The sequence below is a fragment of the Escherichia sp. E4385 genome (assembly GCF_963883145.1).
GTDB lineage: Bacteria > Pseudomonadota > Gammaproteobacteria > Enterobacterales > Enterobacteriaceae > Escherichia.
Genome location: NZ_CAWOOJ010000016.1, coordinates 1 through 57,671 on the forward strand (window position 1 = coordinate 1; position 57,671 = coordinate 57,671).

Sequence of the window (57,671 nt, forward strand, 5' to 3'; positions counted from 1 at the left end):
AAATAATTTTCCGAATGCGCAACATTCAACCAAATCAGCCTGAAACTGCCAGTTTTTCGAGCGTTTCGAAGCCGTAACGCTGTAAAACGGGCAATAATTGTTCAGCTTCTGGCGTCATTGCCATACAAAAGGCAATATTCGCATCGGCAGATTTCGCATCCGGAGCTTCATGTTCCAGCAGCCAGGCCGTTCGGCGGGCAATCGCTGCGCCAGAATCCACCAGCCGGGTTCCCTCTGGCAGCACCTTTAACAGTTCTTCTTGTAGTAGAGGAAAATGGGTGCAACCTAGAACAACGGTATCTGGCGGCTCTTTCATTCTTAACCACGGGCGCAGGATACGTTTTAGCGCATCCAGAGAGATTTCTTCGCCATGCAACTTCGCTTCAGCCAGCTCAACCATTTCTGCCGAGCCCAGCATCTCTATCTGACATTCATTAGCGAAACGCGCGATTAGCTCGTGGGTATAAGAACGTTTTACCGTACCACGAGTTGCCAGCAATCCGACAATGCCATTAGCTGTCAGCCGTGCCGCTGGCTTAATTGCCGGAACGACACCGACAACCGGGAACGCAAACTTCTCGCGTAATGCAGGAAGTGAGACGGTACTGGCGGTGTTGCAAGCGACCACAGCCAGCGCAAGGGGATAACGCTCTTGCACCGCGGTGACAATTTCCACCACACGCTCAACAATAAACTCTTCGCTTTTTTCGCCATACGGGAAAGCGACGTTATCGAAAGCATAAATGTAATGGAGATCCGGTAAGAGATGCCGGATCTCGTCATAGACCGACAACCCACCGACGCCGGAGTCAAACACCAGCACGGTGGGACGTGGTTCAGAAGGTGTAGCTGCCAGACAAGGTGTATTCCCGTCCTGCAGTTTGGTAGCCATAGACTGTCTCGTAATCTTTGTCGAACAGGTTGGCTATTTTACCACGAACTGTCAGGTGAGAGGTGACCGGATATGCAACCGCAAGATCCCACAAGCTCACACCGCCCATTTTCACAGTTTGATACGGCCAGGAGGAGTAATCCTTATCATAGCGAGAGCCTAAATACTGATAAGTAATCCCCCAGTCGAAGTCATACAACTGCCAGTCGAGCTGGTATTTCACCTGCTGTTTAGCACGGCGTAACAACGGCGTGTCGGTAATTGCGTTACGGGCATCAACATAATCGTAACTCACAGTATGCGTCAGTGGTCCGGTATCAACATTGGCGGTCGCCTCGACACCTTTAATCCGCGCTTTCCCTTCGTTGTAATATTTCAGGATATGGTCGTCATAATCGATTAAGTCACTAACATCGTTACGATATCCGGAAATACGCCAGTTCACTCCTGCTGTTAAGCCTTCAAACGCGCCTTCCCACTGTTTGCTTTTCTCAGGGTCCAGATCCGGATTACCGTAGAAGCCGTACAGTTGTCCAAGATTTGGTGCCTTATAAGATGTCCCGTAGGAAGCAATGAAGCGATAACCTTCGATGAACTCCCATCCGACGCTGGTTTGCCAGGTTCCATGACGACCAAACTGTGAGTTATCGTCGCTGCGTGCTGCGCCTTCAAAGGTAAAATCGCCAACTTGTTGCAGCCCGGTCAGATAGATACCGGTGTTACGTTGATCATATCCATCCTCAACGTAACCTGTACCCGGCGTCGTAGTCTGTTTCTGCCAGTCGACACCCGCACCAACACTACCGTGACCAACGATGACATTGTTTGCCCACTGGACGGTGTATTGCTTCATCTCATCGAGCGTCGCCGACGAATCATAACGACCATAATGCGGATCGTAGTTGTAATCTTTGCTATGGCTATAGCTGGAAATGAGTTGTGATTTAATCAGTTCGCCGTTATAGCGCAGCCCGGCGTCCCAACTTTGACTATAGAGTTTACGGGTATCGACCAATGGTGAACCCGGAGAATAATACGCGTCATAATTGGTCCGATTATCATAGCCATAGCCACGTACAAAGCCGCTCCAGGCATCGGTAAAATTATGTTCCAGCGCACCATAAAGCGTTTTACTTAAGAAACCATCGTTATCAGGCTGCGCTTGCATTCCTGTATTGCCGTAAGCGACAACATCATAACCATGGGTATAAGCGTAATCGCCCAACAGAGTTACCCGTGTCTTATCCCCCAGTTGTTGCTGCGTCGAGACATCGTAGTTCTGATAACTATGGCTTCCCCACCCCGCTGAAATTTCCGTTCCAGGTTCATCGCGCGTCGTGATGATATTCACCACCCCGCCTATTGCATCAGAACCATAAACGGCGGAACGCGGCCCACGGATATATTCAACACGCTGGACAAGCGCAATAGGGAACTGACTAAGGTCAGCAGAACCACTCACCCCCGCCAAATTCAGGCGGACGCCATCAATTAACACCAACACATGACTGGCATTTGTACCGCGAATAAAAATAGATGAGAGCTGACCTGAACCGCCGTTTTGGGTGATATCCACGCCAGGGAGACGGCGCAGCACATCATTGACCGAGGTTGACTGCCAGCGGTCGATATCCTGACGCGTCACAACAGTAGTTGGCGCAAGCACAGTGCTGCGCGGTTGTTCAAAACGGTTAGCAGTAACGACGAGAGTATCCGGGCTGGTATCCTGTGCCCAAGCGGAAAATGCCGTGACGGAACACGCCGTCAGCAGCGAAGCTTTTTTAATCATTGTAAAGCATCCACAATAGAAGAAGGATGCCGCAGGTTTCATCAATATTACGCGATGATGAGAACCAGATGCGACGTTGGCCGGCAGGTCTTCGGGCTTGGAGGGGTATCTGAAGATACAAAGAGATGATGACTTCCCACCGGATGGCAGTGTCCGCATAACGCAATCATCGCACCTTTCCTTACCGCTGCGCGTCAGCTCCAGATTCGCACTGGATTCCCTATTAACTCACAGGACCGGCAAGTGGATGCTACAGGTTGTAACAAGTTACTGTCCAGACGTAGCTCACAAATAGGAATTCATCAAGATCTGGACATCTGATGAGCAATCCCTACAATCGCCGCGTACTTTAATTTTTCAGGATACATCATGACCCCCGAACACCTTCCAACAGAACAGTATGAAGCGCAGTTAGCCGAAAAAGTGGTACGTTTGCAAAGTATGATGGCACCGTTTTCTGACCTGGTTCCGGAAGTGTTTCGCTCGCCGGTCAGCCATTACCGGATGCGTGCAGAGTTCCGCATCTGGCACGATGGCGATGACCTGTACCACATCATTTTCGATCAACAAACCAAAAGCCGTATCCGCGTGGATAGCTTCCCTGCCGCCAGTGAACTCATCAACCAGTTGATGACGGCGATGATTGCGGGTGTGCGTAATAATCCCGTTCTGCGCCACAAGTTGTTCCAGATTGATTACCTCACCACGCTGAGTAATCAGGCGGTGGTTTCTCTGCTGTACCATAAAAAGCTGGATGACGAATGGCGTCAGCAGGCGGAAGCCCTGCGCGATGCGTTGCGCGCGCAGAATCTGAATGTGCATCTGATTGGTCGGGCAACGAAAACCAAAATCGCGCTGGATCAAGATTACATCGACGAGCGTCTGCCGGTCGCCGGAAAAGAGATGATCTACCGTCAGGTGGAGAACAGTTTCACCCAGCCAAACGCGGCGATGAATATTCAGATGCTGGAATGGGCGCTGGACGTAACCAAAGGCTCAAAAGGCGATTTGCTGGAGCTGTACTGCGGCAACGGTAACTTCTCATTAGCCCTGGCGCGTAATTTTGATCGGGTATTAGCTACCGAAATCGCCAAGCCGTCGGTCGCTGCCGCGCAACACAACATTGCCGCTAACCATATTGATAACGTACAAATTATCCGTATGGCGGCAGAAGAATTTACTCAGGCGATGAATGGTGTGCGCGAGTTTAACCGCCTGCAAGGGATCGACTTAAAGAGTTATCAGTGCGAAACCATTTTTGTCGACCCACCGCGCAGCGGTCTGGACAGTGAAACCGAGAAAATGGTGCAGGCGTATCCGCGTATTCTGTATATCTCCTGCAACCCGGAAACGCTGTGTCAGAATCTGGAAACATTAAGCCAGACGCACAAGGTTGAACGTCTGGCTCTGTTTGATCAGTTCCCCTACACGCACCATATGGAGTGCGGCGTATTACTGACGGCGAAGTAAACCCCATGCCGGATGCGCCAGCATCCGGCATGATACCGATTACTCAGCAACTTCCTGCTTACGGTTACGCATCTTCGCGCCAATCCAGAACACCATAATAACGGACAGCACAGCCGGGAAGAAGTTAGAGCCGATATCCGGATATTCCGCACGGACCACAGTGCTATAAAGCAGAACACCGAGAATAAAACAGGCAGCTGCCAGACCCGGCAAGCCGACCGGCATAGTGCGATTAAGATAACGTTGATGCAGGCAGTAAACCGTCAGCACCAGGGAAATAATCGGGAATACAGAAAATGGCACAATGGAGCTAAACAGCGCTGCGAAAGTACCATTAATCGATAAGCCAGCAACTAACGCCAGCAGCAGCGTACCTCTATCTTGATTTGCTTGTTTCATTACTCGTCCTTCACATTTCCCGGAATAATTGCGGTTTTCTCTTGTTCACGGCGATACCAGTAATAAGCCCCTTTCGAAATCATTCGCAGTTGCAGTACCAGTCGCTCTTCTAATTGCCGACGTTGTTCGACGCCGACATCCAACGCCTCGGCACCCGCACTGAAGACAATCGTCACCATTGCTTCGGCTTGCGCTTCAGTAAACGCGCGCGGCATATGGTTTTCGAGTTCAAGATAGTCCGCAAGTTCCGCAATGAAGTGCTGAATTTCACGCGCAACGGCGGCACGAAACGCGGCGGAGGTGCCGGAGCGTTCCCGCAATAATAACCGGAAGGCGTTAGGATTATTACCGATGAACTCCATAAATGTGGATACCGAGGTACGGATCACACTCCCGCCTTTAGCGATACGCTGACGCGCCTGGCGCATAAGCTGACGCAGCATCAAACCACTCTCGTCAACCATGGTCAGGCCAAGTTCGTCTACGTCGCGGAAATGCCGATAAAAAGAGGTGGGAGCAATGCCCGCTTCACGCGCCACTTCACGTAAACTCAGGCTGGCGAAGCTGCGTTCAGCACTTAATTGGCTAAATGCGGCTTCTACCAGCGAACGTCGGGTTTTTTCTTTTTGCTGCGCTCTTACGCCCATCACGATGTCTGAATCCTTGCCAAAAGTACTGCTGGCACTATACCAGAGAATGAACATACTGGATTGCTCCAGTGTTGTGAATGAACGGTAGCGCAATAAAACACATTTACTGCAACTCTTTGGCCGGTTCTTTTACAAACAATAACGCCAGCATCGACAGCAACGTGCCTCCACCCAGATACCACGCCGGAGCCGTCAGACTATCCAGTAACACGATGGATTGCGTGGCGAAATATTGCGCAAAACCGCCGAAGATTGCTACACCAATGCTATAAACCAGCGCGAAGCCTAATGCCCGAATCCGTTTCGGCAATAGTTCGGAAATCAGCAACATTACCGGTACCCCACCAAGCGTGGTAAAGCTGACCATCACGAAAACCACCGTCAGCAACATGCCGGGGCTTGGGTAATTCACCAACAACCAGAATGATGGCCAGCTACAGATCAGCACCATCACACGGGAGATTAAAATCAGCTTTTTACGCCCGACCGAATCACATAGCATCCCCACCAACAGCGCGCCCACAAACGTAATTACCCCCGCCAGTAACATCGCTGCATGAGAATAGTGTTGAGGCATTGCCAGATACTTCGCCGCCCAGGTGCCATAGTAAAAGAGGGAAATATAGGTTGCTACCGTGCTACCGATAGCGAGTAAAACGCCGTTAATGATAGTCGCTTTATGTTGCAGGAGCAGAGAGAACGCGCTTTCGCTGGCAGCAGCTTTTTTATTGTGTACAGGTTCAGGTACGTCATTTTCCAGGCTCAGACGCAACCAGCAACCGATCGGTGCTAATAACACGCCAATAAAAAATGGCACACGCCAGCCCCATTCTGCCATTACGGTTTCTGAACCTGTGGCAAACGGTAGCCAAGTGCTCAGACCTAAAGCGACAACACCACCAAGGTCGTTGCCAGCCCCTGGGTCGCCAGCGACCAACTGCTGTAAAAACCGCGACGATTTGCCGGAGCTGATTCAACCAGTAAAGACATTGAGGCGCCGACTTCACCACCTGCCGCAACACCCTGAATCAGACGCGCCAGTACCAGCGTCGCCGTTCCCCAATAGCCCGCCGTCGCATAGGTCGGCGCGATGCCGATCATCAGCGTACCGAGGCTCATCAGGGCAATGGTGAACACCATCGCGGGTTTACGTCCGAAACGATCGGCCCAGGCCCCGACGATAATTCCACCAAGCGGGCGCATAAAAAAACTCACGCCAAACGTTGCAAATGCCAGTAACAGCGCGACATTATGATCAGCGCTGGGCGGGAAGAAAAGCGTACTGATATAGACCACAAAAAAGTTGTAAACGCCAAAATCAAAAAATTCGAGCGCATTGCCAAACGCCGACGCAAAAATCACCCGCTTACCGCTGGGCTTTTTCTTCACAATCACGCTTCCATTTACGATCGCCGTCATTCCATGTTCCTTGCCAGAAAGTGTTGTTGTGTGTTGTTTTATTTATTGCAGCCAGGCTTCTACCAGTGCGCCCCAGTAGCTGCACGCCGGGACCAGACTTGCATCGTTGAAGTCGTAGCCCGGGTTATGCACCATGCAGGAACCTTCCCCAACATCGCCATTACCGAACAGCAAAAAAGCGCCTTTCGGCTGGGCTTCCAGCATGAAAGAGAAATCCTCACTGCCCATCAGGGGCTTGATGCCAAACTCGGCCCGATCTTCACCAAACGTTTTACACGCCACCTGCCAGGCGAAGCGCGCCATCTCCTCGTCATTTACTAATACCGGTGTACCGTTAACATGCGTAACCTCAGCCGTAGCGCCAAAGCTGACAGCCTGGGCTTGCGCCAGAGCCGGAATACGGGTCAGAAGAAGTTGTCGGGTATCGCGGCTAAGAGAGCGGACGCTGATTTTCATCTCAGCACTGTCAGGAATGACGTTAGCCGCCTCTCCAGCAACAATGCTGCCAACGGTAATTACCGCCGCTTCCAGCGGATCGACATTGCGCGACACAATGCTTTGTAATGCGGTGGTGATATGTGCCGCGACCAGCACCGGATCGATGGCTTTGTGCGGGATCGCACCGTGTCCGCCATAACCACGAACCGTAATATGGAACTGATCCATTGACGCCATTAGCGCCCCGGGCTGGAAGAAAAACTTGCCAACCGGCAAGCCCGGCATGTTGTGCATCCCGAAAATGACATCGCAGGGGAAGTGGTCAAAAAGACCTTCTTTGACCATAATCTCGCCGCCGTTAATCATCTCTTCTGCGGGCTGGAAGATAAGACGTAACGTGCCGTTAAAACGACGAGTTTCGGCAAGATAACGCGCAGCACCTAGTAATATCGTGGTATGGCCGTCATGCCCGCATGCGTGCATTAAACCGGGATGTTTACTGGCCCAGGGCTTGCCGCTATTTTCATAAATCGGCAACGCATCCATATCCGCCCGCAGGCCAATACTTTTCTCTCCCTCGCCCACTTTTAACGTGGCCACTATCCCCGTCGTCGCCAGTCCTTGCTCTACCTCATAACCCCACTGGCGCAGCTTTTCCGCAACCAGAGCACTGGTTTTAAATTCTTGTAGCCCCAACTCCGGATTTTCGTGGATTTGGTGGCGGATCTCGCGCAACTCTTCCTCAAACCCACGAATGTAGTGTTCGATCATCGACTATTCCTTTATTCACTTATAAACAGGTTAATTAACGGATTTTATTGATGGTATAAATATAAAAAAGGCATCAATATAAAATATTTATATATTTGTTTTATAAGAATATTTAACATAGACAATAACAAAAAAGCACACTTCGGCAAGATAAAACTATCAGCCATAAGAAAAAGCGATTAATAGTGAATTAATAAAATAAGAAGGGGGAAGACAAAGCAAAGGCCGGTCACGATATAGCCAGATAAATGACGGGGATCAATTGGCTTACCCGCGATAAAATGTTACCATTCTGTTGCTTTTATGTATAAGAACAGGTAAGCCCTACCATGCCACATTCCTACGATTACGATGCCATAGTAATAGGTTCCGGCCCCGGCGGCGAAGGCGCTGCAATGGGTCTTGTTAAGCAAGGTGCGCGCGTCGCAGTTATCGAGCGTTATCAAAATGTTGGCGGCGGTTGCACCCACTGGGGAACCATCCCGTCGAAAGCCCTCCGTCACGCCGTCAGCCGCATTATAGAATTCAATCAAAACCCACTTTACAGCGACCATTCCCGACTGCTCCGCTCTTCTTTTGCCGATATCCTTAACCATGCCGATAACGTGATTAATCAACAAACGCGCATGCGTCAGGGATTTTACGAACGTAATCACTGTGAAATATTGCAGGGGAACGCTCGCTTTGTTGACGAGCATACGTTGGCGCTGGACTGCCCGGACGGCACGGTCGAAACGTTAACCGCAGAAAAATTTGTCATAGCCTGCGGCTCACGCCCTTATCATCCAGCAGACGTCGATTTCACCCATCCACGCATTTACGACAGCGACTCAATTCTTAGCATGCACCACGAACCGCGCCATGTACTTATTTACGGTGCTGGAGTGATCGGCTGTGAATATGCGTCGATCTTCCGCGGTATGGATGTAAAAGTAGATCTGATCAATACCCGCGATCGCCTGTTGGCGTTTCTCGATCAAGAGATGTCAGATTCGCTCTCCTATCACTTCTGGAACAGTGGCGTAGTGATTCGTCACAACGAAGAGTACGAGAAGATCGAAGGCTGTGACGACGGTGTGATCATGCATCTGAAGTCGGGCAAAAAACTGAAAGCCGACTGTCTGCTCTATGCCAACGGTCGCACGGGTAATACCGATTCGCTGGCGTTACAGAACATTGGGCTGGAAACTGACAGTCGCGGACAGCTGAAGGTCAACAGCATGTATCAGACCGCGCAGCCGCACGTTTACGCGGTGGGCGACGTGATTGGTTATCCAAGCCTGGCTTCAGCGGCCTATGACCAGGGGCGCATTGCCGCGCAGGCGCTGGTAAAAGGTGAAGCCACCGCGCACTTGATTGAAGATATCCCTACCGGTATTTACACCATCCCAGAAATCAGCTCTGTGGGCAAAACCGAACAGCAGCTGACCGCGATGAAAGTACCGTATGAAGTAGGCCGCGCCCAGTTTAAACATCTGGCACGTGCACAAATCGTTGGCATGAACGTGGGTACGCTGAAAATTTTGTTCCATCGGGAAACGAAAGAGATTCTGGGGATCCATTGCTTTGGTGAGCGCGCTGCCGAAATTATTCATATCGGTCAGGCGATTATGGAACAGAAAGGTGGCGGCAACACTATTGAGTACTTCGTCAACACCACCTTTAACTACCCGACCATGGCGGAAGCCTATCGGGTAGCGGCATTAAACGGCTTAAACCGCCTGTTTTAACGCTTTATCGAAATGGCCATCCATTTTTGCGCGGATGGCCTCTGCCAGCTGCTCATAGCGGCTACGCAGCGGTGAGCCTGGACGATAAACCAGACCAATGGTACGGCGTGGTTCCGGCTTAATGCACGGCAGATAAACGACGCCATCGCGTTTGCGTTCTGGCGGTACAGCCAGCGCAGGCAATAAAGTGATCCCGCTACCTGCGGCCACCATGTTGCGCAGCGTCTCCAGACTGGTCGCGCGGAAGTGTGTATCTTCATCCGCTCCAGCTTCAAAGCAGAAGCCCATTGCCTGATCGCGCAGACAGTGACCATCTTCCAGCATCAGCAGTTTTTCCCCTGCCAGATCGGCCATCGGCACGCATTCGCGATTAGACCACGGGTGATCTTCATAGACTGCCAACAACATGGGTTCATCAAACAACGGTACTTCAATGAATGCTTCGCTCTCTTTCACCAGCGCGAGGATCACGCAGTCGAGTTTGCCACTGTCCAGTTGCGCCAGTAACTGATGGGTCTGCGCTTCATGCAGATACATTTCCAGCTTCGGAAAGGTCTGGTGCAGCATCGGGATAATATGCGGCAACAGGTAAGGCCCAACCGTGGGAATCAAACCAATATGCAGCGGCCCGGACATCGTCTCCCCCTGCTGGCTTGCCATCTCTTTAAGGACTTTCACCTCGCGCAGCACGGTACGCGCCTGCTCCACCAGTAGCATTCCCGCCTGGGTGAATAACACTTTACGGCTGGTCCGCTCCAGCAACATCACGCCCAGCTCATCTTCCAGCTTACGAATTTGCCCGCTAAGCGTCGGCTGGCTAACGTGGCAGGAATCTGCCGCACGCCGAAAATGGCGGTGCTCGGCCAGGGCCACCAGGTACTCAAGATCACGAATATTCATTATCCATCCTCCATTGCCACGATAGTTCATGGCGATAGGTAGCATAGCAACGAACGATTATCCCTATCAAGCATTCTGACTGATAATTGCTCACAGAAACGGAGCGGCACCTCTTTTAACCCTTGAAGTCACTGCCCGTTTCGAGAGTTTCTCAACTCGAATAACTAAAGCCAACGTGAACTTTTGCGGATCTCCAGGATCCGCTTTTTTTTGCCATAAAAAAGCCCGGCGATAAGCCAGGCTCAAATTTGTACATATAAATGTTCTTACCCCAACCGCGCTCTTGCAAAAGCAATCGCCTGCGCCACCTGCTGTGGTGAGACGCCGCCTTTTGCCGCACGCTTGTCGAGACACGATTGCAGCGACAGAATCGGATAGACATCTTCGCCAATCACCTGGCTGAATTTCTGCAACTCACTGAGCGGCAGCTCTTCCAGCGGTTTGCCCTGACGAATGGCTTCCACCACTGCTTCACCCACGATATGGTGCGCCTCGCGGAACGGTACGCCTTTCGCCACCAGGTAATCCGCCAGTTCAGTGGCGTTCGCGTAACCTTGCTGCGCCGCTTCCTGGCAACGCGGACGTTTCACCTGAATGCCGTCCAGCACCAGCGCCGCCATATGCAGGCAGTCCAGCCAGGTATCGAGCGCGTCGAACAGACCTTCTTTGTCTTCCTGCATATCTTTGTTGTAAGCCAGCGGCAGACCTTTCAGCGTCATCATCATGCCAGTTAACGCGCCCTGCACCCGCCCACATTTACCGCGAATCAGCTCCAGCGCATCCGGATTTTTCTTCTGCGGCATTAATGATGAACCAGAAGTCACGCGGTCAGAAAGCTCGACAAACCCCGCTTCGCCGGTGTTAAAGAAAATCAGATCTTCAGCAAAACGCGACAGATGCACCATGCCGATAGCGGCAGCAGAAAGCAGTTCCAGCACATGATCACGGTCAGAAACGCTGTCGAGACTGTTAAGTGTCGCCGAAGCAAAACCCAGCCAGCCGGCTAACTGTTCACGGTCGATTTCATAGGCCGTTCCCGCCAGTGCGCCACAGCCTAACGGGCTGACATCCAGACGCTTAAGCGCGTCCTGCAAACGGCTTTCATCACGCGCCAGCATCTCAACATACGCCAGGCACCAGTGAGCGAACGTCACCGGCTGGGCGCGTTGCAGGTGAGTGTAACCTGGCATCACCGCGTCCTGATTGTTTTGTGCGGTTTCCACCAGCGCCGATTGCAGCTGACGGTTAGCCGTCAGCAACTCGCTAACGGTATCTTTGCACCACAGTTTCAGGTCAGTCGCTACCTGATCATTACGGCTACGCCCGGTATGCAGTTTTTTGCCTAACTGACCCACTTTGTCGATCAGTTTGCCTTCCACCCAGCTATGGATATCTTCGGCGTCGCTTTCGAGGATTTGTTGTGGCCTGGCGCGAACATCTTCCAGCAGCTCGTTCAGCGCCTCTTCCAGTTGCGCCTGTTCTTCTGCGGTTAACACGCCTACCGTTACCAGGGCTTTGGACCAGGCCACAGAGCCAACAATATCCTGCTCCGCCAGACGGTAATCAAAGCGCAGTGAGTCGTTGAATTGTTTGAACCGTTGATCTGCTGCCTGGGTAAAACGCCCGCCCCAAAGTGCCATAACTCTGTTTCCTTATGTTGAAATTCAATGCCGGAAAGCGACGTCTCCGGCCAACAAAACTTAAGCTAAAATCCGCGTACCCATCGGCATACCGTTAAACAGTGCCGGAAGCTGTTCCGCATGACGCCAGGAGGCGATATCTACCGGACGGCCCAGCGTGCGCGCAGCATCCAGCGCCGCGTTCACTTTTACAATCATGCCGTCGGTAATAATGCCCTGCTCAATCAGTTGTTCCGCTTTCGCGGCGGTCATTTCGGCAATACGTTGCCCTTTACCATCGAGAATGCCGCTGACGTCGGAGAGCAAAATCAGATCTGCGCCCAGCGTTGCCGCCAGCGCCGTCGCCGCCTGGTCGGCATTGACGTTCATCAGTTGTCCTTCGTCCGTTACGCCAATGGAGCTGACCACCGGCAGATAACCGTTTTCCAGCAACGTATTGATAAGCTTAGGCGAACCTGGCTGCGCCAGTCCAACATGGCCTAACTCTTCATCAAGCTGGGTCACTTTTACGCTGTCGCCATCACCAAGAAACAAACCTACGGCCGCAATCTGATGTTTCTTCGCCCATGCCAGCAGGGTTTTATTTGCCGTTCCCGCCAGCGCTCCGGTGATAATGTCTATCTGATCCGCAGGCGTCACCCGCAGGCCGTTTTTCTTTTTCACCGGCAGATTCAGCCCTTTCATCAGCTCATCCACCACGCAGCCGCCGCCGTGGACAATCACCAGCGGACGCTGATGTGACTCACGATATTTCACCAGTGCGCTGAACAGCCGTTCCAGCGCCTCTTCGCTATCCAGCAGTACGCCGCCCAGCTTGATAATTAATGGATTCATCATTGCACCCTTAAATAAGAGACTGCGTTTGGGCATAGCCGAAACGAATATTGGCACACTGGATTGCCTGTGCCGCCGCGCCTTTCAGTAAGTTATCTTCGGTCGCCACAATAATCAGATGCTCGCCCTGAACGGCAAATCCGATATCGCAAAACGGCAGCCCGACGACATTTTTTAGTGCCGGAACGCCTTTGTCATACAGACGCACCAACGGTTTATGCGCATACGCCTGCTGTAATGTCTGCGCCACTTGCGCCTGACTCACGCCCGGTTTCAGGCGGCAGGTAATGGTTTCGAGAATACCGCGCGGGAAATTGCCCAGATGCGGGGTGAAGATGACGTCAGCACCGAGATGCGTAGCGATCTCCGGCTGGTGGCGATGGGTAAAGATGCCATACGGTTGCAGACTCACTTCACAAAAGCTATTTGAAATCGCTGCCTTACGCCCTGCTCCGCTCACGCCGCTGGTGGCGTTAATCACCGGCCACTGACTGAGGTCGAGAAGATCGGCATCAATCAACGGTTTCAGCGCCAGCTGTGCCGCCGTCGGATAACAGCCCGGCACCGCAATCAAGTTCGCTTCTTTTAATTTATTGCCACACCACTCCGCCAGGCCATAGACCGCCTGCTCAAGCAATGCCGGGTATTGATGGGTAAAGCCGTAATATTTTTCATAGAAGGCGGCGTCGTTAACGCGAAATGCGCCGGAAAGGTCAAACACCACACAGCCCGCTTCAAGAAATTGCGGCGCTAAATCGTGGCTAACTTCATGGGCGGTGGCGAGAAACACCACATCCACCCCTGGGCTAAACTCGCTGATATCCGACATCGGCTGCAACGGCAGATCAACGATGCCTTTGAGCTGCGGATGCAAATCGGAGATTAACTTTCCCGCATCATTGCTTTGCGCTGAGACAGTCAAAGCGGTTATGTTCATATGCGGATGGCGATTTACATAGGTCACTAGCTCTGCGCCAGCGTAACCACTGGCACCCACAATCAGCGTATTCAACATCGGGGCTATTCACCTTCTTATGTCTGTTTGCCTGGCTAAACGTAAAACATTCACCTTACGGCTGGTGGGTTTTATTACGCTCAACGTTAGTGTATTTTTATTCATAAATACTGCATGAATATTGATACTATCATGACCGGAGGTGTGTCAACAATGAAAAACAAATTACCGCCATTTATCGAGATTTACCGCGCTCTGATTGCCACACCTTCAATAAGCGCCACGGAAGAGGCACTCGATCAAAGTAATGCAGATTTAATCACTCTGCTGGCGGACTGGTTTAAAGATTTAGGCTTCAATGTGGAAGTGCAGCCTGTGCCAGGAACTCGCAACAAATTTAATATGCTGGCAAGTACCGGACAGGGGGCTGGCGGCTTGTTGCTGGCGGGGCATACCGATACGGTGCCATTTGATGACGGTCGCTGGACGCGCGATCCGTTTACACTGACGGAGCATGACGGCAAGCTTTACGGCTTAGGCACCGCCGACATGAAAGGCTTTTTTGCGTTTATCCTCGATGCGCTACGCGATGTCGACGTCACTAAACTGAAAAAACCGCTCTACATTCTGGCGACTGCCGATGAAGAAACCAGTATGGCAGGAGCGCGTTATTTTGCCGAAACCACCTCCCTGCGACCGGATTGCGCCATCATTGGCGAACCAACGTCGCTGCAACCGGTACGCGCGCATAAAGGCCACATCTCAAATGCCATTCGAATTATGGGTCAGTCGGGCCACTCCAGCGATCCGTCGCGCGGGGTTAACGCTATTGAACTGATGCACGACGCCATCGGCCATATTTTGCAATTGCGCGATAATCTTAAAGAACGTTATCACTATGAAGCGTTTACCGTGCCGTATCCCACGCTCAACCTCGGGCATATTCACGGCGGCGACGCCTCTAACCGAATTTGCGCCTGCTGTGAGTTGCATATGGATATTCGCCCGCTGCCGGGCATGACGCTCAACGAACTTAATGGTTTGCTCAACGACGCGCTGGCTCCGGTGAGCGAACGCTGGCCGGGCCGTCTAACGGTCGAAGAGTTGCACCCACCGATCCCAGGCTATGAATGCCCGCCAAATCATCAACTGGTTGAAGTGGTTGAGAAATTGCTTGGCGAAAAGACCGAAGTGGTGAACTACTGTACTGAAGCACCGTTTATTCAGACGCTATGCCCGACGCTGGTGCTAGGCCCGGGCTCAATCAATCAAGCCCATCAGCCTGATGAATATCTGGAGACGCGTTTTATCAAGCCCACCCGTGAATTGATTACCCAGGTGATTCACCATTTTTGCTGGCATTAAAACGTAGACCGGATAAGGCGCTCGCGCCGCATCCGGCACCGTTGCCACACTCCGGTGCCACAATAATGTCGGATGCGATGCTTGCGCATCTTATCCGACCTACACCTTTGGTGTTATGTATGGCGATTTTTTAACATTCCCATAAGTTACGCTTATTTAAAACGTCATGAATTTAATGGCGTAAATTCCTGCTATTTATTCGTTTGCTGAAGCGATTTCGCAGCATTTGACGTCACCGCTTTTACGTGGCTTTATAAAAGACGACGAAAAGCAAAGCCCGAGCATATTCGCGCCAATGCGACGTGAAGGATACAGGGCTATCAAACGATAAGATGGGTGTCTGGGGTCATATGAACGAACAATATTCCGCATTGCGTAGTAATGTCAGTATGCTCGGCAAAGTGCTGGGAGAAACCATCAAGGATGCGTTGGGAGAACACATTCTTGAACGCGTAGAAACTATCCGTAAGTTGTCCAAATCTTCACGCGCTGGCAATGATGCTAACCGCCAGGAGTTACTCACCACTTTACAAAATTTGTCGAACGACGAGCTGCTGCCCGTTGCGCGTGCGTTTAGTCAGTTCCTGAATCTGGCCAACACTGCCGAGCAATACCACAGCATTTCGCCGAAAGGCGAGGCTGCCAGCAATCCGGAGGTGATCGCCCGCACCCTGCGTAAACTGAAAAACCAGCCGGAACTGAGCGAAGACACCATCAAAAAAGCAGTGGAATCGCTGTCGCTGGAACTGGTCCTCACGGCTCATCCAACCGAAATTACCCGTCGTACACTGATCCACAAAATGGTGGAAGTGAACGCCTGCTTAAAACAGCTCGATAACAAAGATATCGCCGACTACGAACACCACCAGCTGATGCGCCGCCTGCGCCAGCTGATCGCCCAATCATGGCATACCGATGAAATCCGTAAGCTGCGCCCAACTCCGGTTGATGAAGCGAAATGGGGCTTTGCCGTGGTGGAAAACAGCCTGTGGCAAGGCGTACCAAATTACCTGCGCGAACTGAACGAACAACTGGAAGAGAACCTCGGCTATAAGCTGCCGGTCGAATTTGTTCCGGTACGCTTTACCTCGTGGATGGGCGGCGACCGCGACGGCAACCCTAATGTAACCGCCGATATCACCCGCCGTGTCCTGCTGCTCAGTCGCTGGAAAGCCACCGACCTGTTCCTGAAAGATATTCAGGTTCTGGTTTCTGAACTGTCGATGGTTGAGGCTACCCCAGAACTGCTGGCGCTGGTTGGCGAAGAAGGTGCCGCAGAACCGTATCGCTATCTGATGAAAAACCTGCGTTCTCGCCTGATGGCGACACAGGCCTGGCTGGAGGCGCGTCTGAAAGGCGAAGAGCTGCCGAAGCCGGAAGGTCTGCTGACGCAGAATGAAGAACTGTGGGAACCGCTCTACGCTTGCTACCAGTCACTTCAAGCATGTGGTATGGGCATTATTGCTAACGGCGATCTGCTCGACACCCTGCGCCGCGTGAAATGTTTCGGCGTACCGCTGGTGCGTATTGATATTCGCCAGGAGAGCACTCGTCATACCGAAGCATTGGGCGAGCTGACCCGCTATCTCGGCATTGGCGATTACGAAAGCTGGTCAGAGGCCGACAAACAGGCGTTCCTGATCCGCGAACTGAACTCCAAACGTCCGCTTCTGCCACGCAACTGGCAACCAAGCGCCGAAACGCGCGAAGTGCTTGATACCTGTCAAGTGATTGCCGAAGCGCCGCAAGGCTCTATTGCCGCCTACGTGATCTCGATGGCGAAAACGCCGTCCGACGTACTGGCCGTCCACCTGCTGCTGAAAGAAGCGGGTATTGGATTTGCGATGCCGGTCGCACCGCTGTTTGAAACTCTCGATGACCTGAACAACGCCAACGATGTCATGACCCAACTGCTGAATATCGACTGGTATCGCGGTCTGATTCAGGGCAAACAGATGGTGATGATTGGCTATTCCGACTCAGCAAAAGATGCGGGCGTGATGGCGGCCTCCTGGGCGCAATATCAGGCACAGGACGCATTAATCAAAACCTGCGAAAAAGCGGGTATTGAACTGACGCTATTCCATGGTCGCGGCGGTTCCATTGGTCGCGGCGGCGCACCAGCCCATGCGGCGCTGCTGTCGCAACCGCCGGGAAGCCTGAAAGGCGGCCTGCGTGTAACCGAGCAGGGCGAGATGATCCGCTTTAAATACGGTCTGCCAGAAATCACCGTTAGCAGCTTGTCGCTGTACACCGGGGCGATTCTGGAAGCCAACCTGCTGCCACCGCCTGAGCCGAAAGAGAGCTGGCGTCGCATTATGGATGAACTGTCAGTCATCTCCTGCGATCTCTACCGTGGCTACGTGCGTGAAAACAAAGACTTTGTCCCTTACTTCCGCTCCGCTACGCCAGAACAGGAACTGGGTAAACTGCCGTTAGGTTCACGCCCGGCGAAACGTCGTCCAACCGGCGGCGTCGAGTCTCTGCGCGCCATTCCGTGGATTTTTGCCTGGACACAAAACCGCCTGATGCTCCCCGCCTGGCTGGGTGCAGGTACGGCGCTGCAAAAAGTGGTGGAAGATGGCAAACAGAGCGAACTGGAAGCCATGTGCCGCGACTGGCCGTTCTTCTCAACGCGTCTGGGTATGCTGGAGATGGTCTTTGCCAAAGCAGACCTGTGGCTGGCGGAATACTACGACCAACGCCTGGTCGACAAAGCACTGTGGCCGTTAGGTAAAGAGTTACGCAATCTGCAAGAAGAAGACATCAAAGTGGTGCTGGCGATTGCCAACGACTCCCATCTGATGGCCGATCTACCGTGGATTGCCGAGTCTATTCAGCTACGAAATATATACACTGACCCGCTGAACGTACTGCAGGCAGAGTTGCTGCATCGTTCGCGTCTGGCAGAAAAAGAAGGACAGGAGCCGGATCCCCGCGTCGAACAAGCGTTGATGGTCACTATTGCCGGAATTGCGGCAGGTATGCGTAATACTGGCTAACACCCCTCCGCTATCAACCCTCGTGCAATAGCGCGAGGGTTTTCTGAAATACTTCTGTTCTAACACCTTCGTTTTCAATATATTTCTGTCTGCATTTCACCCAGATTCTGGATATCCCTTCAGATATCCTTAAGGTTTTGTCCTTACATTCGGCGCTATTATCCAAAACGGGTTCTTACTATGCATTCCACTGAAGTCCAGACTAAACCCATTTTTAGCTGGAAAGCCCTGGGTTGGGCACTGCTCTACTTTTGGTTTTTCTCTACCCTGTTACAGGCCATTATTTACATCAGCGGCTACAGCGGCACCAACGGCATTCGCGACTCGCTGCTGTTCAGTTCGCTGTGGTTGATCCCGGTATTCCTCTTTCCGAAGCGGATTAAGATTATCGCAGCAGTAATCGGCGTAATGCTGTGGGCGGCGTCTCTGGCAGCGTTGTGCTACTACGTCATCTACGGTCAGGAGTTCTCGCAGAGCGTTCTGTTTGTGATGTTTGAAACCAACACCAACGAAGCCAGCGAGTATTTAAGCCAGTATTTCAGTCTGAAGATTGTGCTTATCGCGCTGGCCTATACGGCGGTGGCAGTTTTGCTGTGGACGCGCCTGCGCCCGGTCTATATTCCAAAGCCGTGGCGTTATATCGTCTCTTTTGCCCTGCTTTATGGCTTGATTCTGCACCCTATCGCCATGAACACGTTTATCAAACACAAGCCGTTTGAGAAAACGTTGGATAATCTGGCATCACGCATGGAACCTGCCGCACCGTGGCAATTTCTGACCGGTTATTATCAGTATCGTCAACAACTTAACTCACTGACGAAGCTACTGAATGAAAATAACGCGTTACCGCCACTGGCTAATTTCAAAGACGAATCGGGTAACGAACCGCGCACCTTAGTGCTGGTGATTGGCGAATCGACCCAGCGTGGACGCATGAGCCTGTACGGCTATCCGCGTGAAACCACGCCGGAACTGGATGCGCTGCATAAAACCGATCCGAACCTGACCGTGTTCAATAACGTGGTTACGTCTCGTCCGTACACCATTGAAATCCTGCAACAGGCGCTGACCTTTGCCAACGAAAAGAACCCGGACCTGTATCTGACACAGCCGTCACTGATGAACATGATGAAACAGGCAGGTTATAAAACCTTCTGGATAACCAACCAGCAGACGATGACTGCCCGCAACACCATGCTGACGGTATTTTCGCGCCAGACCGACAAGCAGTACTACATGAACCAACAACGTACGCAGAGTGCGCGTGAATACGACACCAACGTGCTGAAGCCGTTCCAGGAAGTGCTGAAGGACCCTGCGCCGAAGAAACTGATCATCGTTCATCTGCTGGGTACGCATATCAAATACAAATACCGTTACCCGGAAAATCAGGGCAAGTTTGATGGTAATACCGATCATGTTCCACCGGGATTAAGCGCAGAAGAGCTGGAGTCATATAATGATTATGACAACGCTAACCTGTACAACGACCATGTGGTTGCCAGCCTGATTAAAGACTTTAAAGCAGCAGACCCGAACGGTTTCCTGGTTTACTTCTCTGACCACGGTGAAGAGGTTTACGACACGCCGCCACACAAAACTCAGGGGCGTAACGAAGATAACCCGACGCGCCATATGTACACCATTCCGTTCCTGCTGTGGACGTCGGAAAAATGGCAGGCGACTCATCCGCGTGATTTCTCGCAGGATGTTGATCGTAAATACAGCCTGGCGGAACTGATCCACACCTGGTCGGATTTGGCAGGTTTATCTTACGACGGTTACGATCCAACCCGTTCGGTGGTGAATCCGCAGTTCAAAGAAACTACCCGCTGGATTGGTAACCCGTATAAGAAAAATGCGCTGATCGATTACGACACTCTGCCGTATGGCGATCAGGTGGGTAATCAGTAATTATCAGCCAGATGCTATTTGCCGGATAAAGCGTTTACGCCGCATCCGGCAATACAAGGCGACTGAAACTGCCGCAATGTTTACATCGAACTCCCATCAGGCCACTCTTTTCAGGTGGCCTTTTTTCATAATGCCAGTTACTGTTTTCCCGTCTACATACCTAAGGGAATAACATGTATCACGACGTCAGTTATCTGCTCTCCCGCCTGATCAACGGCCCGCTGTCGCTGCGCCAGATTTACTTTGCCAGTAGCAACGGTCCGGTGCCCGATCTTGCGTATCAGGTCGATTTTCCACGGCTGGAAATAGTGCTGGAAGGTGAGTTTGTTGATACCGGCGCTGGAGCAACGTTAGTTCCCGGCGATGTGCTGTACGTTCCCGCTGGTGGCTGGAATTTCCCACAATGGAAAACACCCGCGACCACCTTTAGCGTGCTGTTTGGCAAACAGCAACTCGGCTTCAGCGTCGTGCAATGGGATGGCAAACAGTATCAAAATCTGGCGAAGCAGCACGTCGCCCGACGCGGCCCGCGCATTGGTTCTTTTCTGCTACAAACGCTCAATGAAATGCAAATGCAGCCACAGGAGCAGCAAACGGCAAGGCTTATCGTCGCCAGCCTGCTTAGCCACTGCCGCGATTTGCTTGGCAGCCAAATCCAGACCGCCTCACGCAGCCAGGCTCTATTCGAAGCTATTCGTGATTATATCGACGAACGCTATGCCTCCGCGCTTACCCGCGAATCTGTCGCACAGGCATTCTATATTTCGCCCAATTACCTCTCGCATCTGTTTCAAAAAACGGGGGCCATTGGTTTTAACGAATACCTGAATCACACGCGACTGGAGCACGCTAAAACGTTATTGAAAGGGTATGACCTGAAGGTAAAAGAAGTGGCGCACGCCTGCGGCTTTGTCGACAGCAACTACTTCTGCCGTCTGTTTCGTAAAAATACCGAACGCTCGCCGTCGGAATATCGTCGGCAGTACCACAGCCAACTGACAGAAAAACCAACTACTCCAGAATAAGATGGGTTTGCTGCGGCGCAGAAAGCACTTTGCGCACCGCGCTCATCACCCGCTGCGGCTCACGCAGGAACGCGTAGATACTGCATTGCACGTAGCGACAATGTTCAAATCGCTCGGCACCGGAAAGCTCAATATCCGTAATCAACAGCGCGACATCCGCCCGGCGGATATCCTCGTCCGCTAAACGATTCTCCGTTCCCAGCGCGCCCTGGGTTTCAATGCTGACGCCCCACTTCTCTATCTGACACAACTTTTCCAGCCGTTCCGCCGCCATATAAGTATGCGCCACGCCGCTCACGCAGGCGGTTACTGCCACCAGGTATGCCATTTTAACCTCCCACGGTAACCTGAAATCCAGCCCGTTCTGCCATTTCGCGCATTGTTGCCACATCGACTGACGACGGCGCAGAAACCTCTTTCATCGACCATGTTTTCCCCAGCAGGCGGTATTTCGGCTCGCCGTACTGATGAAACGGTAACAGATGAATTTGCCTGATATTCAGCGGGATCAGCACGTCCAGCGCCTGCTGCATATTCTCCCGGCTGAGTGTGAAACCGGGGATCAGCGGCAAACGCGGGATCACGTTGACACCCTCACTCACCAGCAAACGCAGGTTCTCCAGTACGCGTGGCAGGTTCATCTTCACCACATCCCGCGCCTGAGTCGGGTCCATAATTTTTAAATCGAACAACACTTCATCGCACAATTTCGCCAGCGGTAACAACTTGCTGGCTGGCGCGTCTCCGGCAGTTTCGATGGCGCATGACACGCCCCACAGCCGCAGTCGTTGCAAAAAACGGGTAGCAAATTCCGCCTGCATCAACACTTCGCCACCAGAAAGCGTGACGCCGCCACCGGACGTGCGAAAGAAAATGTCATCTTTCATCACTTCCCGTTCCAGAGCGTCAAGGCTGATATCGCGACCAATCCGTTCAAACGCCCCGGAGGGGCATTCATCCGCATCGCGCAAACATTTCGCGCAGTGCAGACATTTCGCCTCTCTGCGCACCGTCTGGATTTTGCCGGAGATCGACTCCGGATTAGCACACCACGGGCAAAGATGCGGACAGCCTTTAAAAAAGACCACCGTGCGAATGCCCTCGCCGTCATTCAGCGAATAACGCTGAATGTTGAAAATGCGCGCCACATCATCGAGGCGCGTTTCCACAACGTTACAGCTGATGCGCTGTCCGGCGGATGATGTCATCCTGGATCTCCTTCGACAGTTCGACAAAGAAGGCGCTGTATCCGGCAACGCGTACCACCAGCCCCGCATAGTCCTGCGGGCGTAATTGGGCTTCACGTAACGTGTCGGCGTTCACCACGTTAAACTGAACATGCTGCAACTTCAGCTGGGTAAATGCCCGTAAGAAGTCGGCCAGTTTGCGTAATCCCGCTTCACCTTCCAGGGTCGCCGGAGTGAATTTCACGTTCAGCAACGTCCCGTTAGAAAGCAGCGTGTTATCGAGCTTGCTGACGGACTTCAGTACCGCCGTTGGTCCTTGCCCATCCTGGCCCAGCATGGGTGACAAGCCGCCGTCTGCCAGTTGTTCTCCGGCAAAACGACCGTCTGGCGTCGCTCCAACCACCGATCCCAACGGGACATGAGCAGAAACGGTATACGATCCCGGCGCGAAGTAACCACCACGCGGGTTCTGGTATTTTTCCACTTCTTTGCAGTAATGGCGTAACAGTTCGGCGCTAATGTTATCCACCTCGTCGATATCGTTACCGTATTTCTCGAAGCGATTAATTAAGCGAGCGCGGACTTTTTCGCCTTCTGGCGTTGCGAAGTTCGCTTTTAATACCGACAACAATTCGTCAAAACTTAAACGCTGTTGATCAAAAACCATCCCTTTCAACGCATGGAGAGAATCACTCAGGTTGGCGATACCGATCCCCTGTACACCGGAGAAGTTATAACGCGCGCCGCCATCGGTAATATCGCGACCTTTTTCCAGACAATCGCTGATAAAAGACGAGAGCAGCGGTACAGGTGCCCAGTCGCGATGGCCGATATCACAAATATTGCTGCCTTCAACCATCAGGGTGATGTAGTGGCTGATCTTGGCGCGGATCTGTTCCAGCAAACCGTCATAGCTCAGCGCGGCATTGCCTTCATTCTCATGCAGGCAGATTTCCATCACTTTCAGCAGGTTAAACATCGCAATGTCGTGCAGACCGTAGGTTCTGCCAGGAATAGATAATTCCACGCAGCCCACCACTGAATAATCGCGCGCATCTTCCAGCGAAACGCCACGGTTGAGGAACGCAGGCACCACCACTTCATCGTTGAAGATTTGTGGAATACCCGTGCCGAGGCGAATGGTTTCTGCGGTTTTCATCAGGAACGGCGTGTCGATCAAGGCGTTAGTGCGCACGCCCAGGTTCGGTTGCGGCAACTGCACGCTCTGATAGGCATCAAGACAAAGGAACGAAAGTACGTTCACCGCACTGCGGCCATTCTCGGTTAAACCGCCGAGTAGTGCGGTATAACCTGTCGGGAAACCTGCGAAATAACGCGCGCTGCTGGTAGAACGTAACAGTACGATGTCGTTGCATTTCACCCATAAAGATTCGAGCAGTTCTTTCAGGAACGCCGGATCTTCCCCCTGAGTTAATGATGCCTGATAGAACGGCAACATATACTGGTCGAAGCGCCCCAGCGACAGCGAACTAGCGTTGGATTCGTATTGCAGGATGATGTTCATGTACCAGAACAACTGGCACGCCTGCCAGAACGTCTGCGGCTTATGTTCGGCATTATGGCGGGAGATCTCCGCAATAGTCAGCAGTTCTTCGCGACGCTGGACATCTGTGCAGTTTGCCGCCATCGTTTCCGCCAGTTCGGCGTAACGCAAAATGTGTTTCTGCGAGGCTTCCAGCAGTAACAGCGCTGCCTGATAAAAGTGATTCTCAGGCTGTTGTTGACAATGTTGCTGCATCTGCGCCACCAGCTCACCCAGCCCGTGATTCAGCAGGCGCGGGTAATCAATAATAATGTGTCCCTGGCCTTTATCCGTCTGGTTGATGCTAAAAATCTGCGTGCTGGTCGCGGCTTTTACTTCATCCGTCATCTGCCCGTTGATGAAATCTTTCATCGAACGTTTTTCCCAGTACGGGAACAACTCTTCGCGGTAGATACGTTTATCTTCTTCGCTAATGGCGAAGCGGTCTTGCGGTCGCGTCGGGAACTGATCCAGCTCTTTCAGCAGCCAGTAAGGGTCCATTTCCGGCGACATAATCCCGGCGCGCGGTTTTACGGTGCGGTTACCGGCAATCAGTTCTTCATCACGAATAGAAATGTCAACATGTTCAAGGATATACGCTGTTGCTCTCGCCCGACGCAATATCACCGGCTCGCCTTCAGTTTGCCGATGACTGGCAGTGTAAAGCAGCGCACGCTCCAGCGAGATTTCACGGGTATTGGAAAACAATGCAGTTTTAAGGCGAGAGATACGATTCGTCATGAGGAACTCCTGTAGGGAAAAACAAGCCCGCCGTTTCAGGCGGGCTAAAAACTCAAGCAGTCTGTGCCAGATGGGCTTCGATTTTGTTCATAATGGCGTCAGCACGTTTTACCGCATCGCTGATGTTGACGCGCACGATGGTCTTGCCAGCAAAACGCTCTTCAAACTTGATGCCGATATCTTTGGTCAGAATCACCATATCGGCGCTCGCTACGTCTTCCGCAGTCAGTTCGTTTTCCAGACCAATCGACCCCTGGGTTTCTACTTTTACTTCCCAGCCTTTCGCTTTCGCGGCACTTTCCAGCGCCTCTGCCGCCATATAGGTATGGGCAACACCTGAAGGACATGCGGTTACTGCAATAATTTTCGTCATGGCTCGTTCCTCAATTAATTAATTTCAAAATCCAGATCCAGGTCGTCTTCCTTCTCATCAGTCGAAGACCCATTTTTACGCGCCAGACTTTTCAGCACGTTAACGCAGATAGCCGTTGCTACAGCCCCAACAGCCACTGCCGCGATGTAACCCAACTTGCCTTCAACCACCGGCAGCACAATCAGACCACCCCAGCCTGCATAGCACTGCGCACCTACCATTGCTGCGGTCACCGTGCCACAGACAGTCCCTACCATAATGGAAGGAATGACACGCAACGGATCGGCGGCAGCGAAAGGAATCGCCCCTTCGGTGACGCCAACACAGCCCATTACCAGCGCCGCTTTACCGGTTTCGCGCTCTTCCGCGGAGAAATTTTTACGACCAATCAGCGTTGCCAGCCCCATGCCCAGCGGCGGAACACAGATCCCCACGGCAGCAATTGCCACCACGGTATAAACACCCTGAGCAACGCAAATCAGCATGAACGCATAGGCCACTTTGTTAACCGGGCCGCCCATATCGAACGCCAGCATCAGCCCCATAATCACCGCCAGCATCACCACGCTGCCTTGCTGCATACCCTGAAGCCACTGAGTCAGGCTGTTAGTCAACGCGCCTACCGGCTCGCCCAGCCCCCACATCATGACGCCAGCGGTAATTAAGGTACCGACGATCGGAATAATGAAGATAGGCATCACCGAGCGCAGAACTTTATGCACCGGGATTTTCTTCAGGTAATGCACCACAATGCCGCCGATGATCCCGGCGATCAGCGCACCAAAGAAGCCCGCACCAAAGCTGTTACCAACCCAGGCACCGATAGCACACGGGGCCAGCGCAGAACGTTCTGCAATGGAATAACCGATGTAAGCGGCGAGGAAAGGCACCATCAGCGTCAAACCTGCAACGCCGATATCAAACAGTTTTTTCAGATTCGGATCGGCTACGGCATCCGGCACTGCGCCTTTGCCATACAACATGACGGAAACCGCCAGCAAAATACCGCCCGATACCACGAAGGGAATCATGTGTGAAACGCCCGTCATTAAGTGCTGACGAGTGTTTTTCAGGATCTGTACCAACTCATTCATAAGTCGCTCCCAGGCTTACCCAAGCCTATGTCCATATTTTTTGATGGGAGAAACAATAGGCAATCGCAAGCAGGTCAAACAGTGGATAAAAAGGCCATTTACTGGACTTTTGTAATGTCAGTACAAAAATGCGATCCGCCTCATAACTTGCGTTAACTCGGAATCATGCCGGAATGGCGCGTCTTGTGAGACGCGTCGCAAATTGGCGGTTACATTACATTTGTCCAGCTTTTGGCAGATTTGTCACATGGCAGGTCGTTGCCATGCGCTCTTATCCTGTAAACAGAAAACCGTACCGGGAGAGAGGCAATGGCCCTGATTGTGGAATTTATTTGTGAGCTGCCTAACGGCGTACATGCGCGTCCGGCAAGCCACGTTGAAACGCTGTGTAATACTTTTTCATCTCAAATTGAGTGGCATAACCTGCGTACTGACCGTAAAGGCAACGCCAAAAGCGCCCTGGCGCTGATTGGCACCGATACACTGGTGGGCGATAACTGCCAGTTATTGATTTCCGGGGCTGACGAACAAGCAGCACACCAGCGCTTGAGCCAGTGGTTACGTGATGAATTCCCCCACTGCGATGCGCCGCTGGCAGAAGTTAAATCTGACGAGCTGGAGCCGCTGCCGGTTTCACTCACTAATTTGAATCCGCGCATTATTCGCGCCCGCACCGTATGTAGCGGTAGCGCAGGCGGCACGCTGACGCCAATTTCATCGTTAGATCTCAACGCACTGGGTAATCTTCCCGCCGCCAAAGGTGTGGACGCTGAGCAATCCGCGCTGGAAAACGGCCTGACGCTGGTGATGAAAAACATTGAGTTTCGTCTGCTGGATAGCGACGGTGCTACCAGCGCGATTCTGGAAGCGCACCGCTCGCTGGCTGGCGACACATCCCTGCGCGAACATTTACTGGCAGGCGTCAGCGAGGGATTAAGCTGCGCCGAAGCAATTGTCGCCAGTGCGAATCACTTTTGCGAAGAGTTCGCCCGTTCCAGCAGTAGCTACCTGCAAGAGCGTGCGCTGGATGTGCGCGACGTGTGCTTCCAGTTACTCCAGCAAATCTACGGTGAACAACGCTTTCCGGCGCCAGGTAAACTGACACATCCCGCTATTTGTATGGCGGATGAACTGACCCCCAGCCAGTTCCTCGAACTGGATAAAAATCACCTCAAAGGTTTGTTACTGAAAAGCGGCGGTACCACGTCACACACGGTGATCCTTGCTCGTTCGTTCAACATTCCGACGCTGGTTGGTGTGGATATCGATGCCCTTACCCCGTGGCAGCAACAAACGATTTATATCGACGGCAACGCCGGGGCAATTGTGGTTGAGCCAGGGGAAGCCGTAGCCCGTTATTATCAGCAAGAAGCCCGCGTACAGGACGCTCTGCGTGAGCAACAGCGTGTCTGGCTGACCCAGCAAGCGCGTACCGCTGACGGTATCCGTATCGAAGTCGCGGCGAACATCGCCCACTCCGTGGAAGCGCAGGCCGCATTTGGCAATGGCGCGGAAGGCGTTGGTTTGTTCCGCACTGAAATGCTCTATATGGATCGCACCAGTGCACCGGGCGAAAGCGAGCTGTACAACATTTTTTGTCAGGCGCTGGAGTCCGCCAACGGGCGCAGCATTATTGTGCGCACTATGGATATTGGCGGTGACAAACCCGTTGATTATCTGAACATTCCGGCAGAAGCTAACCCGTTCCTCGGTTATCGCGCGGTGCGTATTTATGAAGAATACGCCTCGCTGTTCACCACACAACTACGCTCGATCCTGCGCGCCTCTGCTCACGGCAGCCTGAAAATCATGATCCCGATGATCTCTTCAATGGAAGAGATCTTATGGGTGAAAGAAAAACTGGCAGAAGCCAAACAGCAGCTACGTAACGAACACATTCCGTTTGATGAGAAGATCCAGCTCGGCATTATGCTGGAAGTGCCATCGGTGATGTTCATCATCGATCAATGCTGCGAAGAGATTGATTTCTTTAGTATCGGCAGTAATGACCTGACGCAGTATCTGCTGGCGGTGGATCGCGATAACGCTAAGGTTACTCGTCACTACAACAGCCTGAATCCGGCATTCTTGCGGGCGCTCGATTACGCCGTGCAGGCGGTGCATCGCCAGGGGAAATGGATTGGTCTGTGCGGAGAACTGGGGGCGAAAGGTTCCGTGCTGCCGTTGCTGATTGGTTTAGGTCTGGATGAACTCAGCATGAGCGCACCGTCGATTCCGGCAGCGAAAGCGCGAATGGCACAGCTTGATAGCCGCGAATGCCGCCAGTTGCTCAACCAGGCAATGGCCTGCCGGACTTCGCTGGAAGTGGAACACCTGCTGGCGCAATTCCGTATGACGCAACAGGACGCACCGCTGGTCACCGCCGAATGCATCACGCTGGAAAGCGACTGGCGCAGCAAAGAAGAAGTGCTCAAAGGCATGACCGATAACCTGCTGCTGGCGGGCCGCTGCCGCTATCCGCGTAAACTGGAAGCCGACTTGTGGGCACGCGAGGCCGTTTTCTCTACCGGTCTGGGCTTTAGTTTCGCCATTCCACACAGCAAATCAGAGCACATTGAGCAATCCACCATCAGTGTAGCGCGTCTGCAAGCGCCGGTGCGTTGGGGCGATGATGAAGCGCAATTCATCATTATGTTAACCCTGAACAAACACGCCGCGGGCGATCAGCATATGCGCATTTTCTCGCGTCTCGCTCGTCGCATCATGCACGAAGAATTCCGTAACGCGCTGGTTAACGCCGCCTCTGCCGACGCTATCGCCAGCCTGCTGCAACATGAACTGGAACTGTAAAAGGAAACATCATGGAACTGTATCTGGACACCGCTAACGTCGCAGAAGTCGAACGTCTGGCACGCATATTCCCGATTGCCGGGGTGACAACTAACCCGAGCATTATCGCTGCCAGCAAGGAGTCCATCTGGGAAGTGCTGCCGCGTCTGCAAAAAGCGATTGGTGATGAGGGCATTCTGTTTGCTCAGACCATGAGCCGCGACGCGCAGGGGATGGTGGAGGAAGCGAAGCGCCTGCGCGACGTTACTCCGGGCATTGTGGTGAAAATTCCGGTAACCTCAGAAGGTCTGGCAGCAATTAAATTGTTGAAAAAAGAAGGTATTACTACACTTGGCACCGCAGTGTACAGCGCCGCGCAAGGATTGCTGGCCGCGCTGGCAGGGGCAAAATACGTTGCTCCCTATGTAAATCGCGTGGACGCTCAGGGCGGAGACGGCATTCGTACCGTCCAGGAGCTGCAAGCGTTACTGGAAATGCACGCGCCAGAAAGCATGGTGCTGGCTGCCAGCTTTAAAACACCACGTCAGGCGCTGGATTGTTTGTTGGCAGGATGTGAATCCATCACACTGCCCTTAGATGTAGCGCAACAAATGCTCAACACCCCTGCGGTAGAGTCGGCTATAGAGAAGTTCGAGCACGACTGGAATGCCGCATTTGGCACTACTCATCTCTAAAGGAGCAATTATGGACCGCATTATTCAATCACCGGGTAAATACATCCAGGGCGCTGATGTCATTAATCGCCTGGGCGAATACCTGAAGCCGCTGGCAGAACGTTGGTTGGTTGTTGGCGATAAATTTGTATTAGGTTTTGCTCAGGCAACCGTCGAGCAAAGCTTTAAAGATGCCGGGCTGGTTGTTGAAATCGCCCCCTTTGGCGGTGAATGTTCGCAAAATGAGATCGATCGTCTGCGCGGCATTGCGGAGACTGCGCAGTGTGGCGCGATTCTCGGTATTGGCGGCGGTAAAACCCTTGATACCGCCAAAGCACTGGCACATTTCATGGGTGTTCCGGTAGCAATCGCACCGACCATCGCTTCTACCGACGCGCCGTGCAGTGCGTTGTCTGTTATTTACACCGATGATGGTGAATTTGACCGCTATCTGCTGCTGCCAAATAACCCGAATATGGTCATTGTCGATACTAAAATCGTCGCGGGCGCACCTGCGCGTCTGTTAGCAGCGGGTATCGGTGATGCGCTGGCGACCTGGTTTGAAGCGCGTGCATGCTCTCGTAGCGGCGCGACCACCATGGCGGGCGGTAAGTGTACTCAGGCGGCGCTGGCGCTGGCTGAACTGTGCTACAACACCCTGCTGGAAGAAGGCGAAAAAGCGATGCTTGCCGCCGAACAGCATGTAGTGACTCCGGCGCTGGAGCGCGTGATTGAAGCGAACACCTATTTGAGCGGCGTTGGTTTTGAAAGCGGTGGTTTGGCGGCGGCTCACGCGGTGCATAACGGCCTGACCGCTATCCCAGATGCGCATCACTATTATCACGGTGAAAAAGTGGCATTCGGTACGCTGACGCAGCTGGTTCTGGAAAACGCGCCGGTTGAGGAAATCGAAACCGTAGCCGCACTTAGCCATGCGGTAGGTTTGCCAATAACTCTCGCTCAACTGGATATTAAAGAAGATGTCCCGGCGAAAATGCGAATTGTGGCAGAAGCAGCATGTGCAGAAGGTGAAACCATTCACAACATGCCTGGCGGCGCGACGCCAGATCAGGTTTACGCCGCACTGCTGGTAGCCGACCAGTACGGTCAGCGTTTCCTGCAAGAGTGGGAATAACCTATGTCAAACTCCCGGCTTATCCGGGAGTTTGAACACAAAATAGCCTGATGCGCTACGCTTATGTGGCCTACCTAATCTCTGCAATATATTGAATTTGCGTGTTTTTGTAGGCCAAATAAGGCGTTCACGCTGCATCCGGCACTCTGTGCCAGTAATCTGAAACTCCCACGTTGATTGGGAGTTTTTTTATCCGCTTCTGGACATTTTCTCCACAGAACAATCGTTAGCCCGGAAGGTCGAATCTGTGACTCTTATTTTCACGGATGAAACAGATGAAAGCTTCACTGGCGCTGGTCAGCCTGCTAACGGCATTTACCAGCCCCCCCTTAAAATCTCCCGCCGTTCCACCAGCCGTGGTACAAATCCAGGCCAACATCAATCTTGCCATCGCGGACGGTGCCAGACAGCAAATTGGCAGCACACTATTTTACGATCCGGCGTATGTGCAGCTTACCTATCCTGGCGGTGATGTCCCGCAAGAACGCGGCGTATGTTCCGATGTGGTGATCCGCGCCTTGCGCAGCCAGAAGGTCGATTTGCAGAAACTGGTTCACGAAGATATGGCGAAGAATTTTGCCGATTATCCGCAAAAGTGGAAGTTAAAGCGCCCGGACAGCAACATCGATCACCGTCGGGTGCCTAATCTGGAAACCTGGTTTACCCGCCACGATAAAACACGCCCCACCAGCAAAAACGCTGGTGACTATCAAGCGGGCGATATTGTCTCCTGGCGACTGGACAACGGGCTGGCACATATTGGGGTGGTTTCAGATGGCTTCGCCCGCGACGGTACGCCGCTGGTGATACATAACATTGGCGCAGGCGCGCAGGAAGAAGATGTGCTGTTTAGCTGGCGGATTGTGGGGCACTATCGCTATTTTGTTAAATAAGAGCTCGCCCCACGTGTAGAAAAATTCAGATCCTTTTTACACTGACGGCTTCTTTTTTCTTACGGCTCACCAGCGCCAATGCCAGCACAATCAGCACAATACCGCTACCTTCAACCGCACCAGGATTCTCACCGAGCAGCCACCAGGAAAAGAGTACGCCGCAAACGGGAACGGCCAGTGTGCTTAAGCTGGCAATACTGGCAGGCAAGTTTTTCAATACAAACAACCATAAGCTCCACGCCAGCGCCGTCGCCAGAATGGCACTGTAGGCCAGCGCCCAGAACACGGTGGGCTGCCAGTCAATTTCACGTTGCGGCACCAGCCAGGCGACTACGCTCATCACCAGCGCCGCATACAGCATCTGCCAGGATGTTAACGACAATAAATCCACGCGCGGATGACGGGCGTAAAGGCGTTTAGCGACAATGGCACTCGCCCCCCAACTGACGCCGGAGAGGATCGCCAGCATGGCGCTTTTCATCGAAGAGAAATCGAGTTGCCACGGCTGCAACACCAAAAATAAACCGAAAGCGGCAATCAGAATCGCGAAATATTGCCCGCGTCGCAGGCGTTCACCGAGAAACAACGCGGCGAAAATCACCACCCAGAACGGCATGGTATAGCTCAGGATCGCCACCTTCCCCGCTCCGCCGCTGACCAGCGCCCACTGCGCCAGACCAACCATCCCGCAGGTTTGTAGCAGGGCAATGGCTAAGGTGTATTTAAACGGCGTCGGGCGCATTCCGCGACCACGTAACAAAAGAACGATGAATAAAACGAGAGCGCCGAAAATGCAGCGTAAGGCGGTGAAGTCGAAGGCACCGATGTAGCTGGTGACTTGCTTCATGAAAATCCAGCTATAACTCCAGATAAGTGTGAGCGCAACCAGGCCACTGATTGCCAGTGGGTTGCTCTTTCCTGCGGCAGACATGAGAGATCCAGTGTGTAGTTTTCCTGTGGACACTATACGCCGGTAAAGAAACTTCAGCGACTGCCTGAAAGGCAGTCGCTGAAGAAGGTCAGATTACAGCAGGTCGAAACGGTCGAGGTTCATCACTTTCACCCATGCTGCCACGAAGTCTTTAACAAATTTCTCGTGGGCATCGCTGCTGGCGTAAACTTCTGCCAGTGCACGCAGAACGGAGTTAGAACCAAATACCAGGTCCGCACGGCTGGCGGTGTATTTCACTTCACCCGTTTCACGATCACGGCCTTCGAACAGCTCTTTCGATTCGTCGGTCGCTTTCCACTCGTAGCGCATATCCAGCAAGTTCACAAAGAAGTCATTGCTCAATACGCCCACACGGTCAGTGAAGACACCGTTTTTGCTGCCATCGAAGTTGGCGCCCAGCACACGCATCCCGCCCACCAGCACAGTCATTTCTGGTGCAGTCAGCGTCAGTTGCTGCGCTTTATCGATCAGCAGTGATTCAGTGGTAGCCTCGCCCGACGCAGCGCGATAGTTACGGAAACCATCAGCAACAGGTTTGAGCAGCTCGAACATCTCGATATCCGTCTGATCCTGACGAGCATCTACGCGACCTGGTGTGAACGGAACACTGATGCTGATACCCGCAGCACTCGCCGCTTTTTCGACACCAACAACACCGGCGAGAACAATAATGTCAGCGAGTGAAGCCGTGTGTGAGGATTTATAGATCCCCTCCAGCACCGGCAATGCGCGTGCTGCTGCGGCATTAACCTCCCAGTCGCGCTGCGGAGCTAATGCCAGACGCGCGCCGTTGGCACCGCCACGTTTATCCCCACCGCGGAAGGTGGAGGCAGAAGCCCAGGCAACAGAAACCAGCTCGCTCACAGAGAGACCAGACTCAGCAATCGCCGTCTTCAGGTTAAGGATATCTTCCTCGCTCGGGTTGAAGAACGCATGTGGCAGCGGATCTTGCCAGATCAGATCTTCTTTCGGCACTTCCGGTCCGATGTAACGAGATTTCGGCCCCATATCCCTGTGCGTCAGTTTGAACCACGCACGGGCAAAGGCTTCGTTGAACGCTTGCGGATCGTCAAGGAAGCGACGTGAAATCTTCTCAAACTCTGGATCAAAACGCAGCGTCAGGTCAGTGACCAGCATCGTCGGCTTACGTTTCTTCGACGGATCGAACGGATCCGGGATAATTTCCGGTGCATCTACAGCTTCAAACTGGATGGCGCCTGCCGGGCTACGAGTCTGTACCCACTCATACTTGAACAGGTTTTCGAAGAAATAGTTGCTCCACTGGGTCGGCGTCTGGGTCCAGACCACTTCCAGACCTGACGTAATGGCATCAGCACCGACACCGGAACCAAAATCACTTTTCCAGCCTAAGCCCTGGTTTTCGATCGGGGCCGCTTCTGGATCAGGACCTACGTGCGTTGCCGGGCCTGCGCCGTGAGTTTTACCTAACGTATGACCACCCGCGATCAGCGCAACGGTTTCTTCGTCGTTCATCCCCATATTGCCAAATGTCGCGCGAATAGCTGCAGCCGCAGAAAGCGGTTCGCCACTGGCATTTGGTCCTTCCGGGTTAACGTAAATCAGCCCCATTTCGGTTGCTGCTAATGGGCGTTTTGCCAGTTCTTCCGGGTTACGGTGGGCAAGCCAGGTTTTTTCATCACCCCAGTTAACATCCAGATCCGGTTCCCAGACGTCTTCACGACCGGCACCAAAACCGAAGGTACGGAAACCGGAGTTTTCCAGCGCCACGTTACCCGCGAGGATAAACAGGTCGGCCCAGGAGATTTTCTGACCATATTTTTGTTTGATTGGCCACAACAGACGACGCGCTTTATCCAGGCTGACGTTATCCGGCCAGGAGTTGAGCGGTGCAAAACGTTGCTGACCACGACCCGCGCCGCCACGGCCATCGATTGAACGGTAAGTCCCCGCGCCGTGCCAGGCCATACGAATAAACAGGCCAGCGTAGCTGCCCCAGTCTGCTGGCCACCACGGTTGAGACTCTGTCAGCAGATCTTTCAGATCTTTTTTCAGGCCGTAGTAATCTAGCTTGCTAAATTCTTTGCGGTAGTCGAAGTCCTCACCCAGTGGGTTAGAACGGTTAGAATGTTGGTTTAACAGGTCAACACGGAGTTGTTTTGGCCACCAGTCATGAGTGGTTGTTCCCGCACCGGCGCTCTGGTCATGACCGCCATGATGGAACGGGCATTTTCCGGCTGCTGTTGTGTTATGGATATCGTCTGACGTGCTCATCAATATACTCCCTCTACAGTGTTACCCTTACGATACACAGCGTTAGAGAGAAGTTATAATTGAATTAATCCACGGATGCGATAGTTGGGATCTTACATATCATTAGTTAAAGAGATGTAGATCAAATTGATCTTAAATAAGCCTTTTTGATTATGTCCGATTACGGACAAATACCTTATAAAAAAGGGTTTTATCCCTGTTTTCTCTCTGCTCTTTTAAGGAATGAAGGAGAAAAAGCGAGTCAATAGTTTTACTTGTCTGCCCCCTCGCTTCGAGGAGGCATTTTGTGCTTTGTTTTAATTTTGTGATCACCGTGTGATTTTTACAGAAACCAAAGCACTTATAAACCAGGTCGGACACCCAATGTGTGGCAAATCGCGTAACTCATTTCAGCGCGGTTAAGCGTATAGAAGTGGAAATCTTTCACTCCTTCACGGCTTAAAATCTTCACCATATCCATCGCAATATTCGCGCCCACCAGCTTGCGGGTTTCGGCGTCGTCATCCAGACCATCAAACATTTGCGCCATCCACGCCGGAATGCGTACGTTGGTCATGTCAGCAAATTTCTTCGCCTGTTTAAAGTTAGAGACGGGCAAAATGCCAGGAATAATTTCCACATCGATACCCGCCGAAACGCAGCGATCACGAAAACGCAGGTAGCTTTCGACATCAAAGAAGAATTGGGTAATCGCGCGATTGGCGCCGGCGTCCACTTTGCGTTTCAGGTTAAGCAAATCCGCCTGGGCGCTTTTCGCTTCCGGATGCACCTCCGGATACGCCGCCACGGAGATATCGAAATCCGCGACGTCTTTTAACAGCGTCACCAGGTCAGAGGCATACATTTCCGGCTTACCGCTTCCCGTCGGCAGGTCGCCACGCAGCGCCACGATATGGCGAATACCGTTATTCCAGTAATCGCGGGCGATGGTCCGCAGCTCGGCAGGCGTCGCATCAATGCAGGTAAGATGCGGCGCCGCTTCCAGACCGGTGCGATCTTTAATGCCTTTAATAATGCTGTGCGTGCGGTCGCGCTCACCGGAGTTTGCGCCATAGGTCACCGATACAAACTTCGGTTTCAGACTGCTGAGGCGATCGATGGAGTTCCACAGGGTCTGCTCCATTTCACTGGTACGCGGCGGGAAAAATTCGAACGAAACATTAATCTGCCCCTGGACTTCGGCCAGGCTCTGATTCAGGGCATCCCGCTGGCTGGCGTGAAAAAAGCTCATACCTTACCTCATCAATCGCTTGTAGTTATATGTTGTGTTGTGAACATCTATCCATTTAGACGTCCAGATGTAAAGATGAAGGAAAAGCTGAGGGGCGTCAACCGAAAAATGCCCCATGATGGTGAGGAAAAATCAGGGAAGATGAATTTTCTTCATTTGAATGTGGGAGTAAATGGGTTCTCTCACATTATCGCGCGCGAAGTAATGAATAAACGGATAAACCATCGGCTTCAAATTTATTTAAATAAGAGTTAATTAATATGCTCGTCTGTGTTAGCTGGACACTTATTTAAATAAAACAAATAGATACCATAATTTGCATTCAATACTGCATGTTTATTATTTGAACTACTTCAAACTATTAACAATTTCTCCAAAATTATGTTGCAGAGCAATTATGCATCCCCCACGATAAGTAGAACGTTCTACTAGAACGTTCTACTTATACAAAAAAAGACTAATTCGCGCAGATTTATGCGCTATTCGGGGGAAATCAGCATGAATCTGATGTCGAGTTTCGTGAAGTCACTTTCTAAATTGTCGATGATTGGTCGCGCCCTAATGCTGCCAATTTCGCTTCTGCCTGCCGCTGGGCTGTTACTGGCGTTCGGAGATAAATTCCATTTGCCGTTGATGATGAATGCAGGCGGCATTATTTTTGATAACTTGCCGATGCTTTTTGCTATCGGTTCCGCCGTAGGGCTGGCTTCTGAATCAGGAATTGCGGCGTTATCCGCAGCCGTTTCCGTTTTTGTCACCAATATCACCATCAGCACCGTACTTAGCATCACGCCAGAAATGGCCGGGCAAGGCGGCAAATACGCGATGGTGGTGGGTATCCCTACATTGCAAATGGGCGTTTTTGGCGGCCTGATATGCGGGATCCTGGCGGCGTGGTGTTACAACCGTTTTCATACCATGCAATTGCCAGAATTCCTTGGTTTTTTCTCCGGGAAACGCTTTGTCGCTATCGCGACGGCTTTTCTCTCCTTCATTCTTGGCCTGTTACTGCCCTATGTCTGGCAACACATTCAGTCAGGAATCGATGCATTATCGGTTATCGTTAATGGTAACAACCAGGCGGCATCGACCTTTATTTTTGGTGTAACTGAACGGGCGCTCATTCCGCTTGGCTTGCACCACATCTGGTATCCGTCGTTTTGGTATTCTTTTGGGGATTACACTACCCATGCCGGGCAAATGATTCACGGCGATCAGACGATTTGGTTCAAGATGTTGGAAGAAGGGGTGAAATCATTTAGCAGCGACAGTTATCATGACGCCGGTAAATTTATGCAAGGCGAATTCCCCCTGATGCTGTTTGCCCTGCCTGCGGCGTGCCTGGCGATGTACCATGAAGCGCACACAAAGAATAAGAAAATTGCCGCCGGTATTCTGTTCTCTGCCGCATTAACCTGTTTTCTGACCGGTATTACAGAACCCGTTGAATTTACATTTATCTTTGTCGCCCCTGTGCTGTATATCTTCAATGCCATCATGGCGGGCCTTTCCTATATGGCGATGTATCTGCTGCATGCACATATTGCCAAATCCTTCTCTGCGGGGCTGATTGACTATATTTCGTTTGGCATCCTGCCATCCTTTAACGGCTATAAAACCAACTTCCTGAGCGCCATTATCGTCGGCGTGCCAATGGCGGTGATCTACTACTTCACCTTCCGCTTTGTTATTCGTCGTTTTGATGTGAAAACGCCTGGTCGTACTGAAACTACGGTTAGCGCTAATGATAAAACCGATGACGAGCTGGCAACAGAAATCATCACGCTGCTTGGCGGTCAGCAAAACATTAAATCGGTAGGCTCCTGCATCACGCGTTTACGTCTGGAAGTCTCTGATAAAGAAGCGGTGGATCAGGATGGTCTGAATAATATTGGCGCCCGTGGCGTGGTTTTTGTCGGCAATAACGGCATTCAGGTCATTTTTGGCGCGCGAGCGCAATTTATCGCGCAAACCATGTCGACGATGATCGGTAAATAGCCTTAAGATTACTCGATGTCAGAGGTTCTGGTCCCTGACCAGAACCTTCTTGCTATTTAAAGAATCAACGTTGTTCAGGGAGTGAGTTTGAAGAAAGTCAGCATAATTGATGTTGCCAAAAGAGCCGGAGTTTCCGTCTCTACCGTGTCGCTAGTGCTGCGCCAGAAAGGGAAAATCTCAGAGGCGACCATCGGGAAAGTTCATGCTGCTATTGACGAACTGGGCTACGTGCATAATGTTGCCGCCGCCAATTTACGTTCCCACACGTCAAATATTATCGGACTGATTTTACGTGATTTTAGCGATAGCTTTTCCATCAAAGTGATGGCCAGTATTGTTCAGGAACTGGAAGCCAGGGGCTATATGGTATTCCTTGGGCAACCACAGAACGAACATGAACATCTTGAACGTTGTTTACTTTCCTTCAAGCAACAAGGTGTTGCCGGAGTGATTTATCTGGCTTCCGATGCGCATCGTGAAACCCTCCCCACGCTAATCCGCCAGTGTTCGCTTCCCCTTGTTGTCGCGTCACAAACGCCTATCAAAGATGAGTGCAACCTGGTGTTGCGTGACAACCAGCAGGCAGCAAGTCTTGCCACACGTTATTTAATTGAGCGCGGCCATCGTTACATTGCCTATCTCGGTGGCAGAGAAAGTGATCTTATCCGTCAGCAGCGACTGGTTGGTTTTCGCCAGACCCTGGCAAAATTTGGCATTGCTTGTCGTGACGAGTTCACGCCAGCCTGTGACGGTGACACCTGGGCTGCCAGCATGGCAACGCGCCAGTTGCTGGAAAATAACAACGCCATTACCGCCCTGCTCTGCCATTCGCCCGAGGCCATGATTGGCAGCATCAACGGCATACATCAGGTGGGGCGTACCGTCGGGAAAGACGTCTTTCTGACCCAGCAGGTAGCGCTAATTGGTTTTGAAGATATGCTGCATATCAACCTGACCTCTCCTGTTTTCACCTATGTATCTTCCGCCAGTGAAGAAACCGGACGCCAGGCAGCGACCCTGATGATTCGCAAATTAAAAGACCCGGATTTGCAAACCCAAAGAATTGCGCTTTCCGGGCAACTGGTGGTGCGGGAATCGGCGTAATACACATGCCGAATGAAATGTACGTCGATATCGTCATCCGGCAATAAGGTGTAAACCAACTCAATGCGTATGATTACTTGATATCTTTCACACGCATACCATTAAGCTGTTCATCCGTGATGGTGTTACCCGCTTTGAAGTAATCAACCACGGCGTGATAAACGTAATAACCGCCCGTTGTGTTGCGCGCTTTCCCCTCGGTAAAGGCGCTAAAACCATCTCCACCATCAGCAAGGAAACTCTGGGTGGCAATAGAATAAACCGTTGCATCTTCAATCGGTTTACCATTCAGAGTCAGTGAGATAACCCGCTGACCAACCGGCTTGCTGCTGTCGTACTTCATTTCCAGGCCTTTCGATACCTGTAAAACGCCATTACTTAAACTTGCGCCGTGTTCCATCAAACTGCGTAATTGTTTACCTGTGAGATCCATCGTCACCAGTTCGTTGGGGAACGGGAAGGTACTGATGACGCCGCCCATCGTAATCGCCCCCGAAGGGATCTCATTGCGGATACCGCCAGAGTTGGTTAAGGCTATTTGGGTGTTTTTACCTGCCGCTGCCAGTAAAGCGTCAGCCGCCAGGTTCCCGAGGGAAGCCGATTCACCATAGGCACGTTTTAATTCGACTGGCGATTGCGCCACCGTTTGTTGCACCACTTCATCCAGCTTTTTATTCCAGCCGTCGATCACCTGTTTTGTTTGTGGATCGGGCTTCCACTCGTCGGCGTAAATGGTTTTAAGCTCGAAGTTTTTCACCGTAAAATCATGCGGCTTCTCTTTGTAGTCGAGAACCAGTTTGCCCACATCAATCCCGCCGCTGTCCGTCGAGAGGATGAGCGTATTGCCGACTTTAATCGGTTCCGGCGTACCCACATGTGCATGTCCGGTGATCAAAATATCCAGTCCTTTCACCTGACTTGCCGTCTGAATATCTTTATCCAACGCGCGACGCACATCTGTGCCTCCCATACTGGACTGGCGGGCCGGAACACCTTCGTGGATCAGGGCGACGGTCAAATCAACCTTGCCTTTGAGTTCATCGATATAACGTTGTAGCCATTTAATTTCATCGCGCGCCTCAATACCCACTCGCGTGGCAGCGGATACCGTGTCATTAAAGGCAAATACTCCGTGCAAACCTATAACGCCTATTTTCACACCGTCTTTTTCGATGATGGTATAGGGCTTATCCCAGAATGATTTACTGCTGTTCTGATAAAAAACATTGCCCTGCACAATCGGGAATTTTGCCTGACTCAACTGTAATAATGTGTTGTCCCAGCCGTGGTCAAATTCATGGTTGCCTATTGTGGCGACATCAAATGGCATGGTATTCATAATATCGATAATAGCTTTGCCTTTGGTCAGGCTGCTGATATAGGGCCCGGTAAAATAGTCACCTGCATCAAAAAACCATGTCGCTTTATTTTTTGCTTTTTCTTGTTTAACCAGCGTAGTGATATTTGCCCAGCCGCCAATATCTCGTTTACCGTCAGCGATCCATGGCACTTTATAAGGCTCTACATGTGCATGGAGATCGTTGGTATAAATGATAGTGACATCTTTGGCGCAAGCCCAGAACGGCAGTGTTAATGCAATACCCGCAGCAAGCATTTTAATTTTCATAAATAGTCCCTTTCAGTGATTTAAAGGATTGCTACATTACGTTCTGAAAGAGTTATTTATGTGAGAGTAATCACATCCACAAGGGAGCGTTGCCGGACAAAATCAACGACCTTGTGAAATCGTTGGTGATATATGTCGACTCTGTTTACGATTAATGCCTGCAAGTCGTTTGGTTGCCGTAATTTAGGACGGTCAACATCGACAGATTACAGCTGGCCTGACTATCGACTGGGTTATGCAGCATTGCACTGCCGGGCATGTGGAAGCTATCCACCGTTGTTTGACGAACAACAATTTCGTGACTGGTTGACAGTTCACTTATCTACGTGGGCCTCTGAAAAGGGCCATTTCTGCCCGGTATGTTATGGCACAGAGACAATTTGTTATGGTCACAATCCACAGGGATCGCAACGCATTCAATGCCGTAACTGCAAAAAAGTCTGGACACCTAAACAATATCAGAAAGAAATAACGCCTCCCGAAATAATCGAAACGGTTGCTCTTCTGGTGCCATTTCAGGGAGCTAGCGGCGGGCAAAAATTGTATGTTTTAATGAGTTTTGATGCTCTTCGCGGTAATATTCTTCATCTTTCTACTAATTATACGCAGCATCAAGCTGGAGAAAGTCTGCATTATCGATACAGAGGAAATGCAGAACCAGAGTTACACAACAATAATATTGTACAACGCGTTGATATGCGCGAAGCACAATTTCTACGCCGCAGTCAGTTTGATGAAATTCAGTATGGCAGTGCAGCGCTCAAGCGCAATGCTAAAGGCGCTATTCTGCGTCCGGTTATCACAGCGCACGGGCATTTCAGGGTACTGAATATTCTATTCCCGACAGTTAAAACACAGGTTATTTCACACGAGTGTTTTTTAAGAGGCGCCATTATTACGGTTTGGGCTGATCTGTTTCGCCAACAGCAAGGTGAAATTTGGTTTATTGAAGAGGAAATAACTGACTGTACCGAAAATACGTCCTGGAGTTTTCAGGGAACAACTTATCACGGCTGGTGGAAAAATCAGTGGCAACTCTGGGTTCAGGGAAAAAATCGTAAAATGGTATGTGCATTAACGGGCGGAAATAACAGCAAAGCTGAAATGCTCTCATTAGCAACCAGCAGACATTTTATCCACTGGCTACATAAACAGGCAGAATTTACTCACAGCGCCCCGCTTTCCGCAGGGCGCGTAACGAAAATACTGCTTTCTCTGGCTCAGGATTACAACAACTGCGCCAGTCGGTTGATATCCGACTGAATCGCCCCGGCGGTGACGTCGCGCCCTGCGCCAGGCCCACGGATCACCAGCGGATTATCGCGATACCAGCGGCTTTCGATGGCAAAGACGTTATCGCACGGCAGCAATGATGCCAGCGGATGGTCTTCACGTACCGCTTCCACGCCTACACGCGCTTTGCCGTTGGCATCGAAACGCGCTACGTAGCGCAGCACCAGCCCCATTTCACGGGCAGCTTCCAGCCGTTGCACCATCTGCTCGTTAAGTTCATCGCCATTTTCAAAGAAGTGGTCGATGCTGCCGCCTTCGCAATGGGCAGGCACCAGCGACTCCACGCGTACCTGATCCGGTTCGATGTTGTAACCTGCTTCACGCGCCAGAATCACCAGCTTGCGCATCACGTCTTTGCCAGAGAGATCGTCACGCGGGTCAGGCTCGGTTAAGCCCTGCTGCCAGGCCTGATCCACCAGCTCGGTAAACGGCACGCTACCGTCGAATTGCAGGAACAGCCAGGAGAGCGTGCCGGAGAAGATCCCGCTGATCGACAAAATAGTATCGCCGCTGTCGATCAGATCGCGCACGGTATGGTTGATCGGCAAGCCCGCACCGACGGTGGCATTATACAGCCAGTGACGCCCGGTTTTTTCGAAGGCGTCGTGGATCTGGCGATATTTATTGCTGTCGCTGGCTCCCGCCAGTTTGTTGGCACTGATGACGTGGAAACCGTGGCTGGCGAAATCGAGATATTGATCAGCAAGCTGCTGGCTGGCAGTAACATCCAGCACCACTAAATCATCATACGGATGGGCGCGCATCCACAGGAACAACGACTCTTCATCCTGCTCGACCGCTTCATCGTTGAAGAAGGCTAACGCGCGGCTGGCGTCCAGCCCGTCGTAGCTCAACAGGCTGCGACGGCTGTCCACCACGCCTGCCAGCACAAATTCAAAGCCGGTGCGTGCCGAGAGCGTACTCTGCTCGCGGGCGAACAGTTCCAGCCAGCGGGAGCCGATATTGCCCTTGCCGAACAGCACCAGGCCGATGCGTTTTTCTGCACGGAAGACGGACTGATGCAGCCCCTGAATCAGGCTTTCGGTCGGTCCGGTGCGCAGTACTGCTACCAGGCTGATGCCGTCATCCGACTGCCAGGTAAACTCGACCGGCTGGCCTTTCAATTGCTGCCAAAAGCGGTGGCAATGCAGCGGGTTACGGGTGACGCCCGCCCCAACCATCGCCACCAGTGCCAGCCCCTGACGCAGGCGCAGTTCGCCGGGTAATCCCGCTTCGTCGAGGATTTTCAGCGCACTGTCAGCGACTTCTGCGGTGTAGCAAAATTGCAGCAACTGGCGATCGTTATGCACGCCAACTGCCAGTGGACGCACCTGAGCACGTTTCAGGATTTGGTCGATCTCTTTCTGCGCCAGTTTGAAATCCTGGCTGGTAGGCACCTGAAACTCAATCAAACAGACATCATCATGGCTGGTGACAATACGCGCACCAGTACCGGAGGCCAGCACACGTTCAATACGCGTGGAACCTTGGTCTGGCGTGTAACTACAGCGCAGCTGCAGGTCGATTTCGCTACCGGATACTGGCTGTAAAGTACGGGCGTGAAGAACGGGAGCCGCCAGACGCGCCAGTTCGCTGGCTTCATCCAGACGCAGCAACGGCAGCAGACAGGCATCTTTCACTTTACGCGGGTCGGCGCTGTATACCCCGGCGACGTCGCTCCAGATGGTTACGCGAGAAACGCCCGCCAGCGCACCGATTTGTGTCGCGGAATAGTCGGAACCGTTACGCCCCAGCAGCACCGTTTCACCAGCGTTGTTACGGCTGATAAACCCAGTCACCACCAGACGTTTGCCCGGATGTTGTACCAGTAGCTGTTGCAGCAACGGATAAGAAAGCCCTTCATCAACCTGCGGTTGTGCGGCGCGTTCGGCGCGTAAAAACTCGCGGGCATCAAGCCAGGCCGCAGGCAGCCCTTGTTGATTAAGCACCGCAGACATTAAGCGTGCCGACCACACTTCCCCGTGGCCCACCACTTCTGCATACACCGCATCGGTGATACCGCTGTCGAGCAGCGCCGCCAGCCGCTCAAGATCGCTGACAAAAGCGCTAATGAGGCTATCGGCTTGTTCGGCGGGTAACAGGCCGCTAATCAGATCGCACTGATAACGACGCAACGTTTGTTGAACCTGATGCGCAGAGAGACGATCGGTCTGGCTTAGTTTCAACCAGTTAATCAACTGGTTAGTGGTGCTACCGGCGGCGGAAACCACCATCATATCGTCGGGCTGGGAGTACTCAGCCATAATGCCCGCGACACGCAAATAACACTTCACATCAGCCAGACTACTGCCACCAAATTTATGCAGTTGACGACCTTTCGCCCCTGCCTGCGCAATCACACTCATTTTTACCCCTTGTTTGCAGCCCGGAAGCCATTTTCCAGGTCGGCAATTAAATCTTCGCCATCTTCAATACCGGTGGAGATACGCAGCAGCGTCTCGGAGATCCCGGCGGCAGCACGCGCTTCTGGCGCCATGCCTGCATGTGTCATGGTTGCGGCGTGAGAGATTAAACTTTCCACTCCCCCTAACGATTCCGCCAGCGTAAACAACGACAGCCCGCCCAGGAAACGACGCAGCGTCTGCTCATCGCCATCCAGTTCAAAACTCAACATTGCGCCAAAGCCTTTTTGCTGGCGCGCGGCAATTTCATGCCCCTGATTTTCCGGCAGCGACGGGTGATACAGTTTTTTCACCAACGGCTGGGTTTGCAGATATTTCACAATCGCCTGCGCGTTGCGCTGGGCCAGCTCCATACGCGGCACCAGAGTACGCAAACCGCGCAGCAGCAGATAGCTGTCAAATGCGCCGCCCGTCACGCCAATATTGTTTGCCCACCAGGCCAGTTCGGTGACAACGTCCGGGTCTTTAGCAATCACCACGCCGGCCACCACGTCTGAGTGACCATTCAGATATTTCGTACATGAATGCAACACCAGATCGGCACCCAATGCCAGCGGATTTTGCAATGCCGGGCTTAAGAAGGTGTTATCCACCACGCTCACCGCCCCGACTTCCCTTGCCAGATGGCAGATTTTCGCAATATCCACGACGCGTAACAATGGATTACTTGGGCTTTCTACCAGCACCAGTTTAGGTTTTTCCGCCAGTGCCGCCTGCAATGCCTGCTCATCACCTTGATCAACAAATAGCACGCGATAACAGCCGCGTTTTGCCAGGCTGTCAAACAGGCGATAGCTGCCGCCGTAGCAGTCGTGCGGTGCAACCAGCAAATCGCCAGGTTTCAAAAAGACGGTAGTGACCAGGTGGATCGCTGACATCCCGGTATTTGTAAGTACCGCGCCAGCACCGCCTTCCAGTTCCGCCAGCGCCCGCTGAACCACATCGCGCGTTGGGTTGCCGCGACGCGAGTAATCATGCGCGCGCGGCTCGTTAAATCCGGTAAAGTTATAGGTGCTGGAAAGATGGATCGGTGGGACAACGCAACCATACTGTTCGTCGTCATTTAACCCGCTACGCACTGCGATGGTGGCCTGTTTACGCGTCATGTGATGAAGTTCCCTGGGCTTTGTCGGTGAAATGTCAGGCACCAGAGTAAACATTGTGTTAATGGACGTCAATACATCTGGACATCTAAACTTCTTTGCGTATAGATTGAGCAATTCACCAATAACCGTTAAAATTACATGCATTATCACGCCGACAGGTGCATTACACGATGTCACGGTAGCGCCTGTACGGTAAACTATGCGGGTTTATGGCCATTACCCACATTAATTGTGTGGTCTGGTTTCAATTTATTGACGAAGAGGATTAAGTATCTCATGGCTGAATGGAGCGGCGAATATATCAGCCCATACGCTGAGCACGGCAAGAAGAGTGAGCAAGTCAAAAAGATTACGGTTTCCATTCCTCTTAAGGTGTTAAAAATCCTCACCGATGAACGCACGCGTCGTCAGGTGAACAACCTGCGTCACGCTACTAACAGCGAACTGCTGTGCGAAGCGTTTCTGCATGCCTTTACCGGGCAACCTCTGCCGGATGATGCCGACCTGCGTAAAGAGCGCAGCGACGAAATTCCGGAAGCGGCAAAAGAGATCATGCGTGAGATGGGGATTAACCCGGAGACGTGGGAATACTAATGCTGAAAAAAGCGGTCTGGCGTTAACCAGCCGCTTTTTTTATACATGGACGTTTAACTATGAAAAACAGGCTGCTGATCCTCAGCCTGCTGGTTTCTGTACCTGCCTTTGCCTGGCAACCACAAACCGGCGACATCATCTTTCAGATCTCTCGCTCATCGCAAAGCAAAGCGATCCAACTGGCGACCCATTCCGATTACAGCCACACCGGTATGCTGGTGATACGCAACAAGCAGCCCTACGTTTTTGAAGCGGTCGGTCCGGTGAAATACACACCGCTCAAACAGTGGATAGCCCACGGTGAAAAGGGCAAATACATTGTGCGCCGCGTTGAAGGCGGACTGAGTGTTGAACAACAGCAAAAACTGGCGCAAACCGCAAAACGCTATCTCGGCAAACCGTATGACTTCAGCTTCTCGTGGAGCGACGATCGCCAGTACTGTTCGGAAGTGGTGTGGAAGGTTTATCAGAACGCGCTGGGAATGCGCATAGGTGAACAGCAAAAGCTGAAAGAATTCGATCTTAGCAACCCGCTGGTCCAGGGAAAGCTTAAAGAACGATACGGTAAAAATATCCCGCTTGAGGAAACGGTGGTTTCGCCACAAGCCCTGTTCGATGCGCCACAACTCACTACCGTCGCCAAAGAGTGGCCGCTGTTTTCGTGGTAATGGATTACTGTGAACACGGCTGGCGTTCCCGCCGCAAACGTTAATCGCGTTTTGCCATAACTCGAAATGCGCTTTACGCAACCAAACGGGTACGAAATCGATGATGAAAGGCAATTGTGCGGAGAAGCGAGTGGGCCAATCACATCGTGACTGGCCCTAAAACTTAGCTTTTTTGGGTCTGAAGCTCTGGTTGATACGTCTCAGCATCATTATGACGTTGTTTTTCCATAGCGATCGCACCAAAGTGCGTTAACGTACAGAAAATGATGCAACAGATAACACCAGCAAGCAGAAGATAAAAACCACCATCCCAACCAACCTCATCGACCATAATACCAAACAGGCTTGTACCAAGCGTCGCGCCAAGAATATAGCTCATGAAACCACGCAAACCGACAGCGGAGCCCACGGCAAAACTGGGAACAATTTCCATTGTCTGAACAGAGGCCAGGAACTGCGGAACATAGATAAGGCAGCCCACGCAAGCAGCGAAAATAGTAATAGAGAGTAGAGAATCGCTTTTCCAGTAGCCCAACAGGCAGAAGAAAATCAATACCATACTGATAATAGCTGGCGGCATACGGCGACCATGAAATAATTTATCACTCAACCAGCCAGCAAATAATGTCGTTGGAATAGCCGCCCATTCGAAGATTAAAAATGCCGTACTCATTTCGGTCTTTGTAAAATGCTTCACGCTTAACAGATAAATAGGTAACCAGCTGATAATTCCGAAACGCACCATATAGACAAAAACATCAACGAAAGAGACAAACCAGGCATTCTTATTTTTAAGCACATAGGTACAAAAAATTTGCCAGGCCGTCATATCTTCCGGCGCACGATCATCTTTTGCTTTAATGCTGACGTCGTCCGGAACGATTTCGTTTAATGGCGGCAAACCTTCACTTACCGGTGAACCTTTACCTGACATCAGTACCACGATAGCAATGACAACAGAGACAATCGCTGGAATAACATATGTTGCTATTTTCCAGTGTTCAGTGCCCAGTACGGCAAATGCGCCGCCGACAATCGGAGCAACAATACCACCACCCACGTTGTGCGAAATATTCCAGACCGCGCCGACAATGCCCCGTTCTTTACGAGGAAACCAGTTAGCGATCGTAATAAATGACGGGCCAACACCCATTCCCTGAAAGAAACCATTCAGAATGACAAGTCCTGCAAACATCCAGAATGCGAAACTAAAACCAAGTGCCACGTTAACGAGAGCACAAAGTATTAAACCCACTGCCATATATACTTTAGGATTAGCTTTATCCGCCAGACTGCTCATTATCCCTTTACTAATACCGTAGGCTATCAGCATACAACTGCTTAACAGCCCTATTTGCGTCGCAGAAAGATTAAGCTCTTGTTTTAAATACGGTGTAGAGAGAACAAAGTTATTCCTGACAATGTAATACGAAAGATAACCGATAAATACGCTGAATAACGCCTGCATACGGTAACGATTATAGGTACTTTTCACTTCACTTTCAGGAACCTTATGTGTTGCCACTTTAGGTTTCAATAAAGAAAGCATATATCACCTTCCAGTTCATAGTGTTGTTTAATCAAATAATAATATTCATAGCAATGCTCATTACTACTCTCTGAAGAGTATTTAAAAAGCCTTTGCTTAGTGAGTTTTGAAGATAGTGAAGCAAGAGAGTTTAAGTTACAATACAGGGCAAATGAGTCAAAACTGACTCAAAAAAACAAATTCAATGTTCCATTTCTTTCCCATATTTGATTTTGGAAAATGCAACATGGTTATTATTTAAACCTTAACGTGTTACAACAGGCCCAATTTTAAAAAAAATTAGTTTTATTAAAATTTTCATTTTTTGAGTTCAATCACATATTTTGCTTCTATAATCGGGATCATTGAAGATACTTGTTCTTGTTATGCCAGAGAACCATGCTGCACAACATGAAAACCTTCATCACCGCACAACAAAAAGCAGAGTCTGAACACCTTCAGGATATCCGTCGTAACACGCTGATTTGCGCTCAAATTAAGGCCTTTTTTATGGTTTCTGAAGACTGGAACTCCGTCATGATTACTGAGACGCTAAGTCTGCATCAGGCCACCGCAGATGACCCTATTTACGATAGTGCTTGTTATTACCATCCTCAACGAGTAAAAAAATGGGATGAAGCCGCCAATAACAAATTTCATTTTTTACTGCTATACAGTCAGAACCTGAATCTGAGAGCGAAAATGTGGAAATTAATTAATGCGCATTTCCGTAACAGTCACTTGCGGATATAGTAATGCTGGTTGCTTGCCGAATTAATGATAATTTACAAATACAAAAACACATGGCTTGAAGTTCGTTGCTTATGTTAACTAATGGATAACAACATGGATTACAGCCCAGGAATTTATCTCTTATTAATGGGATTTTTGACATGATTCGCATTATACAAAGAGCACTAATCTATTGGATTTTATATATCAGCGTTGCCTCAGCGCATGAATTAGTGATTGCTACAACGCTTTCTTCGGAAGCGACAGAGCACATTATCAGTCAATGGCAAAAGCAACCACAGGCAACCAAAATCCGTACGCTCAACCGAACCAGTGCATCTATTGAGCGCCTGCTGGAAAATCCATTGGGTGAAAATATTGATCTAGTACTGAGTTCATCCCCAATGTTGCTACAGCGGTTACAAAGTAAAAATCTGCTCCAGCCATTTAATAATCAAATAGAAACAAGTAGAAAGTTAGTACCGGAATCCATTCGTTCAACCACCGTTGCTGTTGCCATATCGGGCTACGGCATTCTTATCAATGTGGCGCATCTGGAAGACAAAAAAGAGCCTGTGCCAACGTCATGGCAGGAATTAAGTAAGTCGCGTTATCAAGGAACGCTATTAATGAGCAGTCCTTCTCGTTCAGATACTACTCATCTGATGATTGAAGATCTTCTGCAGCAACAAGGATGGAGTAGCGGTTGGAGTACACTACTGAAAATAGGCGGTAATCTCGCCACCATTTCATCACGTAGCTTCGGCGTAGCAAATAAGATCAGTACAGGACTGGGGGACGCTGGTCCGGTAATCGACAATTACGCTAACGTACTGCTTAATAATTCAACTTTACGTTTCAGCTATTTCCCCAACTCGCGCGCAGCGCCTATGTTTATTGCCATTACAGAAGGCAGTAATCATCCACAAGAGGCGGGACGTTTTATTGATTTCTTGTTGAGTCCGGAAGGTCAGCAAGCACTGAGCGATTCTGATTCAGGGAAGTATCCGGTATATCCTCTGCCCTCCGGCACTCCACTCGCTGACCAACAAATGCGGTTATTTGCATCTCCTTCGCTTGATTACCCGTTGATCATGCAACGCCAAAAGCTCGTGCAATTGTTATTTGATTATGCGATTACTTTTCGCCTTACCGAGCTTCAGAAAAGTTGGAAAGCATTATATGCCGCAGAACATCGGCTTAAGCGGACATTGCCAGAGGTGCGCGCACTATTAATCGCAGTTCCCGTTACTCCACAACAGTCTGTTAATCCTACATATCTACAGCAATTCGAACTGCAATCAGGTTTTCGTGAAGCCCAGATTATGGCATGGCAGCATTTTTTCCTGCAGCAGCAGCAATTAGTGAATACGCAACTTGAGTCATTAAAGTGAAACAACTACATACTATCGGGACGAGCTTGCGGCTCGCCTTTGTTTTTAGTGCCGTTCTTACGCTATTTGTTAGTGTGGTTAGCCTTTATTCCTGGCATGAACAAAATTCTCAGGTTCGTTACGCACTTGACGATTATTTCCCACGAATTCAGGCTTCATTTCTTTTTGAAGAAAATCTCACGGCATTGGTAAATGAATTCAATGAGCTACAACAGACAACCAACACCGATAGCCGCCTTCAGGTAAGAGAGCAAATTGAACAACGGCTACAAAAAATTCAGTCAATTAATCCCCATCTTGATTCAGTACATCAAAGTGCGCTTAACCAACAGGTCGCCAGTAGTCGCAAATTGCTTGGCAATCTCGATAAGGCATTGAATGAACATAATAAGGAAAACGGAAAACTCGACGTTATCTCTTCAAGAGTTAACTGGTTGCATGACGATTTCAATAATGAACTCAACTCCCTGACTCAGGATTTAAGTTGGCAACAATCATCATTGCTCAATCAACTCAGCCAACGGAAAAATCTTCACGAAAACCAGGGGTTGCAAAATGCACTGCAATCTATTCAAAACGAGTTGCAGCTCGTTTTCGAACTCTCACATATAGAAACTGAAATCGTCAGTACCTTAAAGGAGATGCTTAACACGCATAACAATGATACCGAGTCGTTAAGACAACATATTCAATACCTGGATTTTTTGAAGCATAGCATTGACGAAAATGTGCGGTCGTTAGCGTCTTATTCCAGCACTATTACATTACACCAGACAGTTTATTCCCTGTGGGAACTGGGTACACAGCAAAATTATCTACCCGGAACTCTGGCCGCCTGGCAGCAGGCTCAACAGACCCTTATGAATACCATCAGGGATAAAGAGCGTGTATTTACGCAAATACGTGGCCAATTAGAAACGCAACTGGGTAATAGCCATCAACAGCTACAAACTTTCAATCTGCGATTAGAAAAAATAATGCAAATCAGCGGACTACTGATTTTTGCCGCTATGGTGACGGCCTTACTGTTCGTTATTCTGGTGAATTATTTCTACATTCGACCAAGGATGATCCGCCGTTTTCGCTTACTGAATGATGCCGTCGTCAAATTAAGTAACGGTGAACTCGATGCAGATATTCCAGTCTCCGGCAATGATGAGCTTGGTAGAATTGCCAACCTACTCCGCCAGACGATAGAGAAAATTAATCAACAGCAACGTCAACTGGGGCAGGAAATCTGTGATCGAATCGCGACAGAAAAAAATCTGCGAACCGCACAAAGTGAATTGATCCAAACCGCCAAACTGGCCGTAGTTGGGCAGACAATGACAACACTGGCACATGAAATCAATCAACCGCTTAATGCATTATCTATGTACCTGTTCAGCGCCAATCGCGCTATAGAGCAACAAGACACTGGTTTAGCGAAAAACTATATCGTTACGATGCGATCGCTGGTTGAGCGCATGGATAATATCGTTAAACGACTGCGAAACTTCGCCCGCCGACGCGATAGTGAACTCGTAGGCGGAGCAATTAATTTACAGCAGGTAATTTATTCATCCTGGGAGCTTCTGGCATTAAAACATCGACCACTGAAAGCATCTCTTCACTACCCGGATAATTTTCCTGCCGTTTATGGCGACGATGTTTTGATTCAACAAGTTTTAGTTAATTTATTTACGAATGCCCTGGAAGCCAGTCAGGAAAAACCGCCCACAATAACCATTAACTTTGAAGAAGAAGACACCACGTTAACGCTCTATATTGCTGATAATGGAAAAGGCTGGCCAGTGCTTCTGGCTGATCGACTATTAACACCGTTTACGACTGACAAAGCTGTAGGTTTAGGTATTGGTCTTTCGATTAGTCATTCTATTATGCGTCAGTGCCAGGGAGAGCTATATATTGCGTCTACCCTCGACCGCCATGCGTTGGTTATTCTATGTTTCAGGAAACTTTAAGCATGACAGATACAACTCCAACAATACTGCTCATTGATGACGACAATGATGTTCTGCAAGCCTACAGTTCTCTCTTACAGCAAGAGGGTTATGCAGTATGTACCTGTAGCAACCCTTCAGAAGCGCTGCAATTGCTGCAAGATACCTGGGAAGGAATCGTGGTATGCGACGTTTGCATGCCGGATATTTCAGGCATTATGCTGCTGGAAAAAATAATGCTGATTGATCCTAATCTTCCCATTCTGATGATCACCGGCCACGGCGATGTCCCAATGGCCGTTGAAGCGGTAAAAAAAGGCGCGTGGGATTTCCTGCAAAAACCGATTAATCCGGAACAATTTTTATCGCTTATCGAGAAAGCGCTGGCAGAGCGTGAAGATTATCTGGAACAAAAAAAATGGCGACGAGCGCAATTTAATCGGCACTTAATCGGCAACAGTGGCTGGGTTCGTCAGACGCGTCAGCAGCTTGAAACTCTGGCAGAAACCGATCTTCCCGTCTGTTTTTACGGCGAACCTGGAACCGGCAGAACATTAGCCGCCCATTATCTTCACCAATTTAGTTCTCGCAAGGAAAGGCCTTTAATTGAACGCACACTCAGCGCTAATAGTCAGCAACCGCTGGAAGAATGGGTGGAAGAAGCAAAAGGTGGCACGCTGTTATTAAAAGAACTTGAATATTTAACGCAAGAAAATCAGCGTCTCTTGATTCAACTCCAGGAACGCCCACAGGATCGATCGTTTCGTCTGATTGTTGTTAATCAAAGCCCTCTGGCTGCACTTGCCGCCACACAAAAAATTATTCCCGCATTGTATTTTCTTTTTTCACTTACCCACATCGAATGCCCACCGCTAAGTCAACGCCCGGGGGATATTGAGCCTATTTTTCACCATTATCTGACTCTCACCTGTAAACGATTAAATCGCCAACAACCGCTGCTGGGAAAAACGTTTTATAAACGACTGATGGCGCGAACCTGGCCCGGTAATATCATTGAATTAATAAATGCAGCAGAATTGGTGGCTGTGGGTGTTTTAATGCTGGACGATTCAGTCAGTTTGCAGATGATGGATGCTGATCCAACACCACTTGATGAACGTGTAGAAAGCTATGAAAGACAAATAATTATTGATGCACTCAACTTCTTCCAGGGACGTATCAACGACGTTGCCGATTACTTTCAGATCCCCAGAAAAAAGCTGTATTTGCGCATGAAAAAATACGGTATTGATAAAATGGATTTTCGCGATGTAAAGGAAAGATAAAGATCCAATACGTTATCCTGCTAATGAAAGTTTTCAGGCACAAAAAAAGCGCCGTTCGGCGCTTTTTTCGGAAATCCGGTCTTATTTGCTGCCCGGGATGTTGAAACGCTTGTTGAAGCGGTCAACACGGCCACCGGTAGCAACATCACGCTGTTTGCCAGTGAAGAACGGGTGGCACTTGCTGCACACGTCGAGGTTCAGGTCATGACCAACGGTGGAGCGGATTTTCATTACGTTACCGCAAGAGCAGCTAGCAGTAATTTCTTCGTATTTCGGGTGAATATCTTTTTTCATGGGAAAACCTCGGTTTAAGGCCGCGTCGCTCTTCCAGCCCTAACGCCAGACACCACGCGATGTTTAAAGTATAGTTTCAATACGATCATTTCGTATCAAAGGCGCCGAATCATACAGAAATTAACCAGCGTATGCAAACTGATCCGCACTCCTCTACCGCAATGTGTATACTGTTCCACCGAATTTCAAGTCAGGATGATGCTATGCCCGTTGCCCACGTTGCCTTGCCCGTTCCGCTTCCCCGCACCTTTGACTATCTCCTGCCAGAAGGCATGACGGTTAAAGCCGGGTGTCGCGTGCGCGTGCCGTTTGGCAAACAGCAGGAGCGCATCGGGATTGTCGTGTCAGTTAGCGACGTCAGCGAGTTGCCGCTCAACGAACTGAAAACCGTAGTAGAAGTGCTGGACAGTGAACCCGTTTTTTCCAGTTCCGTCTGGCGCTTACTGCTTTGGGCGGCGGATTACTATCATCATCCAATTGGCGATGTATTGTTTCATGCCTTGCCGATTTTATTGCGCCAGGGGCGGCCTGCGGCGAACGCGCCCATGTGGTACTGGTTTGCTACCGAACAAGGCCAGGCGGTGGATATCAACAGCCTGAAACGTTCGCCTAAGCAACAACAGGCGCTGGCGGCGTTGCGACAAGGGAAAATCTGGCGTGACCAGGTAGCGGAACTTGAATTCAACGATGCCGCACTACAGGCGCTGCGCAAAAAAGGTCTTTGCGAGCTGGCAAGCGAAACGCCGGAATTTAGCGACTGGCGAACGAACTATGCTGTTACTGGCGAACGTCTACGGCTGAATACCGAACAAGCCACCGCCGTTGGCGCAATTCATAGCGCGGCGGATACTTTTTCTGCCTGGCTGCTGGCGGGCGTTACCGGTTCCGGTAAAACAGAGGTTTATTTGAGCGTGCTGGAAAACGTGCTCGCTCAGGGCAAGCAGGCGCTGGTGATGGTGCCGGAAATCGGCCTGACACCCCAAACGATCGCCCGTTTTCGTGAACGGTTTAATGCGCCAGTGGAAGTTCTGCATTCCGGCCTGAATGACAGTGAGCGCCTTTCGGCATGGCTGAAAGCGAAAAATGGCGAGGCGGCGATTGTGATTGGCACCCGTTCCGCACTGTTTACACCGTTTAAAAATCTCGGTGTGATTGTTATCGATGAAGAGCACGACAGTTCCTACAAGCAGCAGGAAGGCTGGCGCTATCATGCCCGCGACCTGGCGGTGTATCGTGCGCACAGCGAGCAAATCCCGATAATTCTCGGCTCGGCAACACCCGCGCTGGAAACGCTATGCAACGTGCAGCAGAAAAAATACCGCCTGCTGCGCCTGACACGTCGGGCGGGTAATGCGCGTCCGGCAATTCAACATGTACTGGATTTAAAAGGTCAGAAGGTGCAGGCGGGGCTGGCTCCGGCGTTAATCACCCGTATGCGCCAGCATTTGCAGGCCGATAACCAGGTCATTCTCTTTCTTAACCGCCGTGGTTTTGCGCCTGCACTGCTGTGCCACGACTGCGGCTGGATTGCCGAATGTCCACGTTGCGATCACTACTACACGTTGCATCAGGCGCAGCAGCATTTGCGCTGCCATCATTGCGACAGTCAGCGTCCAGTACCGCGCCAGTGTCCGTCCTGCGGCTCTACCCATCTGGTGCCGGTGGGTCTGGGAACAGAACAACTTGAACAGACGTTAGCGCCGCTTTTCCCTGGTGTAGCCATTTCACGTATCGACCGCGATACCACCAGCCGTAAAGGCGCGCTGGAGCAGCAACTGGCAGAAGTGCATCGCGGCGGCGCGCGAATTTTGATTGGCACGCAAATGCTGGCGAAAGGTCACCATTTCCCGGATGTAACGCTGGTTGCATTACTGGACGTGGACGGCGCGCTGTTTTCTGCCGATTTTCGCTCGGCGGAGCGTTTTGCCCAGCTATACACCCAGGTGGCAGGCCGTGCCGGACGCGCAGGTAAACAAGGCGAAGTGGTGCTGCAAACGCACCATCCGGAACATCCTCTCTTACAAACCTTGCTGTATAAAGGTTATGACGCTTTTGCGGAACAGGCGTTGGCTGAGCGACGCATGATGCAGCTGCCGCCATGGACCAGCCATGTGATTGTGCGTGCGGAAGATCATAACAATCAGCACGCGCCGCTGTTCCTGCAACAGTTGCGTAATCTGCTTCTCTCCAGCCCACTGGCGGATGACAAATTGTGGGTTCTCGGCCCGGTTCCGGCTCTGGCGCCTAAACGCGGCGGTCGCTGGCGCTGGCAAATCTTGTTGCAGCACCCTTCCCGCGTGCGTTTACAACACATCATCAATGGCACACTGGCGCTTATCAATACCATACCGGATTCACGCAAAGTGAAATGGGTGCTGGATGTTGATCCCATTGAGGGCTAAACCACTCACGATGCGAGGCGGATCGAAAAATTAAATATTCATCACACTTTTCATGAAAATTCTGTAACCGTTTTCACGCACTATCTGCTAAAAATGTTGCCGATATGAAGTAAACATGGATGTAGTACGCCTGACGTGCCAGGCGAGGAGTGAGTGTGAAAGCGAAGAAGCAGGAAACTGCCGCAACAATGAAAGACGTTGCCCTGAAGGCAAAAGTCTCTACAGCGACCGTCTCCCGAGCATTAATGAATCCAGATAAAGTCTCCCAGGCCACCCGTAATCGGGTTGAAAAAGCGGCCCGGGAAGTGGGTTATTTTCCGCAGCCAATGGGGCGTAACGCTAAGCGTAATGAATCCCGAACGATTCTGGTGATTGTCCCGGATATCTGCGACCCCTTCTTTAGTGAAATTATTCGCGGTATCGAAGTCACGGCGGCAAGTCATGGATATCTGGTACTGATTGGCGACTGCGCACACCAAAATCAGCAGGAAAAGACCTTTATCGACTTGATCATCACCAAACAAATTGATGGCATGTTGCTGCTGGGTTCAAGGCTGCCGTTTGATGCAAGCATAGAGGAACAACGTAATCTGCCGCCGATGGTGATGGCGAACGAATTCGCACCAGAGCTGGAACTGCCTACGGTTCATATCGACAACCTGACCGCTGCCTTTGATGCCGTAAATTATCTGTATGAACAAGGGCATAAACTGATTGGCTGTATTGCCGGCCCCGAAGAGATGCCATTGTGTCACTACCGTCTACAAGGCTACGTGCAGGCACTGCGTCGCTGCGGCATTATGGTTGATCCGCAATATATCGCCCGGGGCGACTTCACCTTCGAAGCCGGAAGTAAAGCCATGCAACAGCTGCTCGACCTTCCGCAACCGCCAACTGCCGTCTTCTGTCATAGCGATGTAATGGCGCTCGGCGCACTTTCTCAGGCGAAACGCCAGGGGCTGAAAGTCCCTGACGACCTTTCCATAATCGGTTTTGACAACATCGACCTGACACAATTTTGCGATCCGCCGCTGACAACCATTGCACAGCCGCGCTACGAAATTGGTCGAGAAGCTATGCTGTTACTGCTTGATCAAATGCAGGGGCAAACGGTCGGAAGCGGCTCACGTTTAATGGACTGCGAGCTTATTATCCGGGGATCGACGCGCACGTTATCTTAAAGTAAACCTTTAAGGCTTCCGTGACTGGTCAAAGGCCCG

The 57,671-nt window shown here is 51.1% G+C and carries 43 protein-coding genes, 1 pseudogene and 1 riboswitch; of the genes and pseudogenes, 21 read left to right on the top strand and 23 right to left on the bottom strand.

Features of this window, described 5'->3' with window-relative positions; all coding sequences use genetic code 11:
* Positions 1–34: 34 nt before the first annotated feature.
* Positions 35–892 (bottom strand): glutamate racemase, encoded by an 858-nt coding sequence (gene murI / locus AACS80_RS16660; RefSeq protein ID WP_131161587.1) that lies wholly within the window; start codon positions 890–892, stop codon positions 35–37.
* Positions 837–2,681 carry a TonB-dependent vitamin B12 receptor BtuB gene (gene btuB / locus AACS80_RS16665; RefSeq protein WP_135410683.1) on the bottom strand — a complete coding sequence of 615 codons (1,845 nt, stop codon included), beginning with the start codon at positions 2,679–2,681 and terminating at the stop codon, positions 837–839. Before btuB ends, murI begins: the two co-directional genes overlap by 56 nt.
* A gap of 65 nt (positions 2,682–2,746) precedes the next feature.
* Positions 2,747–2,937: riboswitch (cobalamin riboswitch) on the bottom strand.
* Between the two features lie 113 nt (positions 2,938–3,050).
* Between btuB and trmA the strand changes: the two genes are divergently transcribed.
* Positions 3,051–4,151, top strand: coding sequence for a tRNA (uridine(54)-C5)-methyltransferase TrmA (gene trmA, locus AACS80_RS16670; RefSeq protein ID WP_135410682.1), 1,101 nt, complete (start codon positions 3,051–3,053; stop codon positions 4,149–4,151).
* Between the two features lie 39 nt (positions 4,152–4,190).
* Here trmA and AACS80_RS16675 read toward each other — a convergent pair whose 3' ends face one another.
* The 4 genes and pseudogenes from AACS80_RS16675 to AACS80_RS16690 all read right to left on the bottom strand — a co-directional run bounded on the left by AACS80_RS16675 (position 4,191) and on the right by AACS80_RS16690 (position 7,828).
* The gene (locus AACS80_RS16675) at positions 4,191–4,550 is read right to left on the bottom strand and encodes a YijD family membrane protein (RefSeq protein ID WP_000806411.1); all 360 of its coding nucleotides are present in this window, start codon (positions 4,548–4,550) and stop codon (positions 4,191–4,193) included.
* Positions 4,550–5,200 carry an HTH-type transcriptional repressor FabR gene (gene fabR, locus AACS80_RS16680; RefSeq protein WP_001309117.1) on the bottom strand — a complete coding sequence of 217 codons (651 nt, stop codon included), beginning with the start codon at positions 5,198–5,200 and terminating at the stop codon, positions 4,550–4,552. The genes AACS80_RS16675 and fabR overlap by 1 nt, the downstream gene beginning before the upstream one ends.
* Before the next feature lie 103 nt (positions 5,201–5,303).
* Positions 5,304–6,619 (bottom strand): annotated as a pseudogene (locus AACS80_RS16685) (citrate-proton symporter).
* 42 nt (positions 6,620–6,661) lie between these two features.
* Complete coding sequence (locus AACS80_RS16690) at positions 6,662–7,828, bottom strand: M20 aminoacylase family protein (protein WP_135410681.1); 1,167 nt, start codon at positions 7,826–7,828, stop codon at positions 6,662–6,664.
* 329 nt (positions 7,829–8,157) lie between these two features.
* Here AACS80_RS16690 and sthA point away from each other — a divergent pair, with 329 nt between their 5' ends.
* A complete protein-coding gene (sthA, locus tag AACS80_RS16695) occupies positions 8,158–9,558 on the top strand; it encodes a Si-specific NAD(P)(+) transhydrogenase (protein ID WP_001120822.1) in 1,401 nt (466 codons plus the stop codon).
* Here the strand turns inward: sthA and oxyR are convergent.
* The 4 genes from oxyR to argC all read right to left on the bottom strand — a co-directional run bounded on the left by oxyR (position 9,541) and on the right by argC (position 13,947).
* Positions 9,541–10,458, bottom strand: a complete 918-nt coding sequence (oxyR, locus tag AACS80_RS16700) for a DNA-binding transcriptional regulator OxyR (protein ID WP_135410680.1) — start codon at positions 10,456–10,458, stop codon at positions 9,541–9,543. The genes sthA and oxyR overlap by 18 nt on opposite strands.
* Positions 10,459–10,724: 266 nt before the next feature.
* Complete coding sequence (gene argH, locus AACS80_RS16705) at positions 10,725–12,098, bottom strand: argininosuccinate lyase (protein WP_135410679.1); 1,374 nt, start codon at positions 12,096–12,098, stop codon at positions 10,725–10,727.
* Positions 12,099–12,158: 60 nt separating this feature from the next.
* Positions 12,159–12,935 carry an acetylglutamate kinase gene (gene argB / locus AACS80_RS16710; protein ID WP_130206548.1) on the bottom strand — a complete coding sequence of 259 codons (777 nt, stop codon included), beginning with the start codon at positions 12,933–12,935 and terminating at the stop codon, positions 12,159–12,161.
* A gap of 7 nt (positions 12,936–12,942) precedes the next feature.
* Positions 12,943–13,947 carry an N-acetyl-gamma-glutamyl-phosphate reductase gene (gene argC / locus AACS80_RS16715; RefSeq protein WP_130206550.1) on the bottom strand — a complete coding sequence of 335 codons (1,005 nt, stop codon included), beginning with the start codon at positions 13,945–13,947 and terminating at the stop codon, positions 12,943–12,945.
* Between the two features lie 153 nt (positions 13,948–14,100).
* Between argC and argE the strand changes: the two genes are divergently transcribed.
* The 4 genes from argE to AACS80_RS16735 all read left to right on the top strand — a co-directional run bounded on the left by argE (position 14,101) and on the right by AACS80_RS16735 (position 21,193).
* Positions 14,101–15,252, top strand: a complete 1,152-nt coding sequence (gene argE / locus AACS80_RS16720) for an acetylornithine deacetylase (RefSeq protein WP_135410678.1) — start codon at positions 14,101–14,103, stop codon at positions 15,250–15,252.
* Positions 15,253–15,602: 350 nt separating this feature from the next.
* Complete coding sequence (gene ppc, locus AACS80_RS16725) at positions 15,603–18,254, top strand: phosphoenolpyruvate carboxylase (protein ID WP_130206554.1); 2,652 nt, start codon at positions 15,603–15,605, stop codon at positions 18,252–18,254.
* Positions 18,255–18,434: 180 nt separating this feature from the next.
* Positions 18,435–20,168 carry a phosphoethanolamine transferase CptA gene (locus AACS80_RS16730; RefSeq protein WP_130222330.1) on the top strand — a complete coding sequence of 578 codons (1,734 nt, stop codon included), beginning with the start codon at positions 18,435–18,437 and terminating at the stop codon, positions 20,166–20,168.
* Positions 20,169–20,341: 173 nt separating this feature from the next.
* Positions 20,342–21,193, top strand: coding sequence for an AraC family transcriptional regulator (locus AACS80_RS16735; RefSeq protein ID WP_130258326.1), 852 nt, complete (start codon positions 20,342–20,344; stop codon positions 21,191–21,193).
* Here AACS80_RS16735 and AACS80_RS16740 read toward each other — a convergent pair.
* From AACS80_RS16740 to AACS80_RS16760, 5 genes are read right to left on the bottom strand one after another with little or no spacing between them, the layout of a single operon-like run.
* The gene (locus AACS80_RS16740) at positions 21,180–21,521 is read right to left on the bottom strand and encodes a PTS fructose-like transporter subunit IIB (protein WP_130206560.1); all 342 of its coding nucleotides are present in this window, start codon (positions 21,519–21,521) and stop codon (positions 21,180–21,182) included. The two genes, AACS80_RS16735 and AACS80_RS16740, sit on opposite strands and share 14 nt — an antisense overlap.
* Position 21,522: 1 nt before the next feature.
* Complete coding sequence (locus AACS80_RS16745; RefSeq protein WP_135410677.1) at positions 21,523–22,401, bottom strand: [formate-C-acetyltransferase]-activating enzyme; 879 nt, start codon at positions 22,399–22,401, stop codon at positions 21,523–21,525.
* Positions 22,367–24,664, bottom strand: coding sequence for a formate C-acetyltransferase (locus AACS80_RS16750; RefSeq protein WP_135410676.1), 2,298 nt, complete (start codon positions 24,662–24,664; stop codon positions 22,367–22,369). The genes AACS80_RS16745 and AACS80_RS16750 overlap by 35 nt, the downstream gene beginning before the upstream one ends.
* A gap of 52 nt (positions 24,665–24,716) precedes the next feature.
* Positions 24,717–25,037, bottom strand: coding sequence for a PTS fructose-like transporter subunit IIB (locus AACS80_RS16755; RefSeq protein WP_130206566.1), 321 nt, complete (start codon positions 25,035–25,037; stop codon positions 24,717–24,719).
* Positions 25,038–25,051: 14 nt separating this feature from the next.
* A complete protein-coding gene (locus AACS80_RS16760) occupies positions 25,052–26,131 on the bottom strand; it encodes a PTS fructose transporter subunit EIIC (RefSeq protein ID WP_130215303.1) in 1,080 nt (359 codons plus the stop codon).
* Between the two features lie 309 nt (positions 26,132–26,440).
* On the opposite strand from AACS80_RS16760, the gene ptsP reads away from it, so the two are divergent.
* The 4 genes from ptsP (at position 26,441) to AACS80_RS16780 (ending at position 31,623) form a co-directional block, all read left to right on the top strand.
* Positions 26,441–28,942: a phosphoenolpyruvate--protein phosphotransferase gene (ptsP, locus tag AACS80_RS16765; protein ID WP_135408564.1), complete on the top strand. Its 2,502-nt coding sequence runs from the start codon at positions 26,441–26,443 to the stop codon at positions 28,940–28,942.
* Between the two features lie 11 nt (positions 28,943–28,953).
* Positions 28,954–29,616, top strand: coding sequence for a fructose-6-phosphate aldolase (fsa, locus tag AACS80_RS16770; protein ID WP_135410675.1), 663 nt, complete (start codon positions 28,954–28,956; stop codon positions 29,614–29,616).
* 10 nt (positions 29,617–29,626) lie between these two features.
* Positions 29,627–30,730, top strand: coding sequence for a bifunctional L-1,2-propanediol dehydrogenase/glycerol dehydrogenase (gene gldA / locus AACS80_RS16775; protein ID WP_130206574.1), 1,104 nt, complete (start codon positions 29,627–29,629; stop codon positions 30,728–30,730).
* Between the two features lie 275 nt (positions 30,731–31,005).
* A complete protein-coding gene (locus tag AACS80_RS16780; RefSeq protein WP_135410674.1) occupies positions 31,006–31,623 on the top strand; it encodes a DUF1287 domain-containing protein in 618 nt (205 codons plus the stop codon).
* A 25-nt stretch (positions 31,624–31,648) separates the two neighbouring features.
* On the opposite strand, the gene yijE is transcribed toward AACS80_RS16780, so the two are convergent.
* From yijE to metF, 3 genes are all read right to left on the bottom strand, one after another.
* The gene (gene yijE, locus AACS80_RS16785; protein ID WP_130206576.1) at positions 31,649–32,554 is read right to left on the bottom strand and encodes a cystine transporter YijE; all 906 of its coding nucleotides are present in this window, start codon (positions 32,552–32,554) and stop codon (positions 31,649–31,651) included.
* A 93-nt stretch (positions 32,555–32,647) separates the two neighbouring features.
* The gene (gene katG / locus AACS80_RS16790) at positions 32,648–34,828 is read right to left on the bottom strand and encodes a catalase/peroxidase HPI (protein ID WP_130222342.1); all 2,181 of its coding nucleotides are present in this window, start codon (positions 34,826–34,828) and stop codon (positions 32,648–32,650) included.
* Positions 34,829–35,168: 340 nt separating this feature from the next.
* Positions 35,169–36,059 carry a methylenetetrahydrofolate reductase gene (gene metF, locus AACS80_RS16795; protein ID WP_135410673.1) on the bottom strand — a complete coding sequence of 297 codons (891 nt, stop codon included), beginning with the start codon at positions 36,057–36,059 and terminating at the stop codon, positions 35,169–35,171.
* Positions 36,060–36,557: 498 nt separating this feature from the next.
* Between metF and AACS80_RS16800 the strand changes: the two genes are divergently transcribed.
* The gene (locus tag AACS80_RS16800; protein WP_138183880.1) at positions 36,558–38,057 is read left to right on the top strand and encodes a PTS transporter subunit EIIC; all 1,500 of its coding nucleotides are present in this window, start codon (positions 36,558–36,560) and stop codon (positions 38,055–38,057) included.
* Between the two features lie 87 nt (positions 38,058–38,144).
* Positions 38,145–39,161: a Mal regulon transcriptional regulator MalI gene (gene malI, locus AACS80_RS16805; protein WP_135408555.1), complete on the top strand. Its 1,017-nt coding sequence runs from the start codon at positions 38,145–38,147 to the stop codon at positions 39,159–39,161.
* A gap of 73 nt (positions 39,162–39,234) precedes the next feature.
* Here malI and AACS80_RS16810 read toward each other — a convergent pair whose 3' ends face one another.
* Positions 39,235–40,788 (bottom strand): bifunctional metallophosphatase/5'-nucleotidase, encoded by a 1,554-nt coding sequence (locus AACS80_RS16810; RefSeq protein ID WP_138183881.1) that lies wholly within the window; start codon positions 40,786–40,788, stop codon positions 39,235–39,237.
* Positions 40,789–40,920: 132 nt separating this feature from the next.
* Between AACS80_RS16810 and AACS80_RS16815 the strand changes: the two genes are divergently transcribed.
* The gene (locus AACS80_RS16815; RefSeq protein ID WP_138183882.1) at positions 40,921–42,051 is read left to right on the top strand and encodes a cytoplasmic protein; all 1,131 of its coding nucleotides are present in this window, start codon (positions 40,921–40,923) and stop codon (positions 42,049–42,051) included.
* Here the strand turns inward: AACS80_RS16815 and metL are convergent.
* Together metL and metB are read right to left on the bottom strand one after the other, a co-directional pair.
* A complete protein-coding gene (gene metL / locus AACS80_RS16820) occupies positions 42,015–44,447 on the bottom strand; it encodes a bifunctional aspartate kinase/homoserine dehydrogenase II (RefSeq protein WP_135410671.1) in 2,433 nt (810 codons plus the stop codon). The two genes, AACS80_RS16815 and metL, sit on opposite strands and share 37 nt — an antisense overlap.
* A 2-nt stretch (positions 44,448–44,449) precedes the next feature.
* Entirely contained in the window at positions 44,450–45,610 is a 1,161-nt protein-coding gene (gene metB / locus AACS80_RS16825) for a cystathionine gamma-synthase (protein WP_001353720.1), read from the bottom strand.
* Between the two features lie 276 nt (positions 45,611–45,886).
* Between metB and metJ the strand changes: the two genes are divergently transcribed.
* Positions 45,887–46,204 carry a met regulon transcriptional regulator MetJ gene (gene metJ / locus AACS80_RS16830; RefSeq protein WP_000852812.1) on the top strand — a complete coding sequence of 106 codons (318 nt, stop codon included), beginning with the start codon at positions 45,887–45,889 and terminating at the stop codon, positions 46,202–46,204.
* Positions 46,205–46,263: 59 nt separating this feature from the next.
* Positions 46,264–46,872: a YiiX family permuted papain-like enzyme gene (locus AACS80_RS16835; protein ID WP_135410670.1), complete on the top strand. Its 609-nt coding sequence runs from the start codon at positions 46,264–46,266 to the stop codon at positions 46,870–46,872.
* A 163-nt stretch (positions 46,873–47,035) separates the two neighbouring features.
* On the opposite strand, the gene pgtP is transcribed toward AACS80_RS16835, so the two are convergent.
* Positions 47,036–48,421, bottom strand: coding sequence for a phosphoglycerate transporter PgtP (gene pgtP / locus AACS80_RS16840; RefSeq protein ID WP_138183883.1), 1,386 nt, complete (start codon positions 48,419–48,421; stop codon positions 47,036–47,038).
* A 390-nt stretch (positions 48,422–48,811) separates the two neighbouring features.
* On the opposite strand from pgtP, the gene AACS80_RS16845 reads away from it, so the two are divergent.
* The 4 genes from AACS80_RS16845 to pgtA all read left to right on the top strand — a co-directional run bounded on the left by AACS80_RS16845 (position 48,812) and on the right by pgtA (position 53,755).
* The gene (locus tag AACS80_RS16845) at positions 48,812–49,153 is read left to right on the top strand and encodes a hypothetical protein (RefSeq protein ID WP_135490497.1); all 342 of its coding nucleotides are present in this window, start codon (positions 48,812–48,814) and stop codon (positions 49,151–49,153) included.
* 140 nt (positions 49,154–49,293) lie between these two features.
* Complete coding sequence (locus AACS80_RS16850; protein ID WP_135410668.1) at positions 49,294–50,526, top strand: ABC transporter substrate-binding protein; 1,233 nt, start codon at positions 49,294–49,296, stop codon at positions 50,524–50,526.
* A complete protein-coding gene (gene pgtB, locus AACS80_RS16855; protein WP_138183884.1) occupies positions 50,523–52,490 on the top strand; it encodes a two-component system sensor histidine kinase PgtB in 1,968 nt (655 codons plus the stop codon). The genes AACS80_RS16850 and pgtB overlap by 4 nt, the downstream gene beginning before the upstream one ends.
* 2 nt (positions 52,491–52,492) lie before the next feature.
* Positions 52,493–53,755 (top strand): two-component system response regulator PgtA, encoded by a 1,263-nt coding sequence (pgtA, locus tag AACS80_RS16860; protein ID WP_130215272.1) that lies wholly within the window; start codon positions 52,493–52,495, stop codon positions 53,753–53,755.
* An 81-nt stretch (positions 53,756–53,836) separates the two neighbouring features.
* Here pgtA and rpmE read toward each other — a convergent pair whose 3' ends face one another.
* On the bottom strand, positions 53,837–54,049 hold the full coding sequence (gene rpmE, locus AACS80_RS16865; protein WP_000710769.1) for a 50S ribosomal protein L31: 213 nt from the start codon (positions 54,047–54,049) through the stop codon (positions 53,837–53,839).
* Between the two features lie 203 nt (positions 54,050–54,252).
* Between rpmE and priA the strand changes: the two genes are divergently transcribed.
* Entirely contained in the window at positions 54,253–56,451 is a 2,199-nt protein-coding gene (priA, locus tag AACS80_RS16870) for a primosomal protein N' (RefSeq protein WP_130206602.1), read from the top strand.
* Positions 56,452–56,606: 155 nt separating this feature from the next.
* A complete protein-coding gene (cytR, locus tag AACS80_RS16875) occupies positions 56,607–57,632 on the top strand; it encodes a DNA-binding transcriptional regulator CytR (RefSeq protein ID WP_130237791.1) in 1,026 nt (341 codons plus the stop codon).
* Positions 57,633–57,671: the final 39 nt, after the last annotated feature.

Excerpts from the sequence above, each read along its gene's own strand:
- AACS80_RS16850 (WP_135410668.1), top strand. The coding sequence starts at position 49,294 with ATGATTCGCATTATACAAAGAGCACTAATCTATTGGATTTTATATATC.
- AACS80_RS16815 (WP_138183882.1), top strand. The coding sequence starts at position 40,921 with ATGTCGACTCTGTTTACGATTAATGCCTGCAAGTCGTTTGGTTGCCGT.
- AACS80_RS16780 (WP_135410674.1), top strand. The coding sequence starts at position 31,006 with ATGAAAGCTTCACTGGCGCTGGTCAGCCTGCTAACGGCATTTACCAGC.
- sthA (WP_001120822.1), top strand. The coding sequence starts at position 8,158 with ATGCCACATTCCTACGATTACGATGCCATAGTAATAGGTTCCGGCCCC.
- AACS80_RS16730 (WP_130222330.1), top strand. The coding sequence starts at position 18,435 with ATGCATTCCACTGAAGTCCAGACTAAACCCATTTTTAGCTGGAAAGCC.
- metF (WP_135410673.1), bottom strand. The coding sequence starts at position 36,059 with ATGAGCTTTTTTCACGCCAGCCAGCGGGATGCCCTGAATCAGAGCCTG.
- AACS80_RS16735 (WP_130258326.1), top strand. The coding sequence starts at position 20,342 with ATGTATCACGACGTCAGTTATCTGCTCTCCCGCCTGATCAACGGCCCG.
- oxyR (WP_135410680.1), bottom strand. The coding sequence starts at position 10,458 with ATGAATATTCGTGATCTTGAGTACCTGGTGGCCCTGGCCGAGCACCGC.
- yijE (WP_130206576.1), bottom strand. The coding sequence starts at position 32,554 with ATGTCTGCCGCAGGAAAGAGCAACCCACTGGCAATCAGTGGCCTGGTT.
- metB (WP_001353720.1), bottom strand. The coding sequence starts at position 45,610 with ATGACGCGTAAACAGGCCACCATCGCAGTGCGTAGCGGGTTAAATGAC.
- argC (WP_130206550.1), bottom strand. The coding sequence starts at position 13,947 with ATGTTGAATACGCTGATTGTGGGTGCCAGTGGTTACGCTGGCGCAGAG.
- pgtA (WP_130215272.1), top strand. The coding sequence starts at position 52,493 with ATGACAGATACAACTCCAACAATACTGCTCATTGATGACGACAATGAT.
- metL (WP_135410671.1), bottom strand. The coding sequence starts at position 44,447 with ATGAGTGTGATTGCGCAGGCAGGGGCGAAAGGTCGTCAACTGCATAAA.
- AACS80_RS16810 (WP_138183881.1), bottom strand. The coding sequence starts at position 40,788 with ATGAAAATTAAAATGCTTGCTGCGGGTATTGCATTAACACTGCCGTTC.
- argE (WP_135410678.1), top strand. The coding sequence starts at position 14,101 with ATGAAAAACAAATTACCGCCATTTATCGAGATTTACCGCGCTCTGATT.
- argB (WP_130206548.1), bottom strand. The coding sequence starts at position 12,935 with ATGATGAATCCATTAATTATCAAGCTGGGCGGCGTACTGCTGGATAGC.
- murI (WP_131161587.1), bottom strand. The coding sequence starts at position 892 with ATGGCTACCAAACTGCAGGACGGGAATACACCTTGTCTGGCAGCTACA.
- priA (WP_130206602.1), top strand. The coding sequence starts at position 54,253 with ATGCCCGTTGCCCACGTTGCCTTGCCCGTTCCGCTTCCCCGCACCTTT.
- metJ (WP_000852812.1), top strand. The coding sequence starts at position 45,887 with ATGGCTGAATGGAGCGGCGAATATATCAGCCCATACGCTGAGCACGGC.
- AACS80_RS16755 (WP_130206566.1), bottom strand. The coding sequence starts at position 25,037 with ATGACGAAAATTATTGCAGTAACCGCATGTCCTTCAGGTGTTGCCCAT.
- AACS80_RS16845 (WP_135490497.1), top strand. The coding sequence starts at position 48,812 with ATGAAAACCTTCATCACCGCACAACAAAAAGCAGAGTCTGAACACCTT.
- AACS80_RS16760 (WP_130215303.1), bottom strand. The coding sequence starts at position 26,131 with ATGAATGAGTTGGTACAGATCCTGAAAAACACTCGTCAGCACTTAATG.
- trmA (WP_135410682.1), top strand. The coding sequence starts at position 3,051 with ATGACCCCCGAACACCTTCCAACAGAACAGTATGAAGCGCAGTTAGCC.
- katG (WP_130222342.1), bottom strand. The coding sequence starts at position 34,828 with ATGAGCACGTCAGACGATATCCATAACACAACAGCAGCCGGAAAATGC.
- AACS80_RS16675 (WP_000806411.1), bottom strand. The coding sequence starts at position 4,550 with ATGAAACAAGCAAATCAAGATAGAGGTACGCTGCTGCTGGCGTTAGTT.
- argH (WP_135410679.1), bottom strand. The coding sequence starts at position 12,098 with ATGGCACTTTGGGGCGGGCGTTTTACCCAGGCAGCAGATCAACGGTTC.
- AACS80_RS16740 (WP_130206560.1), bottom strand. The coding sequence starts at position 21,521 with ATGGCATACCTGGTGGCAGTAACCGCCTGCGTGAGCGGCGTGGCGCAT.
- AACS80_RS16750 (WP_135410676.1), bottom strand. The coding sequence starts at position 24,664 with ATGACGAATCGTATCTCTCGCCTTAAAACTGCATTGTTTTCCAATACC.
- AACS80_RS16690 (WP_135410681.1), bottom strand. The coding sequence starts at position 7,828 with ATGATCGAACACTACATTCGTGGGTTTGAGGAAGAGTTGCGCGAGATC.
- AACS80_RS16745 (WP_135410677.1), bottom strand. The coding sequence starts at position 22,401 with ATGACATCATCCGCCGGACAGCGCATCAGCTGTAACGTTGTGGAAACG.
- btuB (WP_135410683.1), bottom strand. The coding sequence starts at position 2,681 with ATGATTAAAAAAGCTTCGCTGCTGACGGCGTGTTCCGTCACGGCATTT.
- pgtP (WP_138183883.1), bottom strand. The coding sequence starts at position 48,421 with ATGCTTTCTTTATTGAAACCTAAAGTGGCAACACATAAGGTTCCTGAA.
- fsa (WP_135410675.1), top strand. The coding sequence starts at position 28,954 with ATGGAACTGTATCTGGACACCGCTAACGTCGCAGAAGTCGAACGTCTG.
- gldA (WP_130206574.1), top strand. The coding sequence starts at position 29,627 with ATGGACCGCATTATTCAATCACCGGGTAAATACATCCAGGGCGCTGAT.
- AACS80_RS16800 (WP_138183880.1), top strand. The coding sequence starts at position 36,558 with ATGAATCTGATGTCGAGTTTCGTGAAGTCACTTTCTAAATTGTCGATG.
- ppc (WP_130206554.1), top strand. The coding sequence starts at position 15,603 with ATGAACGAACAATATTCCGCATTGCGTAGTAATGTCAGTATGCTCGGC.
- rpmE (WP_000710769.1), bottom strand. The coding sequence starts at position 54,049 with ATGAAAAAAGATATTCACCCGAAATACGAAGAAATTACTGCTAGCTGC.
- AACS80_RS16835 (WP_135410670.1), top strand. The coding sequence starts at position 46,264 with ATGAAAAACAGGCTGCTGATCCTCAGCCTGCTGGTTTCTGTACCTGCC.
- ptsP (WP_135408564.1), top strand. The coding sequence starts at position 26,441 with ATGGCCCTGATTGTGGAATTTATTTGTGAGCTGCCTAACGGCGTACAT.